Consider the following 57,148-nt stretch of genomic DNA (forward strand, 5'->3'; position numbering starts at 1 on the left):
TGACGTCCAGCGGGACCAGCTTGCCGGCTTCGTCGCGAGCGCCGGAGCCGACGGCGATGATCTCGCCTTCCTGCGGCTTTTCCTTTGCCGTATCCGGGATGATGATCCCGCCGGCGGTCTTGGATTCGGATTCGACCCGGCGTACGACCACGCGGTCATGAAGCGGGCGGAACTTCGACTTTGCCATTTTTTCTTCCTCGAATGAGAACGGTGAGAGCTGTTCCTCGATCCGGCGGTGCCGGATGTGCGTTAGCACTCACCTGGGGAGAGTGCTAACGTGCGCTGAAATAAGCGCGTGGCTTTCGAGAGTCAAGGCGAACGGTGAGCACAATTGTGCCAATTGGAGCCGTGCCGCGATCCGACGGCAGACCCTACCGGCGCCGCGGCGATTTAAGCACCAGAAGCGGACAGCGTTCAGCCAGCCCATAGGTCCCTGTCGGCGCGAGGCGGACACTGTCAAAAAACCGGCTCGCCTCTTCGACCAGCGTCGCCGCCGGGGCGAAACTGTAGACAGTCTGCGAATTCGCATAGACATCGATGGTGCCGATGACCGGCATCTCCCATCCGGTCGTCGCGGCAAGGGCCTCCCGGTCGGCAAACAGCGCATCGAAGGCGTCGAGGATCGCCCGCACCGGAATGGCGCGGTCGGGATCGCCGCCGGCACAAGCCATGGCAATGCGCCATTTGAGTTCGTGGAAGGTCGCGACACCACCGGACAGCGTCAGCGCCCGGACCTCCTGCAGATCGTCCGGCACCTGAGGGCTTGCATAGGCGCGCAATGCAGCCCGCCCATCGGACTTCAGCACACGCGAGATCTCGGCAAGCAGCGCCTGCCGTGCAACCGAGGAGTCCAGCGCCGACAGACAGCCGTCGCCGATCACCGCCCCGGCGCTTTCGTCGCCCAGCGGCAACTCCAGCCAGTTGCCGATCACCGCCTTGCGTGAGGCGGTATCGCCCGGCCAGATGCCCGATATCATGGCAGTGGACTCGTCGATCGCGAGCATGGTCCTTCCGAGGCCGGCAAGCTCCGGCGTGACCCCGAGCAGCACCACATCGACTGATTGCAGGCTAAGTTCGCGCTCATAGGCGGCGACAGCTTCCGGGGGCGGACACAGCGGCGACCCGAGAAGCCGCCAATGACGGCGAATTGCGTCCCAATGCTCAGTCATGCGGAACGGTTTGGGGAAAGGCTGGACATATTTCCTTCCAGGCTGTTGGTTGCCTTGCGAGTTACCTCATGCAGGAAAGGCCATGGCCCGCATTGCCGTCATAACGCATGAATTTGACCGCTTCCAGAGCCGGCGGGGCCTCCTGCTGCGCCAGGACAGCCCCTACATGCTGTTCGACGTCCTGGCGGAGCTGAAACGGCGCGGTCACTCCGTGCAGATCATGCGTGGACCCTCGGCAAGTCATAACGCCGATATTGCCGTCCTGCATGTCGACGCGACGGTGACGCCATCGGACTATGTCGACTACGCGCGCGGATTTCCGATTTGTCTCAATCTTGGTGCAACCGACATTTCCAAGCGCCGCATCAGTGGTGCGATCCTCGAGGAGGGTGCCAACTGGAGCGGCCAGGTCATCGTCAAGAGCAACCTCAATCATTGGGGGACGCCCGAGGAGCAGCTCAACCGAAAATCCGTTCGCGCCGGCAAGGCAGTGCCTTTCCCGGGCGCGCAGACCTTCGACCGTTATCAGGTGCATGCCTCGCTGGCCGATGTGGCGCCGGAGATTTTCAGGCGTGCCGACCTGATCGTGGAAAAATTCATTCCCGAAATCGAGCCCGACGGGTTTGCGGCGCGGTTCTGGATATTCTGCGGCGATCGGGAGCGCTGCACCCGCTATGTCTCGCCGCAGCGCCTGGTCAAGGGCGACGACACCGTCCGCCGGGAGCCGGTTGCGGTTCCCGACGAACTGCGCGCCTTGCGTCGGAAGCTGGGCTTCGACTATGGCAAATTCGACTTTGTCGTGCATGAGGGCAGGGCCGTGCTGCTCGATGCCAACAAGACCCCAGGTCGCGCCAGGAACCTGTCGAAGATTGTTGCCGCCGGCACAGCCAACCTGGCCGACGGCTTCGAAAACCTCATCCACCAGACCGGACGGGGTCGAATCGGGCGCTAGAGAAACAGTCCCAACTGCGTATGGATGATTGACCGGTAGTCCTCGATGGTGTGGCGGCTTTCCTCCTGGTTCTGGGTCAGCGCCATGCGCACGACGCCGCCGGCCAGCTGGAAGATCAGGAAAACCATACGGCCGAACTCATTGCGTCGCTCTGGCGCGAGAAAGGGGCCGACATGGTCGCAGAACATCGTCGCCTGGCGCCGGGTTTCGGCGATGTCGAGATTCTTCAGCGCCTTGTCAGCCTGGATGGCGTTTTGCAGGTCCTGAATGGCGGGGTCGCCGGCGACGCGCTCATAGTAGTCGTCGAGCAGCCGGTCGGCCGCAGCGATAACGTCGCTCAGCCCGCCGACGTCGGCAACGATCGCGGCAAGCCGGGCGCGGCTCACTTCGGAGAATCGCTCGTAGAGCATCGCCAGGATCGCCGACTTGTTGGGGAAGTAATGATAGACGGTGGCGATCGGCCCGCCGGCCTGTGCGCCGACTTCCTTCATGGTGACGGCGTCGATGCCTTTCTCGCCGATCAGCCGCATGGTCGTCGACAGGATGGCGTCGATGCGCTCGCGGCTGCGCTCCTGTTTGGGCCTGCGCCTCGGTTCGGTCGTCATCTGCACTGCTTCGTTCATGCCGCCATCCTCTCGATCGCCCAGACCATTCGATCGCCAAGACCATCCCCAGCCTTGTTGGTGCCAAGTCCCGCTACTGATTGACAAACGAATATGATCGAGTATCAGTTTCTAAATGCTGACAGACTGTCAGTTTTTTTGCCGTCAGGCAAGGACGTTGGGAGGCGACCGTGACTTCTGCTGGTAACGCGGATGCCGGGAACGGCGACTGGCTGGTCGGCAACCCCACTGGGGCGCAACTCGCCTCGGCATTGTGGATCGGCTCGGTCGGGCTGCTCATTCTCGGGCTGCAGCCGGTGCTTCTCGGCGCGCTCTACACCGAAGGGCATGTCAGCGGTGACGAACTCGCGCTGGTCGCCACGGCGGAGATGATCGCCATCGGCATCGGATCGGCGGCCATCGCCATGATGCTGTCCGCCCACAATATGCGCTTGAAAAGTGCCGTCCTTCTGCTCTTGCTGGCGCTGGCTAACTGCGCGACCGCCTATGCGCTGACCTCGACCTCGCTGATTGCCGCCCGCGCGGTGGCAGGCCTCGCCGAGGGTGGGCTGGTGGCGGTCGCCACGGAACTGATCGCCCGTTCACGCCGGGCCGAGCGCATCGGCGGCTTCTTCGTCACCCTTCAGACCCTGGCGCAATGCGCCCTTGCCCTGCTGCTGGCGCTTTACGTCATCCCGGCCGCCGGATCGGCGGGCGGCTTCATCGTTCTTGCCGTCGTCTGCATCGCCTCGGTGGCCGTCGCCTTCATCGTCCCCGATAGCTATGCCGACCTGCCCAAGGAGGAACAGTTCAGCAATGTGCTGACCGTTCCTTCGCTTGCCGCTTTGCTGAGCGTCTTCTGCTACTTCATGTTCTTCGGCTCGGTCTGGGCGTTTCTCGAGCCACTTGGCGCACAATACGGCATCGATGGCCGCACCGTCGGCCTGATCGTCTCGGCCAACCTCGCATTGCAGGTGCTGGGCGCAATGACGGCTACCGTCTTCGAGGCGCGTATCGACTACCGCTTCGCCATCGTGGCGATCGGCGTGGTCGCCGTCGCCAGTTCCGTGGTGCTCGCCGGCAGCCCCGGCCTGACGGTTTTCTGGGTCGCGGCCTTGATCATGGGCTTCATCCTTCTATTCATCGTGCCCTATCAGATCCGGCTGGCGATCACCGCCGACGAGACGCGCACGGCCGTGCTTCTGGTGCCGGCGGCCCAGCTTTTCGGTCTGGCGATCGGCCCGGTCGCGGCATCGCTGCTGATCGACGGCAAGGATTTTCGCCCGGTGCCGGAATTTGCCGCCGCCAGTGCGGCGGCCAGCGTCGTGCTGCTCGGCCTGTTCGTCCTGATCGCGCGGCGCCGCCGCGCGATCGCCTGAGACACGACCGGGGGAGCATCTCCTCGATACTTGACTAAGTCAAATAAATGACCGATCGTTGATGGGCAGGAGGCTTCCCATGACGATCCATCATCAACCCGGCAAGGAACGCATCGACGCGGTGCGGGCTTTCAACCGCTTCTACACCCGCCAGATAGGTCTGCTCGACGAAGGCCTGCTGAAAAGCGCCTTCTCGCTGACCGAGGCGCGGGTGCTCTACGAACTGGCGCATCGCGATGGCCTGACCGCCAGCGATCTCATCCGCGATCTCGGCCTCGACGCCGGTTATGTCAGCCGGCTCCTGAAGAAGTTCGAGCACCTGCAGCTGATTGCGCGCGCGCCGCTGGCGTCGGATGCGCGGCAGTCGTCGATCACGCTGACGCCGGTGGGGCGGCAGGCCTTCGCGCCGCTGAACCGGGCTTCGCACGACCAGGTCGCGGCCTTGCTGGAGCGGCTTCCTGCTGCCGAACAGGACCGGCTGGTCAAGGCCATGCAGACGGTGCAGCAACTCCTGGGCGACAGCCCGGAGTCCAAAGTGCCGTATATGCTGCGCCCTTTGCAGGTCGGCGACATCGGCTGGGTGGTGCGCCGCCAAGGACAGATCTACGCACAGGACTATGGCTGGGACGAAACCTACGAGGCGCTGGTCGCCGAAATCCTCGGCGCCTTCGTAAAATCCTTCGATCCAGAATGGGAACGCAGCTGGATTGCCGAACGGCAAGGGGAGGTGGTCGGCTCGGTCTTCGTCGTGCGCAAATCCGACGCGGTGGCGAAGCTGCGCCTGCTCTATGTCGAACCATCGGCGCGCGGCCTCGGCATCGGCAAGCGGCTGGTTCAGGAGTGCATCGGCTTTGCTCGTGCCAAGGGCTACAAGACGCTGACCTTATGGACCAACGACATCCTGACCGCCGCCCGCCACATCTACGAGAGTGCCGGCTTCAGGCTGGTAGACGAAGAGCGCCATCACGCCTTCGGCAAGGATCTGGTCGGCCAGAACTGGAACCTGGAGCTGTAGCGGCGTTCAGGCCACCGGGACCCATATCTCCAGCCCGCCATTGCCGCTGCGCGGATCGAACTCCGGGCCGTAGCGCTCGAATTCGGGGCCGTCGGCTATATCGTGCCCCGAGGCCGGCAGCCATTTGTTCCAGATCGTGTTGACGGTGCGGCGGATCGTGGAGATGTGCTCGGCATGGGTGAACACGGCGTATTTCTGCGCCGGCACCCGCACCCGCGAAAGCTCCTTCGGCAGGTCCGAGAAATCCGAAACTTCGACGCCGGCGATATAGTCGAAATTGCCGGCATCGTCGCCGTTGACGCAGACGCCATAGGCGACGTCGCCGGTCTCGCCCGGAATGTTGCCGATATAGGGACCGAAGCGCTGCCACTGCATCGGAATGGCCGCGCTGGTTTCGCAGCTGTAGCGCTCGCCGAGGCCGGCAATGAGGAAGGGACGGCCGGTCTCGAAGCGCGGCGGCGGCAGTGAGGCGAGGAAGGACTGGTCCATCAGGATCGGCTCCACGAGATCGAGATTGCTGAGGCTGCCCTGCGCGCGCACCAGTTCCGGCGTCGTGCCGAACTGATCGCGGAAGGCGCGGGTGAAGGCTTCGTGCGAGGCGTAGCCGGCATCGAGCGCGACAGCGAGGATGTCGGGCGCGCCGGAAGCCAGCTTGCGCGCCGCTTCGGTCAGCCGGCGCGCGCGCATATAGCCCATCACCGAACGGCCGGTGGCGGCGCCAAAGGCGCGCGTCACATGAAAGCGCGAGACGCCGCTGCTTTGCGCGACATCCTCAAGCGAGATCGCTTCCGGCAAATGGCTCTCGACAAACCACAGCGCTTTCTCGGTCGGGTTCATGAGTCTCCTCTCATTTGGCCACTCCATGCTGCCGGCTTTTTGCGAGGCCAGTTTGATCGAAATTGCGCCTGTCGTAAAATCGAAGGGCGCTGGTCGACTGTGGCAGGTCACCATCGTGGAAAGCCGCTGCTGGGCGGCCTCGGCCTGGCTCGCTGGGACAATATCCGGGCGCGCTGGGTGCGGGCACCATCCTTGCCTATGCCCTGTGGAACCACCGCCGGCTCGATGCCTTCGCCGCCGGCGAAATGCCGCCGAAAGCCTAGGTGTGCCGGTGGCGAGGACGCGCAAGACGACCTTTCTTCTCACGGCGTTCTCGACGGCAATTCACGTCTCGGTCGGGAGGTCATCCGCAACCGTCATTGCCTGTGCCGTGACCGCATCTGCATGGCTGCCATCCCTCTTTTTCGGCTCTGGCGCAATGCGGCGCCTTGAATGGTAAGCACGCTTATAATATATACCGCTCATGGTTTCCGACGGCATAGATAGATTGGGCTTTTTGATCCACGACGTGCAGCGCCTCATGCGCAAGCGCTTCGAGGCGCGCGCCAGCGGTCTTGGCCTTTCCTCGGCACAATGGCGGCTTCTGGTTCGCGTCGCCAAGGAGGCCGGCGTCGCCCAGGCTCGCCTCGCCGAACTTCTCGAAATCGAGCCGATCAGCGTTTCGCGCCTCGTCGACCGGATGGAGGAGGGCGGCTGGATCGAGCGGCGCTCCGACGCAACTGACCGGCGCGTGCGCATGATCTTCCCGACAGCCAAGGCGAACGCGGCCTATGCCGAGGTCAAAAGCCTTGCTGGCGAAGTTTATGAGGAATCGCTGGTCGGCGTTTCGCCGGACGACCGCCGCGTCCTTATCCGGGCGCTGGACACCATCGTGCAAAACCTGGCGGACGGCGAGACGTCGTCCTTGAAGAGTACGGAAGGGGCAGCAGCATGAACGCGGCAGCCAAGCTGGACGAGAATGTAACCAAGATCGAGACGCCGGCAAAGCCGGCCGCCGAAGCGCCTGCACAGCCGGCCGCAGCACCTGTCGCGGTGGCTCCCCCGGTTCAACCCGCTCCGGCTCCGGTCAAGAAGCGCCGCCTCGGCCGCTTGCTGCTGATGGTCGCCCTGCCGGCCGCGCTGGCCATTGGTGGCGGTTATGTCTGGGTGACCGGCGGCCGCTATCAGGAAACCGAGAACGCCAATTTGCAGCAGGCCAAGGTGTCGATCGCCTCGGACACCGCCGGACGCATCGTTCAGGTCGGCATCTCGGACAATCAGCAGGTCAAGCAGGGCGATGTGCTGTTTGCCGTCGACCCCGAGCCCTACCGGATTGCATTGGCGCAGGCCGACGCGGCGGTCGCAGTCGCACGCGTCGGTATCGAACAGCTGCGCGCCGCCTACAGCCAGGCGCTGGCCCAGGAAAAGTCCGATGCCAGCCAGGTCGACTACGCGCAGTCGCAGTATGACCGCGCCGCCGACCTTGCCCAGAAGGGCATCAACGCCAAATCGTCGCTGGACGAGGCCAAGAACGATCTCGACAAAGCCAGGCAGCAACTGGCCGTTGCCGAGCAAGGCATCATCAGCGCCAAGGCGGCTCTCGCCGGCAATCCCGATATCGAGACCGACAAGCATCCGACGGTGATGGCCGCACTCGCCGCGCGCGACAAGGCCGCCTACGATCTGGCGCAGACCACGGTCAAGGCGCCGGCCGACGGCGTCATCAGCCAGGCCTCCTCGTTCAAGATCGGCCAGTATGTCGGTTCCGGCACGCCGCTGTTTGCGTTGGTCGAGACCGGCGACACCTGGATCGATGCCAATTTCAAGGAAACCCAGCTTACCCACATGAAGCCTGGCCAGAAGGCCGAGATCGTCGTCGACACCTATCCGGGCAGAACTTTCGAGGCCACCGTCAAGGCGATCGGCGCCGGCACCGGCGCGGAGTTTTCGCTGTTGCCTGCTCAAAACGCCACCGGCAACTGGGTCAAGGTCACGCAGCGCATTCCGGTGCGCCTGGAGCTGACCGATGCCGACGCCAAAATGGCGCTGCGCACCGGTATGAGCGCCTCGGTTACGGTGGATACCGGCGTTGCTCGCGGGTTCCCCGCTATCTTCGGCCACGCCACCGCAGGCGAAGCGCAATAGACTGTGAATGGACCGTGATCTCGAAAAGCAGGATCACGGCCCGGCAGAACGCCCGCCGCAGGCGAGGTGAAGTTGAGATGACAGGATCGGTCCGACGGCAGGTTGAACGAGGGGTGGATTGGACCGGGCCGCATCGCGGCCTGCCCAGAACCTGGACCATCTCGGCGCGCCCATCCTTCGGACCTTGGATTTCCGGGCGGCAAGCGCCTGATGTGTCGAGACCTTCGATCGATGTAACCCCCACATCGATAGATCGCGTCCCACCGCGATGAGGGTCTCTTCACCAGAGAAGGCCTCGCCGCCCGGAAACCTAATGTACACGTTTTTGTAACCTGTCGGAAGTTCCGCATCATGACCACACCAGAACCTTTCAAGGAAGTGCCGCATCGCGGCCTGATCACCGTGGCGCTGATGCTGGCGACGGTCATGCAGGCGCTCGACACCACGATTGCCAATGTCGCGCTGCCGACCATGACCGGCGACCTCGGCGCGTCGCCCGACAACATAAACTGGGTGTTGACCTCCTACATCGTTGCCGCCGCGATCATGACGCCGGTGACCGGCTGGCTGGCCGACCGCTTCGGCCGCAAGGAACTGTTCCTGGCGGCGGTTGTCGGCTTCACCGTGTTCTCGATGCTGTGCGGCATTGCCTGGAGCCTGGAGAGCATAGTGTTCTTCCGGCTGATGCAGGGCGTGTTCGGCGCAGCCATCGTGCCGCTGTCGCAGACCTTCCTGCTCGACATCAACCCCAGGGAACGCCACGGCCAGGCGATGGCCATCTGGGGCGCCGGCATCATGCTGGGGCCGATCCTGGGTCCGACGCTGGGCGGTTGGCTGACCGAGAATTTCAACTGGCGCTGGGTGTTCTTCATCAATTTGCCGGTCGGCATCATCGCCTTCCTCGGCATGGCAGCCTATTTGCCGGTCGTTGCCCGGCGGATCCGCAGCTTCGATTTCTTCGGTTTCGCCATGATTTCGCTCGGCGTCGGCGCGCTGCAGCTGCTGCTCGACCGCGGCGGCGAGGTCGACTGGTTTTCCTCGGTCGAAATCTGGATCGAGCTTGCTCTTTCGATCACCGGCTTCTGGGTTTTCATCATCCATACACTGACGGCGGAACGTCCTTTCATCGACCCCAAGATCTTCCTCGACCGCAATTTCGTCACCGGTCTGGCTTTCATCTTCGTCATGGGCGTGCTGATCCTGGCCTCGATGTCGCTGCTGCCGCCGATGCTGTCGACCATCTTCGGCTATCCGACCGTCACCATCGGCGTCGTCCTGGGGCCGCGCGGTGTCGGCACGATGATTTCGATGCTTGTCGTTGGACGGCTCATGAGCAGGATCGACGCCCGCATCCTCGTCGTCATCGGCTTTCTGCTCACCGCGCAGTCGCTCTACACCATGTCCTCCTTCACGCCGCAGATGGACAATTGGCTGATCCTCAGCTCCGGCGTCATCCAGGGCCTGGGCATGGGCATGGTGTTCGTGCCGCTGTCCACGGTGGCCTTCGCTACGCTCGACGTGCGCTTCCGCACCGACGCCACGGCCCTGTTCAGCCTGGTTCGAAATCTCGGTTCGTCGATCGGTGTGTCGGTGGTGACGGTTCTCATGGTGCGCAACACGCAGGTCAATCACACCGAACTGTCGGCTTTCATCAACCCGTTCAACCCCAATTTGTGGGCGGCCTCGCCGGCGGCAGCAGGCGGCGATCCGACGGCACTTTCGCAGGTGGACCGCATGGTCAACATCCAGGCGATGATGATCTCCTACGTCAACGACTTCAAACTGCTGATGGTGATGACGCTGGTTGCCATTCCGTTTGTCTTCCTGCTGCGCAAGCCGAAGACCGCTCCGGCCGGCGCGGCAGCTCCTGCCGCGCATATGGATTGAGGCGGGCGCCGGTAGCGCTGGCAGCAAGCTGGTTGCCCCTGATGATTTGTTGCTCGGATGATCGTCAAAACCCGCGTGTGAAAAAGAATATCGATAATGAGCCGTTGGAAGTTGATTTGAAATGACATTTGCACCTTTGGTATCTGGTTGCTGACGCCTCCAATTCCGTTACAGTTCATCTTGAATTAGCACATCTGTAACATTGTCAGTCGACTTTCGTCTGGCACGACAGAGGCCCTTTCTTGTTTCAGGTGCCAAACCGGAGGAGGTCTGTTTGGTCACGAAGTCATCCAGAAGATCCGTCGGGGCGCGCGGGCCGGTGGGCGTAGCCGCATTGGCAAGACTGGCTGACGTTTCCTACGAAACGCTCGAGGGAGAACTTCGCACGACCATTGCGGGTCTCGAAGGGCAGACCCTGCGCTTCGAGACTGCGATCGAGAATATTTCGCAAGGCATCTGCTTTTTCGATGCCGATGAACGGCTGATCCTGAGCAACCGGCGCTATGCGGAAATCTACCGCATTGCGCCCGAGGAATTGCGGCCTGGCGTGACACTGAGCGAAATCGTCGAACGCCGCGTCGCCGCGGGCACGGCGGCGCCGGCCGCCGACACCTATCTCGCAACGGCTCGCTCGATCAATTCGGGCAAGGCTTCGCGGCTCTGGACCGCCAAACTTGTCGATGGTCGCACAATCCAGATCCGTAACCAGCCCATGCCCGATGGCAGTTGGATCGCCACGCATGAGGACATCACTGAACTCCTCGCCAATCGGCAGATCGTCGACGAGCGCATTTCGCTGCAGGCGCTGATCGACTGGGTGCCCGATTACCTCTGGGTCAAGGATACGCAAAGCCGTTTCGTCGTGGTCAACAGCGCCCTTGCGACCGATAGCGGCCGCAACAAGACCAGCGACATGATCGGTTTGACCGATTTTGATCTCCACCCCCCGGAAGTTGCGCGGAAATTTCGCCTGGTCGAGCAGCGCCTGCTCAAGAGCGGACAACCAATGATCGACGCGGAAGAGTTTGTCGTCGATGCGTCGGGGAACGGCAAATGGCTTTCGTCGACGAAGGTGCCGTTGCGCAATCGCCAAAATGAAATCTTCGGCCTGGTTGGCATTGCCCACGACATCACCGCCCGCAAGCAGGCGGATGTCCTTCGCAGCGGGCAGGCGCAGATCCTCGAAATGATTGCCACGAGCGCGCCGCTGGAGGACGTGCTCGACCGCCTCATGCGCTTCGTCGAGGCTCAGTTGAAGGGGATATTCGGTTCCGTCCTGCTGCTCGACAAGGACGGCATTCATTTGCGTCACGGTGCGGCGCCGGGCCTGGCGAAAGCCTATACGAGCGCCATCGATGGGGCGGCCATCGGTCCCAAGGTGGGATCCTGCGGAACCGCCATCTACCGGCGGGAACCGGTCATTGTTACCGATATTCTGCAGGATCCGCTTTGGGACGATTACCGCGAACTGGCGGCACCCCATGGCTATCGTTCGTGCTGGTCAACCCCGATCCTGTCGCATCGGGGCGTCGTGTTGGGCGCCTTTGCCATGTATTCGATGACCGTGCGCGAACCCACCCATGCCGAGACCCGCCTGATCGAGTTCACCACACACATTGCCGGCATCGCGATCGAGCGCAAATTGGCGGAAGACCAGATCCACTTCATGGCCAACCATGATGCGCTGACCGGCCTGCCCAATCGCGCTTTGCTGGAGGATCGGCTTTCCCAGGCGGTCCTCTACGCGCAGCGATACAATCGCTGGATGACGGTGGTGTTCATCGATCTCGACAATTTCAAACTGGTGAACGATACGTTTGGCCACAATGCCGGCGACGAACTCCTCAAGACCGTCGCCAGCCGTTTGGTTGGATGCGTGAAGGCCACCGACACCGTCGTGCGGCTTGGCGGCGACGAATTTGTCATCGTCCTGTTCGACCAAACCACCAATGTCGATGTGGTCTCGGAAACCCTGCAGACGATCAGGGATGCGATCGCGGAACCGGTTCTTGTCGGAGAGCATCGGCTGAGAACGACGGCCAGCATCGGCATCGCAAATTACCCGAAGGACGGGACCAGCCCGGATACGCTGTTGGCCAATGCCGACGCCGCCATGTATCGCGCCAAGGAATTCGGCCGCGACAATTTCCAGTTCTATGCCCCGGAGTTCAACTCAACTGCACATGAAAAATTCCTGCTTCAGGAGGAATTGCGAAACGCGCTCGCCCGGTCGGAATTCGCTCTGCACTATCAGCCACAGGTGGATCTGCGATCGGGGCAGGTTTTCGCCGTCGAAGCGCTGGTGCGCTGGAACCACCCGACGCGAGGCCTGGTTTCGCCGGCGATGTTCATCCCGACCGCCGAGGAGACCGGGCTGATCGTGCCGCTCGGCGACTGGATCCTGCACGAAGCCTGCCGGCAGAACAAAGCCTGGCAGCGCGCCGGTCTGTCGCCCGTAACCGTCTGCGTCAACGTGTCGGCGCGGCAGTTCCGGGAGAAGAACCTGATCGACCGCGTCGTCAACGCGTTGAAGGAAAGCGGCCTGGAGGCGAGGTATCTCGAGCTCGAAGTGACGGAAAGCCTGATCATGCAGGATTTCGAGCTGGCGGTCGCAACGATGAACGGACTGCAAAAGCTCGGCGTGCAGATATCGATCGACGATTTCGGAACAGGCTATTCCAGTCTCAGCGCCCTCAAGACGTTTCCGGTGGCGCGGCTGAAGATCGACAAGTCCTTCATCAACGATCTCGCGACCGACGAGAACGATCAGGCGGTCACTGGCGCCGTGATTTCCCTGGGGCAGAAGTTGAACCTTCGGGTGCTGGCCGAAGGTGTCGAAACGGAAGACCAGGTCGCCTTCCTGCGCAAGAACAATTGTGACGAGGTGCAGGGCAATTATTTCAGCAAACCCCTGTCGCCTGGGGATATCGGCGAGCTGATCGCGAAAGGCTGACGGCTGGGTCGCGCCGTGACCGCTGGCTGCTATTTTCCGAGCACCAGGCTCCAGTAGCGGATGGCGCTGTCGCGCCCGTCGCGTACATAGGCGAGGCCGAAGCGGCTGAAATCCGGATCGAGCATGTTGCGGCGGTGGCCGGCCGAATGCATCCAGATGTCGAACAGCTTCTGCTGGTCGAAGCGGCCCTCGGCGATGTTCTCGGCAGCAGCGCCCCGCACGCCATTGTCTTTCATCCGCGACGCGAAATCCTTGCCCCAGCCGGTCGTGTGGCTCATGCGTTCGCGCGAGGCCATATAGCCGGCCTGCTGCAGAGCGGCCTGCTCGAGCTGGGCGTCCGGCACCAGCGCCGGCAGTCCGGCCGAAGCTCGGATGCCGGCCAGCGCCGCGGTGGCCGAGGACGACACACCGGCGCCTTCGCCGGTCGGCACCGAGACCGTGCTGCAAGCAGCGAGGCCAGCCATGGCTGCAAGGCCGATCAGCAGTAGGCGCCTGTTTGATTTTGGACTTGCTTCGCCAGAGCGGGTTTGCGCGAGCGGATGATTGGTGGTGCAGATCATTGTCATGCCTGCCTGACTTAGCGGCGATCATGGCTTTTGCCGGGCAGGGCTGCGAAAATCTCAATCGCTGGCCTCCGTGCAGGTTCGGCCGGCCGATTCGAATGGGAAGGTCGGCGGCCGATGTAGTCTCGGCGCGCTGCGTCCGATCAGCGTTGCGCGTCGGTCGCCATTTTAAGCGCCAGCGCGGCAAGCACCGTGCCCATCATCCAGCGCTGGATGACCATCCATAGCGGCCGTCCGGCAAGAAAGGTGGCGATCGAACCGGCCGTTACCGCGATGATGGCATTGACGGTCAGGCTGATCGAGATCTGCGTGGCGCCGAGCACCAGAAGCTGCGACAGCACATGGCCGTTGCCCAGCGAGATGAACTGCGGCAGCAGCGACAGATAAAGCACCGCCACCTTGGGATTGAGGAGATTGGTCATTAGACCCATGGCGAACAGCTTGCGGGGCCTGTCCTTCGGCAGTTCGCGCACCTGGAATGGTGAGCGCCCGCCGGGCCGCACCGCTTGCCAGGCGAGCCATAGCAGATAGAGCGCGCCGGCAATGCGCAGTGCGTCATAGGCAAACGGCACGGCAAGCAGCAGCGCGGTGATGCCCAGCGCAGCCGACACGACATAGAACAGAAAGCCGACCGCCACGCCGCCGAGGGAGATCAGCCCGGCCTTGGGGCCTTGCGACAGCGAGCGCGAGATCAGGTAGATCATGTTTGGCCCGGGCGTCAGCACCATGCCCAGGCAGACCAGCGCGAAGGCGAGATGGTTGGCGGTTTCGGGCACGGGGCAATCTCCGGGAAGCGGTGACGATACCCACCACGCGTTTTGACTCACCGCAAGAGCATGATGGCCGGAGACTTTGCGCCAGCGGTCGAAAAATGACGAAAGCGAAGCCGCCAATTTCCCCCCACAAGGTGGGGAAAATCAGCAGCTTGACCCCTCAGCTCACCACGCGCAAGTTCGAGAGCTCGTTGGCGATTTCCTTGAAATTGTCGGACAGCGTGGCGCCGGTCGCGTTCCAGAACAGTTTTGCAGGCTTGCTCGGGTCGGTCGGATCCTTGCGGAAGCGAGAGTCCGACGAGCACGTCTTCAGTGCCTCCATCGCGCTCTTGTCGCCGGCGTCGGTCGTCGACATGTCGAGCGCCACCGTCATCACCATGATGTTGGCCGCCTTGGCGTTGTTGCACAGCGTCGCCATCTGCTCGTTGAGCGCGGCGGTGTAGTTGCTCGACGAATAGTTGAGCTGGCCGATTGCGCTCGACGTGCCGCCGAACAGGCGGGTGACCGCAGTGCCGTTGTAGCCGACGCCGGTATAGCCATAGCCGGCATAGGTCGACTTGTTGCCGGCGGGGTCGGAACTCACCGTCGAATAGGTGTTCTCGCCGTCGGTGAGCACGATGACCACCTTGTCATTGCCTCGTTCCGTCTCAGGACGTCCTCCTGTGAAAGGCTCCGTGCTGGAGACGGTGCGCCAGCCCCAGGCCATGCCTTCCGGCACATTGGTGTTGCCGTTGGGCGCCATCAGGTCGATCGCAGCCTTGATCTTGGTCAGCCCGGCGGCGTTGGCGACGTCGGTCAGCGGTGTGATCGGCGTGGTGGTGCAGCTGTAATTCGGACCGGCACCCGTCCCCAGCACCGGCGCGTTCATCGGCCGTGGCTGGAAATACTTGGCCATGTTGGACTGCCTAGTCTTGCCGGTGGTGCTCGCCGGATCGTCGTTCCACCAGCTGTTGGCCGCGCCATAGGTCTTGGGGGCCACCTCGTCGGGGTCCTGCGTTATGTACCAATGATTGCCCGGCTCGTCTGGCGCGAACATCGGCACGAACATGGTCGCGGGATCGCCGACGCCGGTGCCGGTGTTGTTCGGTCCGCCGGAGGCCGGCGCGTCGGTGACATTATAGGGGTAGGGACGGACCTCGACGCAGCCCTGCCAGCTGGCGAACGGTCCGTATGTGTCGTTGTAGTCGTATTCGTTGTGGCTGTCCGAGCATGTATGATTGGCACGATATTTGTCGCAGACCACGCGTTTGCTGCCGACGATGCGCTCGTGGCTGGTGACCACCTTCATGTCGCGGTAGAGCGAGAAGCGGGTCAGCATCTGCCCCTCCTGCTCACCCCAGCCAGTGCCTTTCTTGTACCAGATGCCGCCGATCTTCTGGGCATATTTGTCGGCTGCGTTAAGCGTCGACCAGGCGAAATTCTCGTTGTGGATGGGCGACAGCCCGTAGGCGTCGATCCATGACGCGTTGTCGTTGCTGGCGCCGACATTGACCGAGGCGGCGAACGGCACAAGGCTGAACTGGACCGGCTTGTCGATCTGCTTGATCATCGCGGCCTGCAAGGCAAGCGTGTCGACGAGCTGCTTGGCGGCTTGCTTGAGAAGGTCGATGCGCTTTTGTCCGGCACCCGTGCCCGTGTTCGACATCGACCCCGAATTGTCGAGCACCATGGCCACTTCCAGCGTGTTCTTCAGCCGGACTTGCGAACACACGGAGTACGTGACGTTTTCCGACGTCCTGCCGATCAGCATCGCCGCTGCCGGTAGAAAATAGGGCTTATAGACCAGGCTGGCGCACAGCTTGACGATGCCGCCGCCGGTCGTGCTGCTGGGCAGCGTAACGCTGAGCCTCGTGTCGGCGGGATTGACGTCGTTGAGGTTTGCCTTGAAGAAGTCGAGCGCATAGGCCCGCAACTGGTCGTCGGTGGCGCCTTCCACCAGCCGGCGCGCTGTGGCGAAGTTGGCGGCGTCGAGCGCGTTGACCACCCTCTGCTTCTCGCTGATCACGCCGGTGTAGTCGACAGCCATTGCCACTCCGCCCATCAGTGGCACCATCGCCACAACGGTCATCAGAGCGTAATTGCCGCGGCGGTCACGCCAGAAGTCACGCCGGAATGTGCGCCAGAGTTCACGCATGTGATGTAAGCGGCCCCGCCTGCGGATTCTTCAATGCCGCCACAGTTTCACAAAACGTTGAAGGATGGGTTTGGGAAACTGCTCGATTGCGCGGATAGCGCTTCACCAGGCGCTAACCAAATGCACGGACACGTGAGCAACGCCGCAACAAAACGCCCCGCCGAGGCGGAGCGCCGTGTTCGAAAGATCGCGCCGATCAGCTGACGATGCGCAGGTTCGACAGTTCGTCGGCGATTTCCTTGAAACTTTGCGACAAGGTGGCGCCGGTCGCGTTCCAGTACAGCTTCGCCGGTTTGCTCGGGTCGGTCGGATCCTTGCGGAAGCGCGAATCCGAGGAGCATTTCTTGAGCGCGTCTATGGCAGTCTTTTCCGCCGGCTTGGTGGTAACCAGGTCAAGCGAGACCGTCATCAAGAGAATGTTCGAATTCTTCGCATTGGTGCAAAGCGTTTGCATCTGCTGGTCAAGCGCGGTTGTGTAGTTGGCCGCCGTATAAGTTGTCTTGGGGACGGTCGTGTTGACGAAAAGGCGGGTCGCGGTTTCCCCCGTTTTCGGGCCGGTATAACCATAGGCGGCGTAGGTCGATCCGTCCTTAGCATAGCTGCTGGTCATGTCGTTTGTGGGGCCGATGCTGTAGGTGTTGGCGCCGTCGGTCAGCACGATGACGACTTTGTCGTTGCCCCTTTCGGTGTTCGGCCGGCCTTCTGTGAATGGCTCGTTGCTCGACACCGTCCGCCAGCCCCAGGCCAGCCCTTCCGGCACGTTGGTGTTGCCGGTCGGCGCCATGGCATTGATGGCGTCCGTCAGGATTTTCTTGCCGGCCGTGGTGGTTATGTCCTGCAACGGCGTGATCGCAGCGGTCGTGCATGCCGCATTGGGTCCATCATCAGAGCCTGCGGCCGCTGCGTCCCAGGGCTTTGTCAGAAAATACTTTCGCATATCCGCTTGGCGTTTGGGGACAGTCAGCGTGTCGGAATAATCGATCCACCAATTGTTGGCGTAACCCCATGTCGATGTGCTGGTGCGAGTTGTGTCGAGCCAGAAATTGCCGGCTTCGTCCGGGGCGAACATCGGCACGAACATGGTGGCGGGTGTGCTCGTGGTCGGCGATGTGTCGTCGTCATTATAGGGATACGGCCTCGCCTCTACGCAGCCCTTCCAGGCTTCGTATTGGGCGGTCACAGAGGTCTTGCAACTGCCGTTCGAGTTCTTTTTCGTACAGGTCGCGGCCTTCATGTCGTTTGCAAATAGACTGAACCGCGTCGCTGTGGTATTTTGGCCGTATTGCCCAGTGCCCCAGCCACTGCCGCGCTTCCAGTAAGCACTGCCAACCTTTTCAATGTATTTATTCGAGTCATAACCAGACGACGCGTTCTTGTACATGAACTGCCAATCAAAGTTCTCGTGATGGATTGGCGAAATGCCGGTCGTATCCATCCAGGTTGCGTCCTTGTTGGCTGGGCCAACATTGACCGACGCAGAAAACGGGACCAGCGAGAACTGCACCGGCCTGGTGACCTGCCTCATTTGTGCGGCCTGGAGCGCCATCGTATTGACAAGCTCGGTAGCGGCCTTCTTGAGCAAATCTATTCGCGGCTGGCCGGTGCCGGAGCCGTTGATGCTCATGGAGCCGGAATTATCGAGCACGAGAGACACTTCCAGTGTGTTCTTGAGGCGGATCTCGGAGCACGCGGAGGTTTTGGCATCGGTGGACGTTCTTCCGATCAGCATGGCCGCCACCGGCAGGAAATAGGGGTGGAACGTCAAACTGGCGCACAGCTTCAGCGTGCCGCCACCTGCGTTGTTGTTGGGCAGCGTCACCGTCAGGGCCGTATTGGCCGAGCTGACCTTTCCGAGATTGGCTTCGAAGAAATCCTTCGCATAGGCCTTGACTGCCGTGTCGGTCGCCCCGGTGACGATCTGCTGTGCCGTGGCAATCCCGGCGGCATCCAGCGCGTTCAGCATGTTCTGCTTCTGGCGCAGGAGATCGGTGTAGTCGATTGCAAGCGCCAGCGCGCCCATCAAGGGCACCATGGTGATCACTGTCATCAAGGCATAGTTGCCGCGTCTGTCGTTCAGAAATCTGCGGATCATGCCTTCAGCACCCCTGCCAGGACCCAATATCGGTCCGAAGATGCCCACAAAATCGTTAAATTTCAGGTTGCTGAAATACATTCAACATCGGCCCATCTTTTCAAGGCTCGTTAACCACTCGGCCCTGGTGATCAGCGGTGCGACATTGTTTCGATCGACCGAAGCTCGGAGAAGGGTGGTTCCTGCCTGTTGCAACCTTCGATCAGCCCGTTGCGCAACAGCCTGGCAAGTGCCGAAAAGCTGGTGACAGGATGAAACGCTTCGGTTAATGCGGGGCCGGTTGCGGCGGACCGTCGGCTGCAGCTCTCGCAATGATCGTCACAGCAGGAAAACGGCATGGCGGATTCGCCTGACATCATCGGCTCGCTCGCGGATTTGTCGGGCGCCTACTCGGCCATCCTGTGCGATGTCTGGGGGGTGATCCACAATGGCGAATGGCATTTTCCGGCGGCTGCCGAAGCGCTTGCCGCCGCGCGTGCGGCGAAGGTCCCGGTCGTCCTGATCACCAACTCGCCGCGCCGCAATGCCGATGTGGTGGCGCAGATGAATGCGATCGGCGTTCCCGCCGCCGCCTACGACCGCGTCGTGACCTCAGGCGATGTGACCCGCGACCTTATCGCCGAAGGCCCACGAAAAATCTTCCATATCGGCGCCGACCGCGATTTCACCCTCTATGACGGTCTGGACGTCGAGCTCGTCGAGGAGTTCGAGGCCTCCGGCGCGGTCTGCACCGGGCTGTTCGACGACGAGGTGGAAACGCCTGAGGATTACGCCGATCTGCTGCGCCGGCTGCGCGCCAGGAACCTGCCTTTCATCTGCGCCAATCCCGACATCGTGGTCGAACGCGGCGAGCGCATGATCTGGTGCGCCGGCGCCTTGGCGCGCGACTATGCCCAGCTTGGCGGCCGCACGCTGATCGCCGGAAAACCCTATGCGCCGGTCTATGACGTAGCCCTGCGGGAGGTTGCCGTGCTTCTCGGCCGCGACGTCGCGCGCCCCGAGGTGCTGGCCATCGGCGACGGCATGATGACCGACGTCAAGGGCGCCGCCGACAACGGCATCGATGTTCTTTACGTCTCGGGCGGCATTCACGCGCGCGACTATGGCGATCCCATGCAGCCGGACCCCGCCAGGCTTGCAGCCTTTCTGCAAAAGCACGGCTACCGGCCGGTCGCCGTCATTCCGAGACTGCGGTAGGGTCGCTTCCATGAGCGGAGCCTTCGAACATATTTCCGCGACCGCGCCGCTGTCGCCGCATTTGCGCCGCGGCGTGGTGGCGATCGGCAATTTCGACGGCGTCCATCGCGGCCACCAGGCGGTGCTCGATCGCGCGCTTGCCGAAGCCGGGCGGCGCGGCGTGCCGGCGCTGGTGCTGACCTTCGAGCCGCATCCGCGCAAGGTGTTCAGGCCGGATATGCCGCTGTTCGTGTTGACGCCGCCGCCGATGAAGGCGCGGCTGTTGTCGCATCTGGGCTTTGCCGCACTCGTCGAACAGCCGTTCACGCGCGCCTTTGCCGGCCTGTCGGCCGAGGCTTTCGTGACCGATGTACTGGAGACGAACCTCGGCATCACCCATGCCGTGACCGGCTTCGATTTCCACTTCGGCAAGGACCGGCAGGGCGGTCCTGCGTTTCTGATGGCGGCAGGCGAGCGCCATGGTTTCGGCGTCACCCTGGTCGACGCCTTTCGCGACGAGGGCGCCGAGGTGGTGTCGTCGAGCCGTATCCGCGAGCTGCTCTGCGAGGGAGAGGTCGCCGAGGCCGCAGGCCTGCTCGGCTACCGCTTCACCGTCGAAAGCGAAGTGATCGGCGGCCAGCAGCTCGGCCGCACGCTCGGCTTCCCGACAGCCAACATGAGGCTTTCGCCGGAAACGACTCTGAAGGAAGGGATTTATGCCGTCCGCTTTCGCCGCGCCGACGGCACGCTCTATGATGGTGTCGCCAGCTTCGGGCGTCGCCCGACTGTCGACGACAATGGCGCGCCGCTGCTCGAAACCTTCGTCTTCGACTTTGCCGGCGATCTCTATGGCGAGATCTGCGACGTATCGCTCTTCGGCTTTTTGCGTCCCGAGGTGAAGTTCGATGGGCTCGATGGGCTGGTGGCACAAATGAAGCGCGACGAGGCGGAGGCGCGCGCGCTGCTGGCCGGCGTCAGGCCGCTTTCGGATCTGGACGGCGCCATCGCTTTTTGAGCCTTCCGGCCGCTTACCTCTTCAAGCCCCTACTTCTTCAACGCCAGTCCAAGAGCGATGAAGCTCCAGCCCTGGAAGATCAGGTCGATGGCCAGGAACAGGCCGAGCACCCACAGGCTGTTGACCGGCCAGCCCATGGCGATGGTCAGCCCCGCCAGCACGCTGATCAGGCCCGCCGCGACGACCCAGCCCCAGCCCTTTTCCGGTCGGTGGCTATAGCCGACCCAGGCCCTGAGCGCGCCTGAAGCGACCAGCGCCACCGCCAGCAGCAAGGTCAGCACCGTCGAGGCCAGCAGCGGATTGTCGAAGGCAAAGAAACCGGCAACGGCATAAAGTAGGCCGCTGAGCAGCCAATAGAAGAAGCGACTCCAGGTCTTCACGCCGAAGGCATGCACGATCTCGATGATGCCGGCCATCAGCATCAGCCAGCCCACGACATAGACCGAGGCGACGGTGGCGATGAACAGATTGCCGAAGGCAATGCCGCCGAAGATGAGCAGCAGCACGCCGAGCGCGACGAACCACCCCCATTTGTCCCGTGTCCGGCCGGTCGCATCTTTCAGGGTATCACCGTGCAGGGTCATGGCTGCATCTGCTCGAAATCGCCTGGCACCTTGCCGGGAGGTTAGCCCCGGCTGTAGCGGACGTCCAGCCGATGGTGACGGCTAGCAAACAAACAAAGCGTCGGTGGCTTGAGGTTCGCGCGTACGTGTCAATTTATGGCAGCCCACCCAGTCACAAGGACGAGGACAAGCGTGACGATCGCTCCAGAGACGTAGACGATCGTTCTGACACTGCCACCCTTGGCGGCATTGCCCCCGCGTAGGTAAACCCCCAGGTGAAGCAGGCGTATCGCCACATGAACCCAGACAATGGTCGCCAACGTGGCCGACCCAACGCCAACCATCATGGCCAGCACCGCCGGGACGACAAAAGGCGCCAGCGCCTCGACCGAGTTCATATGCACGCGGTCGATCCTGTAGAGGAGATTGGCGTCGTCGGCCGGGATCACCGGACCGGAAAGCGCTCCGGCAAATCCCTTGGACGAACCCGAGTAAACCGCCAGCGCGACTGACAAAAGACAGAGGATCAGTACACCGAGGATGCTTAGCCAATAGGGTTCCATAATTGTGCTCCTTCAGGTCACCTTGCTGGCAAAAAGATCTTGGAATCGCCTGAGATACAGCGGCCAGCCTCGATCACCGTCAATCCCAAAGCGCACGCCTTCCCAGCCTTCGCCATGACGTTCGAGATTGCGATGCTCGATCTCGACGCGGGTCCGGCTATTCGTCTCCGCCGTAAACCGGACTTCCCACTCGCTGGTCCTGTCCGGATTGGTCTCGATCTGCCATTGAGGGCTGATATCCCAACTCAGAAGCAGTCGGTTCGGCGGCTCGTAGGCCAGCACTCGTGCCCAGCGGCACTCGCTGCCATCCACACCGCGGTCGTAGACGTGACCGCCAACGCGGGGTTCGAAGATCGTCTCCGCGATCGGCACCGCAAGCAGGTTATGCTCTTTGGGTTTGAAACTGCCGAAGTCCTCGGTGAAGACCTTGAAGGCATGTGCGATCGGAGCCTCGACAAGGATGGAGTGCCTCACGGGCGGTTGATGTGTGCTCATTCCTGCTCCTTCAAGGGCTGTTCGACGACCACTTTGTAGGCCGCCAAGGTCTTGCTCCAGAACCGGTCGAGTTCGGCGCGCAGGCTGGCCAAGCCTTCCGGTTCGACCCGGTAGATGCGTTGCTTGCCTAGCCGTGTGTTGGCCACGAGGCCGGCGTCCTTGAGCACCTTCAGGTGCTGCGAGACCGCCGGCCGGGTGACAGGAAGCGCACGAGCCAATTCCCCGACCGAACAGGGTTGTTCGACCAGCAGTTCGAAGATCGTCCGCCTGGTCGGGTCGCCAAGCGCTGTCCATCTGTTCATGTTAGTCTGCACTAACGCGCCCTGTTCAAATGGGCCACAGCGCAAAAAACAGGGTCGCAGTTGCCGCCACTGCTGTAGATTTTAAGTCAAATTTTACCGAACCGGCGCCATGGCTTTGGCTGCCGGGTGTTCTCTCCGTTTTGTTTCGCGTATGGGGTGATGATGCGTATTGTCTGGACGATTCCGCTGTTTCTCGCCTCGGCGCTGCTCACTGTGTCCACCGCCAATGCGGGCGAGGGTGCCTTCGGCTGGATGTCCGGCGACTGGTACCTGACGCTTGGCGCCACCGGCATGGTCGCGCCGAAATTCGAGGGCTCCAACAGCTATCTGCTCAGCGCATCGCCGATCATCTCGCTGGGCAAGGCCGGCCCGGCCGCGCGCTTTACCTCGCGCAACGACAACATCTCGCTGGCGCTGGTTGACGATGGCGGCGTCCGCGCCGGCCTGACCGGAAAGTTCCTGTTTTCACGCGACAGCAAGGATGAACTCAAGGGCCTCGGCCCGGTGCGCTGGGGCGGTGAGGTCGGCGGCTTCTTCGAATTCTACCCGACGGATTGGTTGCGCGCCCGCGCCGAATTGCGCCACGGCATTCGTGCCCATAATGGCTTTGTCGCCGACATCGCCGCCGATGCCTTCTACGATATCACGCCGACGGTCAGGATTTCGGGAGGCCCGCGCGTGTCCTTTGCCTCATCGAGCTATTTCGACTCCTATTATGGCGTCAACGCCAAGGAGGCTGTGGCCTCGGCCTGAGCGAATACCATCCTGGCGGCGGCCTGAAATCGACCGGACTCGGCGGCGCCATCACCTGGAAGGTCACCGACCCGATGACCGCCAGCCTGTTCGGCGAATATGCGCGCCTGATAGGCCCGGCCGCCGATTCCAGCCTGGTCAAGGAGCGCGGCGACCGTAACCAGTTCACGGTCGGCGTCTCGACCACCTATCGCTTCGACTTCGCGATGTAAGTGAATCGAACAAGAGACGCTTTATTCCTACGGCTTTCTCCGCTAAAAGCCCGGGAATGACGAGCTTTTCACGCGTTCGCGCGCTGACGATACGAATTACAGGCCCGGTGTTCCGGGCGGCCTGAGCGCCGCCGGAGCCGCCGGGAGTTTTGCGCGCCCCCTCGCGCTTTTCCAATCATGATAGTTCACGCCCGAGCTTTTACGCCCGCCGGGCAATGCATATGGCAGACCAATGACCGACACTGTTGAAACGATCGACTATTCCAAGACGCTTTATCTGCCGCAGACGGATTTCCCGATGCGCGCCGGCTTGCCTGAAAAAGAGCCGCTGCTGGTCAAGCGCTGGCAGGATATGGACCTTTACGCCAAGCTGCGCGAGGCGGCCGCCGGCCGCGAAAAATACGTGCTGCATGACGGCCCGCCCTACGCCAATGGCAACATCCATATCGGCCACGCGCTGAACAAGATCCTCAAGGACGTCATCACCCGTTCGTTCCAGATGCGCGGCTATGACTCCAATTACGTGCCCGGCTGGGACTGCCACGGCCTGCCGATCGAATGGAAGATCGAGGAACAGTACCGCGCCAAGGGCAAGAACAAGGACGAGGTGCCGGTCAACGAGTTCCGCAAGGAATGCCGCGACTTCGCCGCGAACTGGATCACGGTGCAGGGCGGCGAGTTCCAGCGGCTCGGCGTCGTAGGCGATTTCAAGAACCCCTATACGACGATGGCTTTCCACTCGGAGTCGCGCATCGCCGGGGAGTTGTTGAAGTTCGCCATGTCCGGCCAGCTCTATCGCGGCTCCAAGCCGGTGATGTGGAGCGTGGTCGAGCGCACCGCACTGGCCGAGGCCGAGATCGAATACCAGGACTATGAGTCCGACACGATCTGGGTGAAGTTTCCAGTTGTGTCAGGATTTTGGAGCGTTGAGCACTTTGTATCAGACGCTGCATCGTCCATGCGCGTTCCGGAAAGCGTTGCACTTTTGGACAACGCCCACGTCGTCATCTGGACGACAACCCCGTGGACGATCCCCGGCAACCGTGCCGTCAACTATTCGTCACGGATCGGCTACGGCCTTTATGAAGTTACCGCAGCCGAAAATTCGTTCGGTCCACAGCCCGGTGAGAAGCTGATCTTTGCAGATGCGCTTGCCGAAGACTCCTCGGCCAAGGCCAAGGTCACCTTGAATCGGCTTCGCAGCGTTTCGGTCGAAGAGCTTGGAAGCCTTACACTTTCACATCCCTTCAAAGGTCTCGGCGGTGGTTACGAATTCGCCGTACCCATGCTTGCCGGGGACCATGTCACCGACGATGCCGGTACGGGTTTCGTCCACACCGCGCCCGGCCATGGCCGCGAGGACTTTGATGCCTGGATGGATGCGGCATCGGATTTGCGCGCACGTGGCATCGACCCTGCCATCCCCTTCACTGTAGATGATGCCGGCTTCTTCACCAGGGACGCGCCGGGTTTTGGCCCGGATCGCGAAGGTGGCGCCGCGCGTGTCATCGACGATAACGGCAAGAAGGGCAATGCCAATCAGGCGGTCATCGACGAACTGATCAAGCGCAACGCGCTGTTCGCGCGCGGCCGGCTGAAGCATTCCTACCCGCATTCCTGGCGGTCGAAGAAGCCGATCATCTTCCGCAACACGCCGCAATGGTTCGTCTATATGGACAAGGACCTCGGCGACGGCACGACGTTGCGCAGCCGTGCGCTGAAGGCGATCGACGACACACGCTTCGTGCCGGCGGCCGGCCAGAACCGTATCCGCGCCATGATCGAGGAACGCCCGGATTGGGTCTTGTCACGCCAGCGCGCCTGGGGCGTGCCGATCGCCGTCTTTGCCGATGAGGATGGCAACGTGCTGAAGGACGAAGCCGTCAACCAGCGCATCATGGATGCTTTCGAACAGGAAGGCGCCGACGCCTGGTTCGCTGCCGGCGCCAAGGAGCGTTTCCTCGGCAATCACGATGCCTCCAAATGGAAGCAGGTGATGGACATCCTTGACGTCTGGTTCGATTCGGGCTCGACGCATGTCTTCACGCTGGAAGACCGTCCGGACCTGAAATGGCCGGCCGACGTCTATCTCGAAGGCTCCGACCAGCATCGCGGCTGGTTCCACTCCTCGCTGCTCGAAAGCTGCGGCACGAGGGGCAGGGCACCTTACGACACCGTCGTCACCCATGGCTTCACCATGGATGAGGAGGGGCGAAAGATGTCGAAATCGCTCGGCAACACCGTGGTGCCGCAAGACGTCATCAAGCAGTCCGGCGCCGACATTCTGCGGTTATGGGTGGTGACGACGGATTATTGGGAAGACCAGCGTCTCGGCAAGAACGTGCTGCAGACCAACATCGACGCCTACCGCAAGCTCCGCAACACCATCCGCTGGATGCTGGGCACGCTCGCCCATGACGATGGCGAGGAGGTGCCGCTGGACAAGATGCCGGAACTGGAGCGGCTGATGCTGCATCGGCTGGCCGAGCTCGATGAGGTCGTGCGCTCGGGCTACGACGCGTTCGAGTTCAAACGCATCACCCGCACTTTGCTCGACTTCATGGTGGTCGAGCTGTCGGCCTTCTATTTCGACATCAGGAAGGACGCGCTCTATTGCGAGGGACCCGCCAGCGTGAAGCGCAAGGCCTCGGTGCAAGTGGTGCGCCACCTCTTCGACTGCCTGGTGAAATGGCTGGCGCCGATGCTGCCCTTCACCACGGAAGAAGCCTGGCTCGACCGTCATCCGGATGCTGTCTCGCTGCATCTCGACCAGTTCCCCGAGATTCCGGCCGACTGGAAGAACGAGGCACTGGCGGAAAAATGGCGCAAGGTGCGGCAGGTCCGCCGAGTCGTCACCGGCGCGCTCGAGATCGCACGCGCTCAGAAGGTCATCGGTGCCTCGCTGGAAGCCGTGCCGGTCGTGACCCTCGACGATGCCGCGCTTGAAGCCGCGATCGCCGATGTCGACATGGCCGAAATGGCGATCACCAGCGATCTCGTCATCGCCCACGGCAAGGCGCCGGAAGGCGCCTTTGCGCTCGACGACGTCAAGGGTGTCGCGGTGGTGGTTGAAAAGGCCGAGGACCGTGGGTTGGTCAAATGCGCGCGCTCGTGGCGCTATACCGCCGATGTCGGGCAGGACGTGGAATTCCCCGACGTGTCTGCCCGCGATGCCGCCGTGCTGCATGAACTCAAGGCTCTGGGGCGTTTGTAAGCGCTCATAAGCCGGTGCACAAATGCCACGGCGGGCGGGTGAAAAGCGCCCGCGCGTTGCCCTTAACGAGTGGTTGAGATAAACACGCGAAACTCCGGAAGACAAATTGTCGCCGGAATTCCGTCGCAAGAGCGTGGACGATGGGGACCGGGGCCTTTGGCCGGTGACGATCGAGAGGCTGTCTAGAGTGGGACTTTTTGGCATGATCGACAGAACTTCCGTGCGCGTTGCGCTGCTGGCGCCGCTTGTCGCGTCCGGCCTCGCTCTGTCCGGTTGCATGGGTTCGCCGACCTACGGCACCGACAAGACGGCTGGCGAGCAGCTTGCCGGCGACCTTTCCGGCGCCTTCGCCATCACGCCCAAGCACAAGGAACAGATCGACTACAGGCCGCGTCCGGAGCTGGTAAAGCCGGCGCCGGGGCAGAAGGAAGTGCTGCCGCCGCCTCAGGAAAGCATCGAGACGGCGAGCACCGATTGGCCCGAATCGCCCGAGCAGCGCCGCGCCCGCCTGCGTGCCGACGCCACTGCCCACCAGGACGACCCGTCCTATCAGTCGGGGATCGTCGACGACGTGCAGACCGATCCGGCTTCCGTGAAGAAGGCGCTGGCGGATTCGGGCTCAAGCCACCCGCCGGCCTGGTCGCCGAAGGATTCAGACAAGGGCCGCGCCGCCGAGATCCAGCGCCGCACCGCAGAGCAAAAGCAGGGCGATCCCAACACTCGCAGATATCTGAGCGAGCCGCCTCTGGCCTATCGGGCTGCCTCCGACACGGCGCCGCAGGGCGAACTCGGCGAGGATGAATACAAGAAGGAACGCCGCCTCAAGAAGGAAGCGGCCGCCAAGGGCAAGAGCGGCGGGCTCTTCGACTGGCTGCCCTCCTGGTAGGAACCGTCGCCTTCGGTAGCTGAAGGCTCTACGTTTCGCGTCTTTCCCGAAAGAATTCCCTGAGCAGTAGCGCCGCGTCGGCCTCGGCCATGCCCGGATAGATGTCGGGCGTATGGTGGCAGGTCGGCGAAGCGAAGAAGCGCACGCCGTTGACCACCGCGCCGCCCTTCTCGTCGGCCGCGCCGAAATAGAGCCGGCGCAGCCTGGCGAAGGAAATGGCGCCGGCGCACATGGCGCAGGGTTCCAGCGTCACATAGAGGTCGTGGCCGGTCAGCCGCTCGCTGGAGAGCGTTTGGCAGGCCGCGCGGATGGCCAGCATTTCGGCATGCGCCGTCGGATCGGCAAGTTCGCGGGTGCGGTTGCCGGCGGATGCCACCACCGTGTCGCCGCTGGCGATGACGGCGCCAACCGGAACTTCTCCGCGCAAGGCGGCGGCTTGCGCCTCTTTCAGCGCCAGCGCCATGAAATCCGGCCGCTTCAAGCGGTTTCCATTCCGATTATCTCCTCGCCACTTGGCGGTGATCCTGTTATGGAGCGCGTCAACCCGAATATCGGAACAGATTTTCGGAAATGATCATGCGCCAAATCAAAGTGCTATAGCGTCCTTTGCGCGTCCGAAAGGATGCGCCACGCTGTAGCAGCGCAACAAGGCAAAGGCCACATGGACGACAACGACAAGAAATCTCCGCGCCACAAAGGCCCGGGCAAAAGCGGCCCTGGAGCCGCGGGGCCGCGCCGCGATGGCGCCGCCGGCAAAAGCGGCAAACCCTCCTTCGGGGCCAAGAAACCCTATTCACCGCGCGGCGCCCGGCCGGCAGCGGCTGAGGGCGAGCGGCCCAAGCGCGATTTCAAAAGTGGCGACCGGCCATTCAACAAAGGTCCTCGCCCGGAAGGCAAGCCCTACGAAAAGCGCGACGGACCGCGCAAGCCATATGCACCACGTGGCGATCGCCCTATGGCGGCCGAGGGTGAACGCAAGCCCTGTGAGAAGCGCGAGGGGCCGCGCAAGCCTTATGCACCGCGCGGCGATCGGCCGATTGCGGCCGATGGCGAGCGGCCAAAACGCGATTTCAAGGGCGGCGATCGGCCGTTCAGCAAGGGGCCGCGTCCCGAAGGCAAGCCTTTCGAAAAGCGCGAAGGGCCACGCAAGCCTTACGCACCACGCGGCGACCGGCCGGTGGCTGCCGAAGGCGAAAAGCGTTTCGACCGACCAAAGCGCGATTTGGGCGATCGCGCGCAGCGAGACGCCGGAGATCGTCCCAAGCGCGACTTCAGCGATCGTCCCAAGCGTGACTTCAGCGATCGCCCCAAGCGCGATTTCGGTGGTGACCGGCCGCAAGCATCTGGCGGCGCCTTCAAGCCGCGCCCGCGTCCGGCCGAGGCTGAAGAAGCCGGCGAGCGTATCGCCAAGCGGTTGGCCCGCGCCGGCCTGGCGTCGCGCCGCGACGCCGAAGACCTGATCGCGGCGGGCCGTGTCAAGGTCAACAACCGGGCTTTGACCTCGCCGGCCTTCAACGTCATGCCGGGCGACATCATCCATCTCGACGGCATGGAGATCCCGCCGATCGAGCGCACCCGCCTGTTCCTGTTTCACAAGCCGGCCGGCGTCGTTACCACCAACCGCGACCCCGAGGGCCGCAAGACCGTGTTCGACGTGCTGCCGGCCGAATTGCCGCGGCTGATGACCATCGGCCGCCTCGACATCAACACCGAAGGCCTGCTGCTGCTCACCAATGATGGCGGTCTGTCGCGCGTGCTCGAACTGCCTGCCACTGGCTGGCTGCGCCGTTACCGCGTGCGCGTTCATGGCAAGGTCGAGGAAAGCATGCTCGCAGGCCTGCGTGAAGGCATTGCCGTCGACGGCGTCTTCTACGGCGCCATCGAAGCGACGCTCGACCGTGAGCAAGGCACCAACGCCTGGCTGACGATCGGCCTGCGCGAAGGCAAGAACCGCGAAGTGAAGAACATCCTTGGATCGCTCGGCCTCGACGTGACGCGGCTGATCCGCATCTCCTACGGACCGTTCCAGCTCGACGATCTCGCCGAAGGCCATGTGCTGGAGATCAAGGGCCGCGTCTTGCGCGACCAGCTCGGCGAGCGACTGGTCGAGGAATCCGGCGCCAATTTCGACGCCGAGATCATCAAGCCGTTTTCCAACCAGCCGGTGCGGCGAGAGCGTGACGCGGAGCCGGAACGGCCGAAAGTCACCCGCGAGGGTGACCATCGGCCGATCGGCGAGGGCGGTCTGATCAAGAACCGCAAGCGCCGCGAAGGCAGCCGCGACGAAGCGCTCGGCAAGCTGTCGACCAGTCCCGAAAGGGGCGCGAGGCCGGAAAAGAGCTTTGGCGAACGCGGCCCGAGACCCGAGCGCAGCGAGTTTTCGGACAAGCCGCGCAGCGAGTTTCGCGAAAAGCCGCGCGGCGATTTTGGCGACAAGCCCCGTGGAGGCTTCGGCGACAAGCCGCGCGGCGCCTTTGGTGACAAACCGCGCGGCGGCAAGAAGCCCGAGCGCGAGCAGCGGCCGATCGATCCGCCGGGCCAGCGCAAGGCTAATGTCTGGATGGCGCCGGGCGCGCGTCCGATCGGCAAGGGCAGGGCGGAAGCCGATGCCGCCAAGGCGGCCGAGGCCAAGGCGCGCAAGGCGTCGTTCAAGCCGTCCTATGGCAAGCCGGCCTATGGCAAGCCGGGCGGAGCCAAGCCGTTCGGCAAGCCGGGTGGCGAGCGTCCGGATGGCGGTCGGGGCGGCGAGCGGCCACGCAACGGTCCCAAGGGCCCGAGGACCAGATGATGCCGGGACTTAAATGAGATCCGGCCTTAAATGAGACCCGGGCATAAATGAGAATCGTCGGCGGCCAATTTCGCGGGCGTCCGCTGGCGACGCCGCGCGACCATGCCATCCGCCCGACGACCGACCGCGCCCGCGAGGCCGTCTTCAACGTGCTGGCGCACCGCTTTGCCGACAAGCTCGACGGCGCGCGTGTGCTCGACCTTTTCGCCGGCACCGGCGCTCTCGGCCTCGAAGCGCTGTCGCGCGGCGCTTCCTATGGCGTCTTTATCGAAGAATCGGCCGAAGGGCGCGGCCTGATCCGCACCAATGTCGAGGCTTTTGGCCTTACCGGCCGCACCAAGATCTTCCGCCGCGACGCGACCGCCCTGGGTGAGGCCGGTACGCTTGCGGCATTCGGCCTGGTCTTCGCCGATCCGCCCTATGGCAAGGGCCTTGGCGAGCGCGCCCTGCGCTCGGCCAGGGATGGCGGCTGGTTGCTGCCCGGCGCGCTCTGCGTGATCGAGGAAGCCGCCTCGGCGCCCTTCGAGATTGGGCCGGAATTCTCGGTGGTTGATGAACGAAACTACGGCGAGACGGTGGTCCGGTTCATCGAGCTTGCGTAAGGGTGTGGCGATCGGCGCCTTCAAAATGACGCACAATTCACTTTGCCTCCGCGGCTGACCTTGCCTATCGTCGCGCGATAACAACCGGAGCCATCAATGACATCTCATACTGAATGGCTGCGGAGGGCCTTGCTCGCCACCGCGCTGACCATGGCCGGCCCGGCCCTGGCCGCGGATGATGGCAAGGTGGCCAACTTCCTGCTCGACAATGGCATGGAGGTGGTGGTCATTCCCGATCATCGCGCCCCCATCGTCACCCATATGGTGTGGTACAAGATCGGCAGCGCCGACGAGCCGCCAGGCAAGTCCGGCATAGCGCACTTCTTCGAACACCTGATGTTCAAGGCCACGACCAACCACGCCGCGGGCGAGTTCGACCGCGCCATATCGGCCATCGGCGGCTCCAACAACGCCTTCACCTCATATGACTACACTGCCTTCCACGAGACGGTGGCGCCCTCGGCACTTGGTGAGATGATGAGCTTCGAGGCCGATCGCATGCGCAACCTCATCTTGACCGACAAGGTCATCAAGACCGAGCGCGACGTGATCCTGGAAGAGCGCCGCGCGCGCATCGACAGCAATCCGCAGGCGGTGCTCGACGAAGAGGTCGACGCGACGCTCTGGCAGAACCAGCCCTACCGCATTCCGGTGATCGGCTGGATGCAGGAGATGGAGCAGTTGAACCGCACCGATGCGGTTGCCTTCTATGACAAATACTACCGCCCCAATAATGCGGTGCTGATCGTGGCCGGCGATGTCGAGCCGGAGGTCGTGAAGGCGCTGGCCGAAAAAACCTATGGCAAGGTCGCGCGCGGTCCCGACCTGCCCCCGCGCATCCGCCCGGTCGAGCCGGAGCAGAACACCAAGCGCACGGTGACGCTCACCGATGGGCGCGTTTCGGTGCCGAGCTTTTCGACGCAATGGGTGGTTCCGTCCTACCACACGGCAAAACCCGGCGAGGCCGAGGCGCTCGACCTGCTGGGAGAGATCCTTGGCGGCGGCAGCCGCAGCAGGCTCTACCAGCAACTCGTGGTCAAGCAAGGCATCGCATCGGCGACCGGCGCCTTCTTCCAGGGTACGATGCTCGACGCCACCAATTTCACCGTCTATGGCGCGCCGCGCGGCGACGCCAAGCTGAGCGACGTCGAGGCGGCCGTCGACGCCGAGATCGCCCGCATCGTCAAGGACGGCGTCACCGCCGATGAGCTGGTGAAGGCCAAGGCCCGCTATATCAGGGCCATGATCTTCGCCCGCGACAAGCAGGACGAGATGGCCAATCTCTACGGCGCCGAGCTCGCCACCGGCGGCAACGTCAGGGATATCGAGGAATGGCCGGACCGCATTCGCAAGGTCACCGCCGATGAGATCAAGGCGGTCGCCGCACGCTATCTGCTGCTCGATCGTACGACGACCGGCTATCTCTTGCCGCAGCAACAGGCGGGGAATTGATGATGACGAGATTGAGCGTTAGCGCTGCCCCTCACCTGCCTGCCGGCATCCTCTCCCCCTATAGTGACGGGGAGAGGGGCGCTGTCATCGTCGATTTCGCCAACCATCAGCGTCGTAAGAAGAGCGCCAGCGTCGCGGCGAGACCCCTTCTCCCCGTCACTATACGGGGAGAAGTGCCCGGCAGCGCGATGAGGGGCGGAGCTGACCTTGGCGATCAATGGCCTGATGCGATTACTCATAGGCGCATCGCGGTTCTCCACGTCTTCGCCACACTGTTCCTCGGCATCTTCTTCCTCATCCTGCCGGCGCTTGCCGCGCACGCGATGGACATTCAGCCGGTGACCTCATCGAAAGGCGTCAACGCCTGGCTGGTCGAGGACCACTCCATTCCGATCGTCGCCATCCGCTTCGTCTTCGATGGCGGCTCGACGCAGGATCCGGCGGGGCGGGAAGGGCTGGTCAATCTGATGACCGGCCTATTCGACGAGGGCGCCGGCGACCTCGACAGCGAGGCCTTCCAGATCAAGCTTGACGATGCCGGCGCCGAAATGGGCTTCGAAGCGGCGCGCGACGGCACCTATGGCGCGATGCGGATGCTGGCCGAGCAGAAGGATGCGGCCTTCGACCTGCTCAGGCTGGCGGTCACCAGCCCGCGCTTCGACCAGGCGCCGATCGACCGTATCCGCGCCCAGATCCTGTCCGGCATCATCGCCAATGAGCGTGACCCCAACACCGTCGCGCAAACCAAATGGCTGCGCGCCATCTATGGCGACCATCCGTATTCCAGGCCCGACCAGGGCACCAAGGACAGCATCGCCACCATCACGGCAGCGGATCTGGCTGCCTTCCACAAGGCCAATTTCGCCCGCAGCGGCCTGCATGTTGCGGTGGTCGGCGACATAGATGCCGCGACGCTGAAACGGAAGCTCGATGAGGTCTTCGGCGATCTGCCGGAAAAGCAGGTGCTGCAACCGGTTGCCGATACCGAGCTGAAGCTCGGCCAGCAGCTCGAGGTCGACTACGACCTGCCGCAGACCTCGCTGCAGTTTGCCTACCCCGGTGTGAAGCGCGATGCGCCGGATTTCTTCCCCGCGGTGCTGATGAACCAGATTCTCGGCGGCGGCACCTTCACCTCGCGCCTCTATGACGAGGTGCGGGAAAAGCGCGGCTTGGCCTACTCCGTCGATTCCAACCTGGTCGACCACCAGCATTCCAATGCGCTGATCATCACCACGGCGACGCGTTCCGACCGCGCCGCCGAGACGCTCGCCATCGTCAAGGAGGTGGTCAAGAAGATGGCGCAGGAGGGGCCGACCGAGGCCGAGCTGGACGCGACCAAGAAATACATGGTCGGCTCCTATGCTATCAGCAATCTGGATTCTTCCAGCGCCATTGCCGCGACCCTGGTGGAATTGCAGCTCGACAATCTCGGCATCGACTACGTGCAGCGCCGCGCGGCGCTCATCAACGGCGTGACGCTCGATCAGGTCAAGGCAGCGGCGAAGAAGCTGCTGACGCCGGCGCCCGCGATCATGAGCATCGGGCCGAAGCTGGAGGCCAAATGACAGGTCCGACTTTCGGTATCGCCTTTGGCGGCGGCGGCGCGCGCGGCCTCGCCCATATCCACATCGTCGAGGCGCTGGACGAGCTCGGCATCAAGCCCGTGGCCATCGCCGGCTCCTCGATCGGCGCCATCATGGGCGCCGGCATGGCCTCGGGCATGAGCGGAAAGGACATCGAGGACTACGCCCGCTCGATCCTCGGCCGCCGCGCCGAGGTGGCGGCGCGCATGTGGCGCTCGCGTCCCGGCACCATCGCCGAGGCGATGCAGGGCGGCATCCGCGTCAGCCAGTTCAACATAGAGCGCATCTTGAAGGCGTTCCTGCCGGAAGCCATCCCGGAAACCTTCGCCGAGCTGATGATCCCGCTCAAGGTGACGGCGACGGACTATTTCGGTCACAAGCTGGCCGTCTTCGACGAGGGCGACCTGCATTCGGCGCTCGCCGCCTCGGCTGCCATTCCCGCCGTGTTCCGCCCGGTGACGCGCGACGACCGCGTGCTGATCGACGGCGGCATCTACAATCCGGTGCCGTTCGACCTCATCGAAGACGCCGCCGACATCATCATCGCGATCGACGTCGTCGGTGCGCCGAGCGAGGCCGAGCGCAAGCACCCGACCACCGTCGATCTGATGTACGGCGCCACGCAATTGATGATGCAGTCGATCATCGCCCACAAGCTGAACCAGCGCCCCCCCGACATACTGATCCGCCCGCCAGTGTCAAAATACCGCGTGCTCGATTTCATGAAGATCGACACGCTGCTGGCCGAGACGCAGGAGGTCAAGGACGAACTGAAGCGCGAGGTGGAAAGAGTGGTCGAGGCGCATGCCAAGGGCAAGCGGGGGAAGAAAGCAGGGTGAGCTGCCGATCTCCCCCCTCGAGGGGGAGATGGCCGGCGGACCAGAGGGGGTCGTCTCGCGTGAAGCTCGACCTCCTACGGTCGATAGGAGGTTGCGTCAGGACGGACCGACCGCCTCTGTCGCCTTCGGCGACATCTCCCCTCAAGGGGAGATTACCCACCAGCGTCTCACACCCTCCCAGCCGCATATTCCAGCGCCACCACGCCATTGCTGAACTGTACGGTCGAGATCGGCTCCAACGCCACCGGCATATCGGGCGGGAACAGCTTCTTGCCCTCCCCGACGGAGCCAGGGTAGCTCAGCAGCCTGACGCGATCGACCAGACCATGGCGCAGCAATTCCCGCGCGACGCTCAGGCTGCCATGCACATAGATGTTGCCGCCGCTGCCTTGCTTCAGCGCCCGAACCGCTTCCGGCAACACACCCTTCAGCAACTCGGCCGGTTTCCAGTCGAGTGCCTTCGGGCTTGTCGACGCGACATATTTCGGCAGCGCATTGAACCGGTCGGCGAAGTCTCCGGTTTCCTTGGGCCAAGAGCCGGCAAAAATCTCGTAGGTCGTGCGCCCCAGAAGCATGGCCCCGCTGTCGGCAAGCTCGTCCTCCTTGAACCTTTGCATCTCATCGTTCCAGGTCACGCTGGGCAGCTTCTCGACCTCGGCGATGCCATCGATGCTGATGAACTCGGTGATAATAAGGTTTCTCATGGCGCTCTCCTTCTTCTGTCAAAGGACGAACCGTGTGAGCCTTTTGCGACCGCTCTGCGAAAAAAAAGCGCTTTGTTGAGCAGGCGTTGCTGTCGGGCGCTGGCCCATCGCGCTTAAAGGGGGGCGCTTCGGACACCATCGACAAACGCCAGAACGACCACACACGGAGCAACGCAGTAAACCAGTCTCGCTCTGCGGCCCGTCTTCGTCACAGCGTCGCTTGCGTCGAGATCGACGGTGATGTCCTCATAGCCCAGCACTTCGCCATCAAGCGGGTAGGCGGCCTTGTAGACAGCTTCCTTGGCGGCAAAAAGGATGCGACCGGCAAGACACAAGTCGGTTGCGTCGATCCGGTCAGCGGGGACTGCAACCAGCGCGAAGATGTCGTCGGGCAGGGGCAAAGCGGGCTCGATATCGATGCCGAGCGAGGCGACGTGGGAGAGCGGCGCGACGGCCGCCACGGCTATCTCGTCGTCGTGAGCCAGCGACCCCGTTACTCCATGAGGCCATACCGGTGCGCCGGAGGAGCCGCGGAGGATAGCGACGTCGTTCAAGCCCATATCCGCCAGCAGCTCGTGCGCGATCCACCGCGCCGCGCCACTCGCCCGCCGCATCAGCGGCAGGCGTGACGGGATGGAGCGTGCTTCCTGCGGCAGCAAATGGTTCTCATCGCCTTCGCGGATCGTGCGGCATCCGATCCGAACGCCGGCCGGTGCCATGGCGGCCATCGCCGCCAGCAACTGCGCCGACAGGCTGGCACCGGCATCGAGCCGGCGCGTCATGGCTGTTCGCCCCGCAGAGCGAGGTCGGCGATCATTTCCCCGTCCTCGTCGGGCCCTTCTTCGACGAAACCGGCAGCGCGATAGAGGCGGCGTGCCGCTTCATTCCCAGGTTCGTAGCAGATCGAAACGTGGCTGATGTGGCCGAGCCGCATGATTTCATCCAGCACTTCGCGCAAAGCGGCCTTGCCGTAGCCTTGGCCCTGATGGACGCGATCGATCATGAAGCGGTAGATCCGCGCCTCGTCGTCGTCCTGCGGCGCCTCGTACATCAGGAAACCGACGACGCGATCCCCTGCCATGACGACGCGCGGCCGAGCGTCCCCGTCGCTTTCGGCTTCGTCCAGCGACTCCGCATTGCTGGCGACGAAATCCATCTGATCCGCAGCCAGTTCCAGAGCCGCGACCAGGGCCCGGTTGGCCCCGGTCACCGAAACGAGGCGGATGTCTGCGCTCATCAAGTCGTTGCCTTGACGCTATCCTCCGGCACCGGCGTGACGAAGCGATGCAGCTTGGCCGGGTTGCCCCGCCAGATCGAGTTGGGCTCCAGCTCTTCGCCCTTCATCACGAAGGAGTCCGCATCGACCATCGAGCCTTTGCCCATCACCACGCCGTAGTGGACAAAGGCGGAAGGCCCGAGCGTGCAGCCATCGCAGATGCGGATGAAATCGGACTTGAACGCGCCTTCTTCCAGCGAATGGGCCTGGATCACGCAGCCCTCGTTGAGCGTGACGTCGTCGCCGATCTCGACCAGCGAACGCTCGGTCAAATTGCTGCCGCCGTCATAGACCCGGCTGCCGACCTTGACGCCGAGCAGGCGCAGGATCATCGGCCGGAACGGCGTGCCGGCAAACAGGCGCACGATCGGCGAATCCGCCAGCTTCCAGTGGCGTTCGTGGCGCCAGAAGGCGACGTCGTAGATCGTCGTCATCTGCGGCTTCAGCCGGCCAAAGCCAAGGCTTGCCCGCTCGACCAGAATGTAGAACGGAATGGTGATCGCCGAGGTCAAAAGCACGGCGGCGAACAGGGCGACCTCCGCCCATTCCGTATAGTAGTTCAGCGCCCGGTCCCAGATCGCCAGCGTGACGAACAGCATGACCCATTGCGTTGCCAGGAACAGAAGAATGGTCACCAGGTTGTGGCGGTTCTTGTGCGGGATGCGCCGGCGCCGGTCGGCCTCGTCGACGCCGGCGATAAGCTCCTTGTCGCGGTTCACCATGCGCGGGATTTCAAACGCAGGCGAACCGAGAAGGCCGACATTCTCGCGCACCGGCCCATCGATGGGGATCATCACCTTGGTGCCGAGCAGCACGTTGTCGCCGGTGCGGCCGTCCGGGGGATAATAGATGTTGTTGCCGAGATAGTTGCGTTCGCCGATGCGCGTCGGCTCGAGCCTGAAGGCCGAGGCGGACTTGTGCATGTTGATCATGAACAGCCCGTCCGAGACCATGGTCTCGGTGCCGATCTCGCACAGAAGCGGATTTTCGTGCTGCTGGTTGGAGCCGAAATTGGAGCCGGTCTGCACCACTCTGTTGAGGTTCCAGCCGATGGCGCGCATGTAGTGCACGATGGCCGAGCTGTCGCCGGCCAGGAGCCCGAGCACGCGGGAATTGCTGGCGAATTCGGCGACGGTCTGCAGCCAGTAGCGGAAACCGTAAAGCGTGTAGGTGCGGCCCGGCTTCAAGATGAGGCTGGTCAGGCGCGGCACCAGCGTCGCTGCCAGGAAAGCCGCCGCGATATAGCCGAAAAGCGTGACCGTGGTGCCGATTGCGACAAGGCCGATCGTCTCCTGATAGTCGTCGCCGACATATTCCCAGTAGCTGTGGAACAGGAGCGGCAGCGGGGTGACGAGGCCAAACAGGCCGATCAGCTGCAGCGCTTCATAGAGGAAGCGCCGGACCTGGTAAGGATTGACATTGCGCACCTTGCAATAGTCCGCCGTGGTCGGCACTGCCGGCGATCCATGCCAGTGCTCGCCGTCCGGAATGCTTTGCCCGCGATGCAGCGAGGACGAATGGCCGAGCTGGGCACGGTCGCCGATGCTGGTGTCGATGTCGAGCGTGGAGCCGACGCCGACGAAGGCATCGCGGCCGATGGTAAGCGGTCCGGTATGGATGTAGCCGGCCTCGGCCCTGAAGCCTAGGATCATCGATTCCTTGCGCAAGATGGTATTGGCGCCGACCGAGATGAGATCCGTGCAGACGGGCACGGACTTCGATTCGATGACGGCGTTTTTCCCGAGTTTGGTGCCGAGCAGCTGCAGATAGAGGCTGTAGAGCGGGCTGCCGCGGAACAGCACGACGGGTGCGGTGCGGATCAACGTCTTGACCACCCAGAAGCGGAAGTAGCGCACGCCCCAGATCGGAAACGCCTCGGCCTTCCAGCGGCCGATGAGCACCCATTTCGCCAGGACGGCAAAGCCCGACATGCCGAAGAACACGGCGGCCGAGAGCGCCACGCACCGGATATAGAGCTGCAGCGGATCGTCGAGCGCGTCATACATCCAGTTGAGGCCGTCATTGATCGCCCAGAGCGCCACGTAGCTGTAGAGGCCGTAGAACGAAAGCTGCGCCGCGCCGCAGGTCCAGTAGGCGAAATTCGAGGCCCGGCGGGTGAGGACCGGCTCGTTGGTTGCCGTCGTCATCTCCTCCGCTACCCCCAGATGCAGCGCCAGGCGCGCCACTGTGGGATAGAGATAGATGTCGCGCATCGACGTCGTCGCCCATTCCTTCCTGGTGCGCACGCGCGCGCAGAAATGCGCCATCAGCAAGGAGTTGGCGCCGAGATCGTCGAAGAAGTGATCCTCGACCGACACCGCGTCGAATTTCAGCACCGTGGCCAGCGCTTCCGCCAGGAATCGCTCGTCCTCATTGCCGGGCGGCACCATCGTGCGATCGGCCGAAAGCCGGACGCTCGTCGGCTTCGGCAGTTGGCGCAGGTCTACCTTGTTGGAGACGGTCATCGGGATGGCAGGCAGTTCCTCCAGATAGGCGGGCACCATGTAGTCGGGCAGCCGCCGCTTCATCGTCTGGGCGAGATCCGCACGGGAAACCGCCGCTACGCCGGTTTTAAGCGCGTAATAGGCAACGAGTTCGACGCGGCCTGGCTCGATCTCCCAGGTGGTGACGGCGGCCTGCGCGATCTCGGGCTGGTCGAGCAGCACCGCTTCGATCTCGCCGAGCTCGATGCGATATCCGCGAATCTTTACCTGCGTGTCGATGCGCCCGGCATACTCGATCTCGCCGCTATCGTTGATCCGGCCAAGATCGCCGGTGCGGTAGATGCGCTGCGACGGGTTGTTCGGCAGGCCGACGAAATCGGCGATGAATTTCTGGTCGGTCAGGTCCGGCCGGTTCAGATAACCGACGGCGAGCCCGATGCCGGCAATGCCGATCTCGCCCAGTTCACCGGGCTCGGCAAGTTGCGGCAGCGAAGCGTCGAGAATGACGATGGAGTAAGTCGGCAACGGCGCGCCGATCGTGACGGGACTGTCCGGCGTCAGCGCCCCCATCGTCGCGGTGACGGTCGCCTCGGTCGGCCCGTAGGTATTGAGGATCTGCCGGCCCGGCTTCGACCAGCGCACCACCAGATTGTGCGGGCAGGCCTCGCCGCCCACCAGAAGCGTGCGCAGGCTGGGCACATCCGATGTCATCGATGACAACAATGTCGGGCTGCAGGCCATGCAGGTGATGTCATGGAGGCGCAGGAAATCCGCCAGTTCCTCGCCCACCAGCGGCATCTGGCCAGGTGCCGGCACCACCGTCGCGCCGGCGACGAACGGCACCCAGATCTCTTCGGAGGAAAAGTCGAAGGCAATGGTCATGCCCTGATACGCCCGGTCGCCCGGCCGGTAGCCGTAGGAGGCGGCCGCGACGTGTATGAAATTGACGAAGCTCTGGTGCGTGATGACCACGCCCTTGGGCTTGCCAGTGGTGCCCGAGGTATAGAGGATGTAGCAGATGTCGTCGGTCGCCTGCGGCTTCAGCGGCGCGGGCGACTGTGCGGAAATTTCGGCGGCGGCGCTGTCGATCAGCACATGGGGAACGGGCAGTTGACCGGCGCGCGACGCATAGGCGGCGATGGTGACGATCATGCTGACGGCGGCGTCTTCGATGATCAGCGCCATCCGCTCCTGCGGAAACGCGGTGGCCAGCGGCACGAAGGCAGCCCCCGCCTTCATCACCGCCAGCAACGCGACATAGGTTTCCGCCGATCGGTCGAGAATGAGCCCGACCCGGTGGCCCGGCCGCACGCCGTGCTTGATCAGCATGCGGGCGAACTGGTTGGCGCGGCTGTTCAGCTCCTGATAGGTCCACACGCGCCCTTCGGAGATCACCGCCGGCAGTGCGGCAAACGTTACGGCGAGCTGCTCGAACACCGTATCGAGCCGCTCACCCGGCTGCCGGGCAAAGTCGGCGCCCGTCAGGACCTGGCCGTTCCTTGTCGGGCCGCGAGCGATCCGTGCCAGCGCATCGATGCCTGGCAGGCCGCCGATCGGTGTTGCCGCGTCGCTGTCCAGTTCGGCGATATCGTAGTCCATGTCCATACTTTCTCGTCCTCGCCGGGCATTGCCCGGCTGTTCATGCCGCCGCTGGAGCAGGCACTGCGCCGCCGCTGCGATTTTGTTGGTGGAGGGCTTCCAAAAAGGAAGTGCCCGGAATCCCGACGGGGAAGCTTATGCCACCCGATCTTTTCGCCGGTTTTTCCGAACTGTTGAATTTTGTTTCTGGAGTGTGTCTGGGCGGGGATTTGCCGGGCCTCGTTGACCCTTGCGGGGCAGGGGTTCGCCCTCAGTGGCGACCCGGAAAGAGACTATGAGCGAACCTCATGCGGACGGCGCCGGCGAGCTGTCTATAATGGAGCGCTACGGCGACCCAGCAGCAGAGCGATGCCCAACGCCGGAAGCGTCGCCGCCGCGACGGCGAAGAAGACGAATTGCAGCCCGGTCGACGCAGCGACCAGGCCGAGCGCCGGACTGCCGAAGCCGAGCGCCACGTCGAGGAAGACGGTGTAGAGTCCCATGGCCAGGCCGCGGCTGCGCGACGGAAGATGGCCTACGGCCTCGGCGCCGAGGCCGGGATAGACCAGCGAGTAGCCGAGGCCAGTCAGACCCGCTCCGATTGCGGCGACAACAGGCCCGGTCGCAAGCCAGATCAGCATCAGCCCTGCCGCCTCGACCGCGACGAAGATCACGGCGACGCGTGCGCCTCCAAGCCTGTCGGGCAGGTGGCCAAAGCACAGCCTTGCCACAATCAGAGACGCAGCATAGGCCGTGAAAGGAAGCCATACCGGCTGCCAGCCCCGCTCGGCGAAGAGCAGGGCGCCGAAGCCCAGAATAGCACCATAGCCGAGGCTGCTGAAAGCAGCTCCGACGCCAGGAAGCCAGACCGCTTTCGCCACGCTCCTCCATGACTGCGGCACGCTGCCCGCGGCGGCGCCGGTGCCGCTCATCGGCAGGATGGCAAGCAGCGTCGCCAGCGGCAGGACGATCGTCGCGAGTGCGATCGTGGTGAAATCGCTCGCTGCATAAAGCGCAGATCCGGCCGGCGCCCCTAGCGCGAGCGCCGCAAACATCGCCGTGCCCACCCAGGCTATGACTTTTCCGGAGTTCTGTCCGCCCGCAACGGAGAGGCCCCAGGCGACGCCGCCGGTGATGATGAAGCTCTCGGACGCGCCCAGCACCGCCCGGCCGGCGAACAGCGCCGATGCGGACGCTACCGGCCGGTCGAGCAATGCCAGCGAGCCGAGGTAAAATAACCCGGCAAGGGCAGCGGCAATGAGGCCGATGACGACGGCGCGCTTGCCGCCGCGCCCATCGGCATAGTTTCCAGCCCCGATGCGCGACAGCATCGAGGCGACGAACTGGCTGCCCGTCACCAGTCCCACTGCGAAGGGGCCGAAGCCGAGCTGCTGGTGAAGATGCAGCGGCAGGACGGGTAGCGCCAGGCCGATCAGCAGGAAGCCGGCGAAGACGGCCGCCACGATCGGTACCAGCTCCGCCATGACGCCATTTCGGTCTGACATCCGCGCCATTTTGGCCATCGGTAACCCAACTGTTCGGATCAGTAGCGTTCGTAGGTTACGCGCCAGCCTTCGGCCGGGTTGTCAGGCGTGAGGACCAGTTTGTTGTCCGAGACCTCGAATTTGCGTTTCATGCTCTTGCCGACAAGGTTACGGACCAGGGAGGACTCGATGGTGATGACGAAGGTCTTGTCCTGGTCGTTGATGGCGACCGGCCCGTAATAGGCTTCGTAGCCATTCGCCGTGTAAGGCGTGTCCGGCGCCTTGGGGTCGGGGTTCTGCGCCTGCACAGAGAGGGTGCCGGCCCCGGTGAAGATGACCTGGCCGGAGTAGGACACGGGCTTGAGGTTTCCCTCGGCGCCGGCCTCGAGCGAAATCATGCGCCATGCGCCGATGATCGCGGACTCTTGCGAGAAAGCCGGCGTGGCGACCGAAAGCGCAAGCGCAAGGGCGGCAATCTTCAATCTCATCGTCATATGTTGTCCCTTTTCTGAGTTGTGGGTGCGCACAGGCCGTCCGCCCGATCTTTGCTCACACCGAAAGCATGACCTTGATGGCGCGACGCTCGTCCATGGCGCGGTAGCCTTCAGCGACCTCGGCCAGCGGCAGCTTGAGGTCGAAGACCTTGCCGGGCTTGATCCGACCTTGCAGCACACGGTCCATCAGGTCGGGCAGGAAACGGCGCACCGGCGCCGGGCCGCCCAGCATTCGTTTCTGGCCGAAGAATAGTTTTTGGCCGTCGAAGTTCACGCCATGCGGCACGCCGACATAGCCGATGGTGCCGCCGGGGCGGGAGCAGGCCAGCGCCTGGTCGAAGGATTCTCCCGTGCCGACGCATTCCAGCACGGAGTCCGCGCCGACGCCCTTGGTGAGTTCCTTGATGAGGGCCACGCCTTCCTCGCCGCGCTCAGCGACGATGTCGGTGGCGCCGAACTCGCGGGCGAGCTTTTGGCGGCTGGCGTGCCGGCTCATGGCGATGATGCGCTCGGCGCCCATCTCCTTGGCCGCAAGCACGCCCATCAGGCCGACCGCACCGTCGCCGACCACCACCACCGTCGATCCTTCGCGGACCTCGGCTGCGTCGGCCGCATACCAGCCGGTGCCGAGCACATCGGACACCGCCAGCAGGTCAGGGATGAGGTCGGCCGGCGGCACCTCGGCGGTGGCGACCAGTGTGCCATCGGCCAAGGGTACGCGAGCGTAAGGCGCCTGCGCGCCCGACATGAACTCGCGCTGCACGCAAGACGACTGGAAGCCGAAGCGGCAATGCGGGCAGGTATTGTCCGAGAGGCAGAATGACCCGACGACGAACTGGCCGGGGCGGACCGTGCGCACCTCTGCGCCGACCTCGACGACGATGCCGCAATATTCGTGGCCCATATGCATCGGCCCCGCGACCGGCTGCAGCCCGCGATAGAGCCACAGGTCCGAGCCGCAGATGCAGCTTGCCGACAGCTTGATGATGGCGTCCGTCGGCCGCATGATCTTCGGATCGGCGATTTCCTCGCAGCGTATGTCGCCCGGTTTGTGAAGAACGGTTGCAAGCATGTTGGTTCCTTTCGAGGGGAGAGATCAGGCGCCGTAATCGGCGTCGCCGACATGTTCCAGCCAGTCCACGACCTTGCCGTCCTTGACCTCCTGGAGGGCAATGTGGGTCATGGCGGTCTGAGACGACGCGCCGTGCCAGTGCTTTTCGCCGGGCGCGAACCAGACGACGTCGCCCGGATGGATTGCCTCGACCGGGCCACCTTCGCGCTGAACTCGGCCCAGGCCAGAGACGACGATCAGCGTCTGGCCGAGCGGATGCGTGTGCCAGGCGGTGCGGGCGCCAGGCTCGAAGGTCACCTGTGCGCCTTGAACCCGCTCGGCGTCGAAGGGATTGAAGAGCGGATCGATCCGCACCGTTCCGGTGAACCAGTCAGGTGGTCCCTTGCCGGAAGGCCTGGTGCCGGCGCGAAGAATGTCCATGGTGATCTCCTTTGCGATCTCAAATGCGTTCGATGCGAAGCGGGAATTTGCCGCGAACGTGCAGGGCCGGCTCGCCCTCGTCGAAGCGGCCAAGCCTGATCAGCCCGGGATGGCGGTAGTCGGCGTAGAACATGGCCAGGTTGCCCCAGGGCATGAAATAGCACAGGTCGTAGGGCTGCTCGTCGGCGAAAGGACCGCTTCCCTCCTCGGTCAGCTTGCGCGGCAGATAGGCGATCTTCTCGTTGTGGGCGTAGTCCTCGATCTCGAGGTCGAGCGGCAGCATGGAGAAGAAGTCGCGCGCCGACGGATTGTCGTAGAGCGTGGCGGTCATGGTGCGGCCGTTGAAAACCATCCTGATCTTCATGTCGGTGGGCTCCTGGCTGACGGGAGATTGGCCTTCCTGGCTGGCGGCTGTGCGAGGCAGGGCCGCCACCGCGAGCGCGGCGCCGAGCAATGTCCGGCGGCTGAGCGGCGCACGTTCGATCGTCATGGCAAAGACCTCCGGGCCATATACGCTGCGGCAAGGGCGGCGAGCGCCGATCCGCAGAGCAGCACCGCGCCCAGAGTGAACGGCCCCCACCAGCCGACCGTATCGAACAGCGTGCCGCCGATCGCGGCGCCGCCGGTGATGGCGAGCTGGATGACGGCTACCTGCAACCCGCCGCCGGCCTCCGCGTCGTTCGGCAACGTTCGGCTGAGCCACGTGCCCCAACCAACCGGCGCGGCCATGCCGAAGAAGCCCCAGGCAACGAGCAGCAGCGCTGTGAGACCCGGGAGTGCACCGAGGGCGATGAGCGCGGCGGCCAGTGCAGCCATGACCAGCGGGATGACGGTGAGAATGCTGAACAGACGCGTGCGCAAAAGCCGGCCGACGCACCATGTGCCGAGCACCCCGGCCAGCCCCATCGCCAGCAGGACCGCCGAGAGGGCGGCGATATCGAGCCGGGTGACGTTCTCGAGGAAGGGCCGCAGATAGGTGAAGAGCGCGAACTGACCCATGAACAGCATCATGATCGACGCCATGCCGGTGGCGACAGGAAGACGGCCGAGCAGCGCCAGCGGGTTGCCGGCACGATTCCTGCGGCGCGGCGGCAGCGCCGGCAGGCTTGTCCACTGCCAGGCCAGCGCCAGGAGACCAAATGGCACGACGAGGAAGAAAGCGCCGCGCCAGCCGACATAGGCGCCGAGAAAACTGCCCAGCGGCGCGGCGATGGTGGCCGCAATGGCATTGCCGGCGTTCAGCATGGCGAGACCCTTCGGAACCATGTCTTGCGGCACGAGGCGCATGACGATCGCGGTCGACATCGACCAGAACCCGCCGATCGCGATGCCGAGCAGCGCCCGGCCGACCATGAGCAACGCGTAGTTCGGCGCGAAGGTGACAGCCAGACCGGACACGATGAGGAGGAGGGTGAAGCCGGTCACGACCAGTCGGCGGTCGATGTGGCGCGTGAGGCCGGCGACCAGCAGGCTGGTCACGACCGCGAAAGCGCCCGAAATCGAGATCGCCTGTCCCGCGCGGCCCTCGGTGATGCCGAGATCGGCCGCTAGCGGCGACAGCAGGCTGACCGGCATGAATTCCGACGCGATGAGCACGAAAACACACAGCGCCATCGACAACACCGCGCCCCATGCGGCGCGGTTTTCAACAAGCCTTGTGTCGTATGTGGTTTCCATGATTGGCATCCTGGCAAAGCGACCGGACGGATCAGCCGCCGTCGCTGCCAGAAGATATTGCAGGGGAACCCATTTAAGTAGACTAAGTAATCCGCATGGACTTATCTGCTCATGATATGAATGTCCGATGGGAGGTGCCCTATGCAGCGCGATGGCATGAAGGATCTGCTATGGTTCGTGGCGGTCGCCCGCGAGCGCAGTTTCACCAGGGCAGCGGCCAAGCTGGGAACCTCGCAGTCGACCCTGAGTTCGACAATCAAGGAGCTTGAAGCTCGCCTTGGCGTCCGCCTGCTGACGCGTACCACGCGGAGCGTCTCTCCGACCGAGGCCGGCGAGCGACTTTTCCAATCTCTCGTTCCCCGCTTCGAGGAAATCGAATCCGACCTCGCAAGCCTGGTGGCGTTTCGCGACAAGCCCTCCGGAACGGTCCGCATCACCCTGTCCGACCATGCGCTCCAGACGACCGTCTGGCCGAAGCTCCAGCCCTTGCTCAACGACAATCCCGACGTGCGCGTCGAGCTCTACAGCGACAACGGCATGAAGAACATTGTGGAGGAGCGCTTCGACGCAGGCGTGCGGCTTGGCGAGAGCATCGACCGGGATATGATCGCAGTGCGCATCGGGCCGGATTGGAGGCTCGTGGCCGTGGCTTCGCCGGACTACTTTTCCCGCCATCCGGTCCCGACCGCGCCCCAGGACCTGGTCGACCATGACTGCATCAACATGCGGCAGGCGACGTTCGGCGGATTGTATGCCTGGGAATTCGCCAGGGATGGCCGCGACCTTCGTGTGCGGGTGGAAGGCCAACTCACCTTCAATTCGTCCATTCCCATGATCGAGGCTGCGACAAGCGGTTTCGGGATCGCCTATATCCCGGAAAACCTCGTCAGCCACCACATCGCCGACGGACGCCTCAGGCTCGTGCTCGACGACTGGAGCCCGCCTTTTGCCGGCTATCACCTCTACTATCCGAGCAGGCGACAGCTCTCCCCTGCGATGGCGGTGATCATCGACGCGCTCCGCCATCGCATCTGACCAAAGGGACTGTTTGGATTGAAGCTGACATTGGCAAATGGCAGGTTCTACCTGGGCATCGCCCGGCTGTTCATGCCGCCGCTGGAGCAGGCGAGGGGCGCCGCTGCGATTTGTTGGTGGAGGGCTTCCAAAAAGGAAGAACCCGGATTCCTGACTTGGAAGCCTGTGCCACCCGATCTTTTCGCCGGTTTTTCCGAACTGTTGAATTTTGTTTCAGGAGTGTACCTGGGTGAGTGCGTCTTGGCCGGCCGCTCGTTGGCCCTTGCGGGGATGGCGCTTCTCTGGCCTAGACTAAACTCGCAATAGGGTTTCGATATCAGGCCCGAGGTAGCCACCTCAGAACGCACTGTAGAAAGATCATGGGATTCGGGGTTTTCATTCACCGTTCAGATTCGATCTACGATGACAGCCCCGCTGAGCAATACCAGTTTCCCAGCCAGTATTTGCGTCGGGTCGAAGCATGCGTCGGTGATTGGATCATCTACTACGAGCCCAGCAAGGTAAAAGACACCCGTGGCTACTTCGCCATGGCCAAAGTCCAACAGGTTATTCCTGATCCTGTGAAGCCTGCCATGTACCTCGCTCTGATCGAGGCTGGATCCTACCTTGATTTCGCCAATCCTGTTCCGTTCAACGGGGCGGGCGGTGTCGTTGAGCGAGGCGTACTCAATGACGAAGGACAAAATTCTGGTCGCGCCCAATCTGCCGTCCGCCCAATTAGCCCAAGCGACTTCAACCGTATTGTCGATCTGGGTTTGGACATCAGCGAGCCGTTGTTGCCGCGCGTCGATGAGATCGGCGCGTCGTCCGGGTTTCAGGATGAGCAGGCTCCATTCCAGTTCGAGCAGAATCGCAATCGTATGAGTTACATTGGATCGCGAATCGTGCGGGATCGCATTTTCCGTCGCGTCGTCTTGCGCGCCTATGATGAACGCTGCGCAATCACGGGACTCAAGTTGATAAATGGCGGCGGCAGAGCAGAGGTTTCCGCCGCACATATTCGACCGGTCGAAGCGAACGGGCCTGACATCATCAACAATGGGATCTCACTGTCCGGTACAGCGCATTGGATGTTCGATCGCGGATTGATCAGTCTATCCGATGACTTGGAAATACTGATCTCACGGCAGGTCAATGACCTCGGCAGCGTGAAGGCATTCATAAACAGAACCCGTCGAGCGCTTCCGCCCCGCCGACAGCTCGAACGCCCACATCCCCATTTCTTACGATGGCACCGCGAGCACTGCTTCAAGCAGTGAGTCAAGGGTCACTCGTCGAGCAGGGCGCCTGCACCACTCTCTGTTGGCCTGTAGCCATGTTGTTGTCTTATGTATATTTCTGTGGTTAGTTGTTGACAAAAGTAATCGGTTGTCTAGGGGGGCGGCATGGCCGAAAAATCAAGGCCGTTTTCTATTTATCTTCTGCGTGAAAATTACGAATCAAATAATTCTCTCGTAGATGATCATGAGCTGGAGCCTGCTCAGGCCAACCACGTGCCCAAAGGTGCGGTCATATATTTACTTGATGCCGATCGAAAGCGCCCTTGGTGGCGCTCGTATTTCGGCATCGAGGATGACATCTGGCAGGAGTTCAAAGGGGCGCTCCTGTTCTTGACGGTAGGCGAACGCCATTTTGCAGTCTGTTTCGGGCAAGTCCATCACAATCTCAAGGATGTCGCTTACGAGTATGACTTCGGCTTGCGCGTTACCCTAAACATGCTTGATCCCAAAGAACTGCGAAGCGCTGACATGGTTGAACCGGGACCTGCGCGCCGAAAACGCACGCAAGTCCCGATTTCAACTGAATTGACGTACCTCGATTTCGACGCCAATAGCGAGATAATTAAGAGTCTCACCGGCAAGGTGAAGCCGGAGTTTGAGGAGCTTTTTAAAAGCGCTACTGGCTCAGCTAGCCTAAAGATCAGCCTCAAAATTCAACCAGATCAACTGGCTGATCGATGCGGTCGCTTTCTAAAACTTTATGAGAGTGACGAATACAAAGTTTCGTTCCCGAATATCGAAAACATAACACCCGTGCGCAATCCCGCCGATATTGCGCCATTGGATGCTCAACTCCTTGCCTCGATCAGGGGGAAAGACGGGGCGACGACACTCACCATTCCCGACATCGTCGACTACAAAGATAACACCTGCTGCATGTTCGGGGGCGGTGAGGGCCCAAGCCAGATTTACCCCGACATCTCCATTGAGCAGTTCTACGAATACGTCGGCGATGAGGGTCTCGCTGATCTCACTATGGATGCCCTTAAAGGTGAATACCGTCTCATCCTCACCGACACAGAAGGTTTGCCCGATAAGTCATATGGACTTTATCGCAGCGTTCTATTCGACATAGAACCTCCGGGCGAGGACGTGATCTATCATCTATGTGAGGGCGCTTGGTATAAGGTTGAAAAGGCCTTTGCCGCGCGGCTGAGAACCTACCTGGATGCCAAGTGCGAGATGACCGACCTAAGCCCCTACAACCACGACGCTATGAACAAGGGAAAGCGTGTTTACAGCGAAGCAAACTACAATGAGGCAATGGCGGCCGCGCACGCAGGGTTTCTTTGCCTTGACCAGACCGATATTAGTCCCTCTGGAAGCACAACGATTGAACCTTGCGACATCTACACGGCGCGCGCCGATGCAATCGCGAGGTCCGGTCAACGGGGCGTATTTTATCACATCAAGATCTCCACGCGCTCATCGCACCTCAGTCACCTGTTCAACCAGGGCGTGAATTCTGTTGAACTGATCACGCACGAGGCCGCGTCTCGAGAGAAGTTGGAAGCGATCATTACCCAAAAACTAGAGGGTGCTGATCCAGCAAATTTTCTAGCGCCGTTTGTGGATTCGGACTACAAGATCGTATTTGGCATCATTACTCATAAAGACGTGACAGGCGCGTCCGGAAATCTTCCGCTTTTCTCAAAACTTAGCTTGATGAGAAACATGCAGCGGCTTGACTTCGCGCGAATTCCTTGCGCGCTAACATTCATTCCAGACCACAGCGAAGCCAAGGGTGGGCATGCGCCCTACCAGAGTTACTTAGTAGAGGTGATGCAGGACGGAAAGAAGAAGGTTGTTCGGGCGGTGGACGGTCAAGGGCTCGATACCACCATCGATATCAGACGCTGCCCTAAGACTGTTTCAGACAGCGCACCTGGCGCGCGCTTCAATGTGTCCGTTAAGGTGAAAGAAGATGAATACTCATCTTCACATCATTGGCCGTACTCAGTAGCTGCTTAGCAGCCAGCGCGGACGCATTTTAGGCACGTGATTGCGCGCTGCTCGGGCAGCGTGTCAGAACAGTTCCGCAAACGAGGAAGGAATGGGTCTTGGTCAAGCGCGAAACGCACCGACAGTTTTTTGATTGGCCGGCGATCGCCTATCCTCCACGCTAAGAACGGCGACTTGCGCCGTATCGCTCGGCTTCTTCTGAAATTATCTTAAGTGACTGTTCGTGCTTGAGGGCTGCACTGATTGCATCCCGAATTTCAGCGGCGGGCATCCGTTGAAGTTTTGAACGCGGGATTGAAAAGCGCGCAAACGCAAGTTCGACCAAATCCAGCTTCGTACGGGCCTCGTCATTGATGTATGTCGAGATTGCGTCGTCGTCGTAGGCCCTTAACTCTTCAGTGGACGGGGTTACCCAAAGGGACGATTGCGCCGGGGAGGAATCGACACGTTGAGCCGCAGCCTCCTTTTCTAGCCGATCGGCGAGCTTCCTTAACGCTTCGGCTAGGGCAGGGTTTCCACTGCGGCGATCTTTGTACAAGGTGACCATCTGTCTCAAAAATCGCACCACATCCTGATCGGATAGGCCCTTGGCGATCCGGTCAGCCATACCACTAATTTTCCTTCTGCTCTTCAAAGTGCGTCAATCCGTGCTTTTAGTGTGTCGGTGAGGTTTCGGTACATTGTATGTAGGCCCCTCGCGCCAATGTTCTGCGTGTTCGCTCGGTCGTAGACAGGCACCGCGTCGGCAAGGGCCTGCGACACACCTGTCCCTTCTTCAATGTAGGGCCGTAGCAGATTCTGGCCCCAACGCCTTTGCAGCGATGCAAGATGAACCGTATGGTCGTCAACATATCCAGAATGTGCCGCCCCGTGAGTGCGGATCCGGGTTATGGCAACGCCCACCAATTGCGTGTCTGGTACATGCATGGGGCGGCTAGCCCCCATGGTCGCTAGCGCCTTCAGCCTTACGTCGATACCGTTTTGAATCATGCTTACTAGATGTGGCGCGCCACGTTCCATGACAGCCTCGGGGATAACTGGAAGAATGTATCCGTGGCTGGCGGCGATGGCATTCTGTGAAACGATTTTCGTGGCAGGCGGGCAATCAAAAATGATGTAGTCGTATAATTCGTCTATTCCAGCAGTCTCTAGCCACTTGCAAATTAGCGTACGCTTATCCCATTCGGAATGTATCGCGTTGCCATGATGAGATGCCGTAAGCTCAATTTCAACGTCGTCCAGCTCTAGGCTCGCTGGAACAATATCCAGTGAGGCGTAGTGGTTGCCAGGAACCGTTTTTATGGCGTTCTTTTCTATGATACCAGCGCCGGGTAACGAGCCAGATTGACCTATGAACGGTTTGAAAATCTCATTGATAGTTCGATTTGCTTGTATGGAACGGCCCCAAACTGGGGCAGTTAAACAAACAATCGAAAGGCTGCTTTGATGGTCGACGTCCACTAGCAACACGCGGCTGCGATGGAAACGAGCCAGCCCCGCGGCGAACTGAAATGACAGCGTGGTTTTCCCGACGCCGCCCTTGAAATTTATTACGCTCACCCGCTTGGCCATAAATCCCCGCTGCTATGTGCAATCTAATCTCTCTTGCCTGAGTCTGTCACCATATCCTCCTTGAAGACCGACTACCAACGAACTATCCCTCGCCGCCTTTCGCGTTCGTGGCCAGCCATTGTAGTCAACAGCATCAAACACCGGCATGCGACTGATATGATCGTTTGGCTGGGCGGCGTCTACGATGCCTTGTATCCATTTCCGGCTGGCGGCAGCAGATGGCTACCGTTAGGGGAATATCCGCTTCGAGCCGGTGTCGCATCGTGTGAACCATGCTCAACTGCCTGCCAGTCACCCCTCTATCCCTCTTGCCATCCCCAAATTCTCATCCTAATCTCCCTCTGAGAAAACGTTTTCCCAAACCCCGCAGCACCCGCCGATTACCCATCTCGACATGCTCCGCCCCACTAAGAGAAAACCTTTTCCCAAACCGAGGACCGACACCCAAAACATGGCCTCCGACACGCCACCACCCGCCAAACAACCCGTCACCCTGCGTGAAGTCGCGGCGATGGCTGGCGTCAGTGTGGCCACGGCCTCGAAGGCGCTGAACGGGCAGGGGCGGATGACCGCCGAGACGCGGCAGCGCATTCGCGAGACGGCGCAGCGGCTTGGCTTTCGCCCCAACAGCCTGGCGCAGAGCCTGCTGCGGCGGCGCTCCTTTACCGTCGGGCTGTTGACCAACGATACCTATGGCCGCTTTTCGCTGCCGGTCATGTCGGGCATTTCGGATGCGCTGGTCGATGCCGGCGTGTCGGTGTTCATGTGCAATGTCGAGGACGATCCGCGGCTGGCGCAACTGCATGTCGAGGCGATGCTGGACAAGCGCATCGACGGCATCATCGCCAGCGGCAAGCGCATCGACCGCCATTTGCCGGTCGACCTCGCCAATCTCGGCGTGCCCGTCATCTACGCCTTCAGCCAGCCCGATCCCGATGCCATCGCCTTCGTCTCCGACGATGCCGGCGGGGCCCGGCTGGCGGTCGAGCATTTTTGCCGGCTCGGGCGGCGGCGCATCGCCCATGTCAGCGGTCCCGCCAGTTTTGCCGTGGTGAATGAGCGGGCACAGGCTTTTCGGGATGTGCTGGCCGCACACGGCCTGCCGGTGACCGAGCCCTTGCTCGGCTCGTGGTCGGAAGCCTGGGGGCATGAAGCCGTCGGAAAGCTGTTCGACGGCCCAACGCTCTTCAACAAGAAGGGAGAGAAACCCGACGCCGTGTTCTGCGGCAACGACCAGATCGCGCGCGGCGTCATCGATGCGCTGCGCGAGCGCGGCTTAGGCGTGCCCGGCGATGTCGGCGTCATCGGCTTCGACAATTGGGAGATCGTGGCGGAGGCGACCCGCCCGCCGCTGACCTCGGTCGACATGAACCTGGCAGCGCTCGGCCGCGAGGCCGGCCTCACACTGCTTTCGCTCGTCGGCGGCCAACCCGCCGCGCCGGGCATTCGAAAACTGCCGTGCCGGCTGGTGGTGCGTCAGTCATGCGGCCGCCCATTGGACGGCTAGGAGAACGCGCGGCGCAATCTGAGAGAGCGCCGCAACAGGGAGGAGAACAGAACCATGAGGAGGAAAACCATGAAGACCGTGATTACCGGGTTCGCGCTCGCCGCGAGCATCATTGCCTTGCCTGCAATGGCCGCCGACACCGCCAATATCTGGGTTCGCGCCGACGGCTCGAACTTCATGCCGCGCATCGTCGACGCCTTCAACAAGGGCCATGAGAACCAGGTCAAGCTGGACATCATTCCCAATGCCGAGATCATCCCGAAATATGGCGCCGCCGCCGCCGGCGGCACGGCGCCCGACGCGCTGTCGCTCGACCTGATCTACACGCCGTCCTTTGCCGCCGCCGGCCAGCTCGAAGACATTACCGACTGGGCGAAATCGCTGCCCTATTTCGCCAGCCTGTCGCCGGCGCACGTCAAGACCGGCACCTACAAGGATCACATTTACGGGCTGCCGTTCTCGGCCGACGCCTCGGTGCTGATCTGGAACAAGAAACTGTTCAAGCAGGCGGGGCTCGATCCCGACAAGGGGCCGGCCAACTGGGCCGAGATCGAGGCCGATGCCGAAAAGGTCAACGCGCTCGGTGGCGACATCAAGGGCTTCTACTTCTCCGGCAATTGCGGCGGCTGCAACATCTTCACCTTCACGCCGCTGATCTGGGCCTCGGGCGGCGACATCCTCTCCGAGGACGGCTCGAAGGCGACGCTGGACAGCCCGCAGCTGCGCGGCGCCATCGACCTCTACCGCTCGATGGTCAAGAAGGATCTGGTGCCGGCCGGCGCGCAGACCGACACCGGCGCCAACTTCTTTGCCGCCTTCGCCACCGGCAATATCGGCATTTCGCCGTCCGGCGCCTTCGCCATCGGCGCGCTCAACACCCAGTATCCGGATATCGACTATGGCGTCACCTTCCTGCCGGGCAAGGACAGCGGCTGGTCTTCGTTTGCCGGCGGCGACAATTTCGTCGTCACCAAGGGCACCAAGAAGCTCGCCGTGGTGAAGGAGTTTCTCGACTTCGCCTATTCGCTAGAAGGCCAGACCATCCTGGCCAAATACGGCAGCCTGCCGGTGCGCGGCGACATCGCCAAGGAGGCGCTGAAAGATCTCGATCCGCGCTACCAGATCGCCGCCGAAGCCATGGCCAAGGGCCGCACGCCCTATTCCGTGGTGTTCAACGACCTGATCAACTCGGCCAACGGTCCGTGGACGCAGATGATCAACGAGGTCGTCTTCGGCGACGACGTCGACGGCGCCGTCGCCAATGCACAAGAGACCATGCAGTCGATCATCGACCAGGCGCCGCAAAAGTAAGCGCCGCCCCTACCTCCCCCTCGAGGGGAGGTCGGACCGCAGGTCCGGGTGGGGTCGTTCCGGCAGTGCTCGACATTCTTTTTCGTCGGCGCACTGCGCGGAGGACCCCACCCCCGGCCTGCGGCCGGACCCTCCCCTCGAGGGGGAGGGGGATCACCGCACCCGGAGCCCACGTATGACCGCAATCACCACCACCCCGCCACGCGCCAGAAAACTGGTCGGCGCCGGTCGCCGGCAGTGGATCGGCCTGCTCTATGTCGCGCCGGCCGTGGCGCTGGTGGTCGTGTTCTTCATCATTCCGCTCGGCATGACGGCCTGGATGTCGCTGCACAACTGGCCGCTGATGGGCGAGCATTTTTACATCGGCTTCGACAATTACCGGGCGATCCTGCGCGACAACCGTTTCTGGAACGCGCTGAGCTTCACCGCCTACTACACCGTGATCGTCACCATCGTGATCTTCGCCGTCGCCTTTCCGCTGGCGCTGTTCATCGAAAAGCCCAGGCGGCTGACCGGCTTTTACCGGACATCCTTCTTCATGCCGGCGGTCGTCGGCTTCGCCTCGGCCAGCCTGCTCTGGTCGTGGCTGCTCAATGTCGATTCCGGCCTGTTCAGCCCGGCCGCCTACGATTTCGGCCTGACCGGGAAAAAGTTCAACCTTCTGGCGACCTTCCAGCCGGCCTTCTGGTCGATCATCGCCATGGTCGTCTGGAAGGTGGCGGGCTTCACCATGATCATCCTGATGACCGGCCTGCAGTCGATCCCGACCGATCTGCAGGAAGCCGCGATGATCGACGGGGCAGGGCCGTTCGCGCGCTTTCGCGCCATCACCCTGCCGCTGATGCGCCGCACGCTGGCGCTGGCGCTGATCCTGTCGATCGCCGGTTCGATCCTCGCCTTCGACCAGTTCTACATCATCCTGCGCGGCGGCCCGCGCAACCAGACGCTGACCGCCGTATACTGGATTTTCAACCAGTCCTTCGTCTCGTTCAAGCTCGGCTATGGCGCGGCGCTGTCGATGATCCTGCTGGCCATACTGGTGGCGCTCAGCCTGGTTCAGCTGTGGCTGCTGCGCAAGCCGGAGGGCATCGACTGATGGCGCAGGCAAGAAGCCGCAGCAGCCGCCTCTGGCTCAGGATCGCCGAGCATTCGACCGGCATGATCGCCTCAGTGCTGTTCATCGCGCCGATCGTCTGGGCCGTGCTGTCGACCTTCAAGCCGGCGCAGGAGGCGCGCCAGCCGCCGCTGCCGCCATGGCCGACGACCGGGTTTTCGGTCGAGAACTACCGCACGCTCGACACCTTTGGCGACGGCCTCTGGCTGCCGGCGCAAAACAGCCTCTATGTCGCCTCCATGACGGTGATCCTGTCGGTGATCGTCAGCGTGCTCGCCGGCTACGGCTTTTCGCGCTTCCGCTTTCCCATGAAGGATGTGCTCTTCATCGTCATCCTGTCGACGATCATGATCCCCTTCCAGTCGATCCTGACGCCGATCTTCCTGGTGCTGACCAAGATCGGGCTGCACAACACGCTGACTGGGCTGGTCCTGGTCTACACCACGCTGCAACTGCCGTTCTCGATCTTCATGATGCGCAACGCCTTCGACGCGGTGCCGCGCGAGATCGAGGAGGCCGCCCGCATGGACGGCGCCAACAACGTCACCATGCTGCTCAAGGTGATGCTGCCGCTGGTCTGGCCGGGCATCGTCACCATCGCGCTGTTCGCCTTCCTCGGCGCCTGGAACGAATTCCTGGCCGCACTGGTGCTGATGACCGACCAGTCCAAATTCACGCTGCCGATCATGATGACCGCGCTGCAGTCGGGCCGCTTCGGCGCCATCGACTGGGGCGCCGTGCAGGCGGGCGTCACCGTGATGATGGTGCCGTGCCTGGTGCTCTTCCTCTTGCTGCAGCGCTTCTACATCCGCGGCCTGATGGCCGGCGCGGTGAAATGACCCGCCGTGAAATGACCAATATCCAACGGAGTGACACGATGACCGCCAAACCATCCGCCAAGCCCGGCAAACTCGCCTTCCGCCCACTGCCGGTGCCGCAGGTCGATGTCCGCGGCTTCTGGGGCGACCGCGTCGATGCCGTGGCGTCGCGCACCGCCGACATCCTGTACGAGCGCTGCGTCGAAGCGCGCATGCTGGAGCAGATCGACCCGGACCGGCCCTCGCCGGGCGTCGTCATTCCGTTCCATTCGCCGTCGCCCGACGAGGCGGCCAGCCCCGGCTTCACCGGCTCGACGGTGACGACGCAGATGTTCTGGGACTCCGATTGGGGCAAGACCATCGAGACCGCGGCCTATTCGCTCTACCGGCGCAAGAACGCGGCACTCGAGACGAAGATCGACGCCGTCATCGACCTCTACGGCAGACTGCAGCAGGAAGACGGTTATCTCTCCAGCT

The 57,148-nt window shown here is 62.6% G+C and carries 50 protein-coding genes and 1 pseudogene (1 of these 51 cut by a window edge); 26 read left to right on the forward strand and 25 right to left on the reverse strand.

Annotation, left to right across the window (positions count from 1 at the left end; translation table 11 throughout):
- Both NKI88_RS09505 and NKI88_RS09510 read right to left on the reverse strand, forming a co-directional pair.
- On the reverse strand, positions 1-187 hold a 187-nt coding region (locus NKI88_RS09505; protein ID WP_352654818.1), incomplete at its 3' end, for a co-chaperone GroES.
- Positions 188-371: 184 nt separating this feature from the next.
- Positions 372-1,169: a class I SAM-dependent methyltransferase gene (locus NKI88_RS09510; RefSeq protein WP_352654820.1), complete on the reverse strand. Its 798-nt coding sequence runs from the start codon at positions 1,167-1,169 to the stop codon at positions 372-374.
- Positions 1,170-1,251: 82 nt separating this feature from the next.
- On the opposite strand from NKI88_RS09510, the gene NKI88_RS09515 reads away from it, so the two are divergent.
- A complete protein-coding gene (locus tag NKI88_RS09515; protein ID WP_023824503.1) occupies positions 1,252-2,121 on the forward strand; it encodes a hypothetical protein in 870 nt (289 codons plus the stop codon).
- Here the strand turns inward: NKI88_RS09515 and NKI88_RS09520 are convergent.
- Positions 2,118-2,744 (reverse strand): TetR/AcrR family transcriptional regulator, encoded by a 627-nt coding sequence (locus tag NKI88_RS09520; protein ID WP_023682986.1) that lies wholly within the window; start codon positions 2,742-2,744, stop codon positions 2,118-2,120. The two genes, NKI88_RS09515 and NKI88_RS09520, sit on opposite strands and share 4 nt — an antisense overlap.
- Before the next feature lie 170 nt (positions 2,745-2,914).
- Here NKI88_RS09520 and NKI88_RS09525 point away from each other — a divergent pair, with 170 nt between their 5' ends.
- Both NKI88_RS09525 and NKI88_RS09530 read left to right on the forward strand, forming a co-directional pair.
- Positions 2,915-4,102, forward strand: a complete 1,188-nt coding sequence (locus NKI88_RS09525) for an MFS transporter (protein WP_352654822.1) — start codon at positions 2,915-2,917, stop codon at positions 4,100-4,102.
- A 79-nt stretch (positions 4,103-4,181) separates the two neighbouring features.
- Positions 4,182-5,117 (forward strand): bifunctional helix-turn-helix transcriptional regulator/GNAT family N-acetyltransferase, encoded by a 936-nt coding sequence (locus tag NKI88_RS09530; RefSeq protein WP_023739208.1) that lies wholly within the window; start codon positions 4,182-4,184, stop codon positions 5,115-5,117.
- Between the two features lie 6 nt (positions 5,118-5,123).
- Here the strand turns inward: NKI88_RS09530 and NKI88_RS09535 are convergent, their stop codons facing one another.
- Positions 5,124-5,954 (reverse strand): AraC family transcriptional regulator, encoded by an 831-nt coding sequence (locus tag NKI88_RS09535; protein ID WP_023705726.1) that lies wholly within the window; start codon positions 5,952-5,954, stop codon positions 5,124-5,126.
- Positions 5,955-6,417: 463 nt separating this feature from the next.
- Between NKI88_RS09535 and NKI88_RS09540 the strand changes: the two genes are divergently transcribed.
- The 4 genes from NKI88_RS09540 (at position 6,418) to NKI88_RS09555 (ending at position 12,918) form a co-directional block, all read left to right on the forward strand.
- Positions 6,418-6,888 carry a MarR family winged helix-turn-helix transcriptional regulator gene (locus NKI88_RS09540; RefSeq protein ID WP_023705728.1) on the forward strand — a complete coding sequence of 157 codons (471 nt, stop codon included), beginning with the start codon at positions 6,418-6,420 and terminating at the stop codon, positions 6,886-6,888.
- Complete coding sequence (locus NKI88_RS09545) at positions 6,885-8,078, forward strand: HlyD family secretion protein (protein ID WP_023671526.1); 1,194 nt, start codon at positions 6,885-6,887, stop codon at positions 8,076-8,078. Before NKI88_RS09540 ends, NKI88_RS09545 begins: the two co-directional genes overlap by 4 nt.
- A gap of 351 nt (positions 8,079-8,429) precedes the next feature.
- Positions 8,430-9,965 (forward strand): DHA2 family efflux MFS transporter permease subunit, encoded by a 1,536-nt coding sequence (locus tag NKI88_RS09550; protein WP_023671527.1) that lies wholly within the window; start codon positions 8,430-8,432, stop codon positions 9,963-9,965.
- A gap of 334 nt (positions 9,966-10,299) precedes the next feature.
- On the forward strand, positions 10,300-12,918 hold the full coding sequence (locus NKI88_RS09555; RefSeq protein ID WP_352654825.1) for an EAL domain-containing protein: 2,619 nt from the start codon (positions 10,300-10,302) through the stop codon (positions 12,916-12,918).
- Between the two features lie 29 nt (positions 12,919-12,947).
- On the opposite strand, the gene NKI88_RS09560 is transcribed toward NKI88_RS09555, so the two are convergent.
- The 4 genes from NKI88_RS09560 to NKI88_RS09575 form a co-directional block, all read right to left on the reverse strand.
- Positions 12,948-13,382 carry a CAP domain-containing protein gene (locus NKI88_RS09560; protein WP_245265806.1) on the reverse strand — a complete coding sequence of 145 codons (435 nt, stop codon included), beginning with the start codon at positions 13,380-13,382 and terminating at the stop codon, positions 12,948-12,950.
- 242 nt (positions 13,383-13,624) lie between these two features.
- Positions 13,625-14,257, reverse strand: a complete 633-nt coding sequence (locus NKI88_RS09565; protein ID WP_023715207.1) for a LysE family translocator — start codon at positions 14,255-14,257, stop codon at positions 13,625-13,627.
- A gap of 157 nt (positions 14,258-14,414) precedes the next feature.
- The gene (locus NKI88_RS09570; RefSeq protein WP_352654827.1) at positions 14,415-16,388 is read right to left on the reverse strand and encodes a pilus assembly protein TadG-related protein; all 1,974 of its coding nucleotides are present in this window, start codon (positions 16,386-16,388) and stop codon (positions 14,415-14,417) included.
- 196 nt (positions 16,389-16,584) lie between these two features.
- A complete protein-coding gene (locus NKI88_RS09575; RefSeq protein WP_352654921.1) occupies positions 16,585-18,480 on the reverse strand; it encodes a TadE/TadG family type IV pilus assembly protein in 1,896 nt (631 codons plus the stop codon).
- 336 nt (positions 18,481-18,816) lie between these two features.
- Between NKI88_RS09575 and NKI88_RS09580 the strand changes: the two genes are divergently transcribed.
- Together NKI88_RS09580 and NKI88_RS09585 are read left to right on the forward strand one after the other, a co-directional pair.
- Entirely contained in the window at positions 18,817-19,677 is an 861-nt protein-coding gene (locus NKI88_RS09580) for a TIGR01459 family HAD-type hydrolase (RefSeq protein ID WP_352654829.1), read from the forward strand.
- Positions 19,678-19,687: 10 nt separating this feature from the next.
- Entirely contained in the window at positions 19,688-20,671 is a 984-nt protein-coding gene (locus NKI88_RS09585) for a bifunctional riboflavin kinase/FAD synthetase (protein WP_352654831.1), read from the forward strand.
- A gap of 29 nt (positions 20,672-20,700) precedes the next feature.
- On the opposite strand, the gene NKI88_RS09590 is transcribed toward NKI88_RS09585, so the two are convergent.
- The 4 genes from NKI88_RS09590 to NKI88_RS09605 form a co-directional block, all read right to left on the reverse strand.
- Positions 20,701-21,255, reverse strand: a complete 555-nt coding sequence (locus NKI88_RS09590; RefSeq protein WP_352654833.1) for an HdeD family acid-resistance protein — start codon at positions 21,253-21,255, stop codon at positions 20,701-20,703.
- Positions 21,256-21,383: 128 nt separating this feature from the next.
- Entirely contained in the window at positions 21,384-21,797 is a 414-nt protein-coding gene (locus NKI88_RS09595) for an MAPEG family protein (protein ID WP_023671536.1), read from the reverse strand.
- Positions 21,798-21,809: 12 nt separating this feature from the next.
- Complete coding sequence (locus tag NKI88_RS09600) at positions 21,810-22,292, reverse strand: SRPBCC family protein (RefSeq protein WP_023730459.1); 483 nt, start codon at positions 22,290-22,292, stop codon at positions 21,810-21,812.
- Positions 22,289-22,594 (reverse strand): ArsR/SmtB family transcription factor, encoded by a 306-nt coding sequence (locus tag NKI88_RS09605; RefSeq protein WP_023689559.1) that lies wholly within the window; start codon positions 22,592-22,594, stop codon positions 22,289-22,291. Before NKI88_RS09605 ends, NKI88_RS09600 begins: the two co-directional genes overlap by 4 nt.
- Before the next feature lie 162 nt (positions 22,595-22,756).
- Here NKI88_RS09605 and NKI88_RS09610 point away from each other — a divergent pair.
- The 3 genes and pseudogenes from NKI88_RS09610 to NKI88_RS09620 all read left to right on the forward strand — a co-directional run bounded on the left by NKI88_RS09610 (position 22,757) and on the right by NKI88_RS09620 (position 27,659).
- A pseudogene (locus tag NKI88_RS09610) lies at positions 22,757-23,559 on the forward strand (MipA/OmpV family protein).
- Between the two features lie 232 nt (positions 23,560-23,791).
- The gene (gene ileS / locus NKI88_RS09615) at positions 23,792-26,773 is read left to right on the forward strand and encodes an isoleucine--tRNA ligase (protein WP_352654835.1); all 2,982 of its coding nucleotides are present in this window, start codon (positions 23,792-23,794) and stop codon (positions 26,771-26,773) included.
- Between the two features lie 202 nt (positions 26,774-26,975).
- On the forward strand, positions 26,976-27,659 hold the full coding sequence (locus NKI88_RS09620; protein WP_023682973.1) for a hypothetical protein: 684 nt from the start codon (positions 26,976-26,978) through the stop codon (positions 27,657-27,659).
- Positions 27,660-27,687: 28 nt separating this feature from the next.
- On the opposite strand, the gene NKI88_RS09625 is transcribed toward NKI88_RS09620, so the two are convergent.
- Positions 27,688-28,140: a nucleoside deaminase gene (locus NKI88_RS09625; protein WP_023694762.1), complete on the reverse strand. Its 453-nt coding sequence runs from the start codon at positions 28,138-28,140 to the stop codon at positions 27,688-27,690.
- 180 nt (positions 28,141-28,320) lie between these two features.
- Between NKI88_RS09625 and NKI88_RS09630 the strand changes: the two genes are divergently transcribed.
- The 5 genes from NKI88_RS09630 to NKI88_RS09650 all read left to right on the forward strand — a co-directional run bounded on the left by NKI88_RS09630 (position 28,321) and on the right by NKI88_RS09650 (position 34,923).
- On the forward strand, positions 28,321-30,447 hold the full coding sequence (locus tag NKI88_RS09630) for a pseudouridine synthase (protein WP_352654837.1): 2,127 nt from the start codon (positions 28,321-28,323) through the stop codon (positions 30,445-30,447).
- Positions 30,448-30,494: 47 nt separating this feature from the next.
- A complete protein-coding gene (gene rsmD / locus NKI88_RS09635; RefSeq protein ID WP_023697689.1) occupies positions 30,495-31,049 on the forward strand; it encodes a 16S rRNA (guanine(966)-N(2))-methyltransferase RsmD in 555 nt (184 codons plus the stop codon).
- Positions 31,050-31,145: 96 nt separating this feature from the next.
- On the forward strand, positions 31,146-32,501 hold the full coding sequence (locus NKI88_RS09640; RefSeq protein WP_352654839.1) for a M16 family metallopeptidase: 1,356 nt from the start codon (positions 31,146-31,148) through the stop codon (positions 32,499-32,501).
- A 188-nt stretch (positions 32,502-32,689) separates the two neighbouring features.
- The gene (locus NKI88_RS09645) at positions 32,690-34,066 is read left to right on the forward strand and encodes a M16 family metallopeptidase (protein ID WP_023697687.1); all 1,377 of its coding nucleotides are present in this window, start codon (positions 32,690-32,692) and stop codon (positions 34,064-34,066) included.
- Complete coding sequence (locus NKI88_RS09650) at positions 34,063-34,923, forward strand: patatin-like phospholipase family protein (RefSeq protein WP_023694766.1); 861 nt, start codon at positions 34,063-34,065, stop codon at positions 34,921-34,923. Before NKI88_RS09645 ends, NKI88_RS09650 begins: the two co-directional genes overlap by 4 nt.
- Before the next feature lie 167 nt (positions 34,924-35,090).
- Here the strand turns inward: NKI88_RS09650 and NKI88_RS09655 are convergent, their stop codons facing one another.
- From NKI88_RS09655 to NKI88_RS09700, 10 genes are all read right to left on the reverse strand, one after another.
- Complete coding sequence (locus tag NKI88_RS09655) at positions 35,091-35,627, reverse strand: dihydrofolate reductase family protein (protein WP_023697685.1); 537 nt, start codon at positions 35,625-35,627, stop codon at positions 35,091-35,093.
- A gap of 113 nt (positions 35,628-35,740) precedes the next feature.
- Positions 35,741-36,409, reverse strand: a complete 669-nt coding sequence (locus NKI88_RS09660) for a 4'-phosphopantetheinyl transferase family protein (RefSeq protein ID WP_023697684.1) — start codon at positions 36,407-36,409, stop codon at positions 35,741-35,743.
- Positions 36,406-36,864 (reverse strand): GNAT family N-acetyltransferase, encoded by a 459-nt coding sequence (locus NKI88_RS09665; protein ID WP_023697683.1) that lies wholly within the window; start codon positions 36,862-36,864, stop codon positions 36,406-36,408. Before NKI88_RS09665 ends, NKI88_RS09660 begins: the two co-directional genes overlap by 4 nt.
- The gene (locus tag NKI88_RS09670) at positions 36,864-40,952 is read right to left on the reverse strand and encodes a Pls/PosA family non-ribosomal peptide synthetase (protein WP_352654842.1); all 4,089 of its coding nucleotides are present in this window, start codon (positions 40,950-40,952) and stop codon (positions 36,864-36,866) included. The genes NKI88_RS09665 and NKI88_RS09670 overlap by 1 nt, the downstream gene beginning before the upstream one ends.
- Before the next feature lie 305 nt (positions 40,953-41,257).
- Positions 41,258-42,448 (reverse strand): arabinose transporter, encoded by a 1,191-nt coding sequence (locus NKI88_RS09675; protein ID WP_352654844.1) that lies wholly within the window; start codon positions 42,446-42,448, stop codon positions 41,258-41,260.
- Positions 42,449-42,468: 20 nt separating this feature from the next.
- A complete protein-coding gene (locus NKI88_RS09680) occupies positions 42,469-42,897 on the reverse strand; it encodes a lipocalin-like domain-containing protein (RefSeq protein WP_352462992.1) in 429 nt (142 codons plus the stop codon).
- Positions 42,898-42,958: 61 nt separating this feature from the next.
- Positions 42,959-43,975: a zinc-dependent alcohol dehydrogenase family protein gene (locus tag NKI88_RS09685; RefSeq protein WP_352654846.1), complete on the reverse strand. Its 1,017-nt coding sequence runs from the start codon at positions 43,973-43,975 to the stop codon at positions 42,959-42,961.
- 24 nt (positions 43,976-43,999) lie between these two features.
- Positions 44,000-44,395 (reverse strand): (R)-mandelonitrile lyase, encoded by a 396-nt coding sequence (locus NKI88_RS09690; RefSeq protein ID WP_352654848.1) that lies wholly within the window; start codon positions 44,393-44,395, stop codon positions 44,000-44,002.
- A gap of 19 nt (positions 44,396-44,414) precedes the next feature.
- Entirely contained in the window at positions 44,415-44,885 is a 471-nt protein-coding gene (locus NKI88_RS09695) for a cyclophilin-like fold protein (protein WP_352654850.1), read from the reverse strand.
- Positions 44,882-46,072, reverse strand: coding sequence for an MFS transporter (locus tag NKI88_RS09700; RefSeq protein ID WP_352654852.1), 1,191 nt, complete (start codon positions 46,070-46,072; stop codon positions 44,882-44,884). The genes NKI88_RS09695 and NKI88_RS09700 overlap by 4 nt, the downstream gene beginning before the upstream one ends.
- 141 nt (positions 46,073-46,213) lie before the next feature.
- On the opposite strand from NKI88_RS09700, the gene NKI88_RS09705 reads away from it, so the two are divergent.
- The 4 genes from NKI88_RS09705 (at position 46,214) to NKI88_RS09720 (ending at position 50,358) form a co-directional block, all read left to right on the forward strand.
- Positions 46,214-47,107: a LysR family transcriptional regulator gene (locus NKI88_RS09705; RefSeq protein ID WP_352654854.1), complete on the forward strand. Its 894-nt coding sequence runs from the start codon at positions 46,214-46,216 to the stop codon at positions 47,105-47,107.
- An 18-nt stretch (positions 47,108-47,125) separates the two neighbouring features.
- The gene (locus tag NKI88_RS09710; RefSeq protein ID WP_352654856.1) at positions 47,126-47,413 is read left to right on the forward strand and encodes a hypothetical protein; all 288 of its coding nucleotides are present in this window, start codon (positions 47,126-47,128) and stop codon (positions 47,411-47,413) included.
- 53 nt (positions 47,414-47,466) lie between these two features.
- Positions 47,467-48,366: an HNH endonuclease gene (locus NKI88_RS09715; RefSeq protein ID WP_352654858.1), complete on the forward strand. Its 900-nt coding sequence runs from the start codon at positions 47,467-47,469 to the stop codon at positions 48,364-48,366.
- Positions 48,367-48,492: 126 nt separating this feature from the next.
- Positions 48,493-50,358, forward strand: coding sequence for a DUF6119 family protein (locus tag NKI88_RS09720; protein ID WP_352654860.1), 1,866 nt, complete (start codon positions 48,493-48,495; stop codon positions 50,356-50,358).
- A gap of 151 nt (positions 50,359-50,509) precedes the next feature.
- On the opposite strand, the gene NKI88_RS09725 is transcribed toward NKI88_RS09720, so the two are convergent.
- Together NKI88_RS09725 and NKI88_RS09730 are read right to left on the reverse strand one after the other, a co-directional pair.
- On the reverse strand, positions 50,510-50,956 hold the full coding sequence (locus NKI88_RS09725) for a hypothetical protein (protein ID WP_352654862.1): 447 nt from the start codon (positions 50,954-50,956) through the stop codon (positions 50,510-50,512).
- Positions 50,957-50,979: 23 nt separating this feature from the next.
- On the reverse strand, positions 50,980-51,921 hold the full coding sequence (locus tag NKI88_RS09730) for a ParA family protein (RefSeq protein ID WP_023671562.1): 942 nt from the start codon (positions 51,919-51,921) through the stop codon (positions 50,980-50,982).
- Between the two features lie 451 nt (positions 51,922-52,372).
- Here NKI88_RS09730 and NKI88_RS09735 point away from each other — a divergent pair, with 451 nt between their 5' ends.
- The 5 genes from NKI88_RS09735 to NKI88_RS09755 form a co-directional block, all read left to right on the forward strand.
- Positions 52,373-53,428, forward strand: a complete 1,056-nt coding sequence (locus tag NKI88_RS09735; protein ID WP_352654864.1) for a LacI family DNA-binding transcriptional regulator — start codon at positions 52,373-52,375, stop codon at positions 53,426-53,428.
- A 69-nt stretch (positions 53,429-53,497) separates the two neighbouring features.
- On the forward strand, positions 53,498-54,739 hold the full coding sequence (locus tag NKI88_RS09740; protein ID WP_023739238.1) for an ABC transporter substrate-binding protein: 1,242 nt from the start codon (positions 53,498-53,500) through the stop codon (positions 54,737-54,739).
- Between the two features lie 175 nt (positions 54,740-54,914).
- Positions 54,915-55,835 (forward strand): carbohydrate ABC transporter permease, encoded by a 921-nt coding sequence (locus tag NKI88_RS09745; protein ID WP_352654866.1) that lies wholly within the window; start codon positions 54,915-54,917, stop codon positions 55,833-55,835.
- Positions 55,835-56,692 (forward strand): carbohydrate ABC transporter permease, encoded by an 858-nt coding sequence (locus NKI88_RS09750; protein ID WP_023816277.1) that lies wholly within the window; start codon positions 55,835-55,837, stop codon positions 56,690-56,692. Before NKI88_RS09745 ends, NKI88_RS09750 begins: the two co-directional genes overlap by 1 nt.
- A gap of 38 nt (positions 56,693-56,730) precedes the next feature.
- On the forward strand, positions 56,731-57,148 hold the 5' portion of the coding sequence (locus NKI88_RS09755) for a glycoside hydrolase family 127 protein (RefSeq protein WP_352654868.1). The gene runs 1,550 nt beyond the window's last position; only the first 418 of its 1,968 coding nucleotides appear in the window; the start codon lies at positions 56,731-56,733; the stop codon falls past the right edge of the window.

It is taken from the genome of Mesorhizobium sp. M0317, assembly GCF_040321555.1.
In the GTDB taxonomy this organism is placed as follows: domain Bacteria; phylum Pseudomonadota; class Alphaproteobacteria; order Rhizobiales; family Rhizobiaceae; genus Mesorhizobium.

What these genes read in the sequence shown, in the direction of transcription:
- NKI88_RS09720 (WP_352654860.1), top strand. Translation starts at nt 48,493, where the DNA reads ATGGCCGAAAAATCAAGGCCGTTTTCTATTTATCTTCTGCGTGAAAAT.
- NKI88_RS09655 (WP_023697685.1), bottom strand. Translation starts at nt 35,627, where the DNA reads ATGAGAAACCTTATTATCACCGAGTTCATCAGCATCGATGGCATCGCC.
- NKI88_RS09750 (WP_023816277.1), top strand. Translation starts at nt 55,835, where the DNA reads ATGGCGCAGGCAAGAAGCCGCAGCAGCCGCCTCTGGCTCAGGATCGCC.
- rsmD (WP_023697689.1), top strand. Translation starts at nt 30,495, where the DNA reads ATGAGAATCGTCGGCGGCCAATTTCGCGGGCGTCCGCTGGCGACGCCG.
- NKI88_RS09605 (WP_023689559.1), bottom strand. Translation starts at nt 22,594, where the DNA reads ATGAACAGATGGACAGCGCTTGGCGACCCGACCAGGCGGACGATCTTC.
- NKI88_RS09570 (WP_352654827.1), bottom strand. Translation starts at nt 16,388, where the DNA reads ATGCGTGAACTCTGGCGCACATTCCGGCGTGACTTCTGGCGTGACCGC.
- NKI88_RS09560 (WP_245265806.1), bottom strand. Translation starts at nt 13,382, where the DNA reads ATGGCTGGCCTCGCTGCTTGCAGCACGGTCTCGGTGCCGACCGGCGAA.
- NKI88_RS09665 (WP_023697683.1), bottom strand. Translation starts at nt 36,864, where the DNA reads ATGAGCGCAGACATCCGCCTCGTTTCGGTGACCGGGGCCAACCGGGCC.
- ileS (WP_352654835.1), top strand. Translation starts at nt 23,792, where the DNA reads ATGACCGACACTGTTGAAACGATCGACTATTCCAAGACGCTTTATCTG.
- NKI88_RS09660 (WP_023697684.1), bottom strand. Translation starts at nt 36,409, where the DNA reads ATGACGCGCCGGCTCGATGCCGGTGCCAGCCTGTCGGCGCAGTTGCTG.
- NKI88_RS09630 (WP_352654837.1), top strand. Translation starts at nt 28,321, where the DNA reads ATGGACGACAACGACAAGAAATCTCCGCGCCACAAAGGCCCGGGCAAA.
- NKI88_RS09715 (WP_352654858.1), top strand. Translation starts at nt 47,467, where the DNA reads ATGGGATTCGGGGTTTTCATTCACCGTTCAGATTCGATCTACGATGAC.
- NKI88_RS09585 (WP_352654831.1), top strand. Translation starts at nt 19,688, where the DNA reads ATGAGCGGAGCCTTCGAACATATTTCCGCGACCGCGCCGCTGTCGCCG.
- NKI88_RS09575 (WP_352654921.1), bottom strand. Translation starts at nt 18,480, where the DNA reads ATGATCCGCAGATTTCTGAACGACAGACGCGGCAACTATGCCTTGATG.
- NKI88_RS09540 (WP_023705728.1), top strand. Translation starts at nt 6,418, where the DNA reads ATGGTTTCCGACGGCATAGATAGATTGGGCTTTTTGATCCACGACGTG.
- NKI88_RS09725 (WP_352654862.1), bottom strand. Translation starts at nt 50,956, where the DNA reads ATGGCTGACCGGATCGCCAAGGGCCTATCCGATCAGGATGTGGTGCGA.
- NKI88_RS09675 (WP_352654844.1), bottom strand. Translation starts at nt 42,448, where the DNA reads ATGGCCAAAATGGCGCGGATGTCAGACCGAAATGGCGTCATGGCGGAG.
- NKI88_RS09640 (WP_352654839.1), top strand. Translation starts at nt 31,146, where the DNA reads ATGACATCTCATACTGAATGGCTGCGGAGGGCCTTGCTCGCCACCGCG.
- NKI88_RS09510 (WP_352654820.1), bottom strand. Translation starts at nt 1,169, where the DNA reads ATGACTGAGCATTGGGACGCAATTCGCCGTCATTGGCGGCTTCTCGGG.
- NKI88_RS09535 (WP_023705726.1), bottom strand. Translation starts at nt 5,954, where the DNA reads ATGAACCCGACCGAGAAAGCGCTGTGGTTTGTCGAGAGCCATTTGCCG.
- NKI88_RS09550 (WP_023671527.1), top strand. Translation starts at nt 8,430, where the DNA reads ATGACCACACCAGAACCTTTCAAGGAAGTGCCGCATCGCGGCCTGATC.
- NKI88_RS09545 (WP_023671526.1), top strand. Translation starts at nt 6,885, where the DNA reads ATGAACGCGGCAGCCAAGCTGGACGAGAATGTAACCAAGATCGAGACG.
- NKI88_RS09590 (WP_352654833.1), bottom strand. Translation starts at nt 21,255, where the DNA reads ATGACCCTGCACGGTGATACCCTGAAAGATGCGACCGGCCGGACACGG.
- NKI88_RS09695 (WP_352654850.1), bottom strand. Translation starts at nt 44,885, where the DNA reads ATGACGATCGAACGTGCGCCGCTCAGCCGCCGGACATTGCTCGGCGCC.
- NKI88_RS09600 (WP_023730459.1), bottom strand. Translation starts at nt 22,292, where the DNA reads ATGAGCACACATCAACCGCCCGTGAGGCACTCCATCCTTGTCGAGGCT.
- NKI88_RS09515 (WP_023824503.1), top strand. Translation starts at nt 1,252, where the DNA reads ATGGCCCGCATTGCCGTCATAACGCATGAATTTGACCGCTTCCAGAGC.
- NKI88_RS09645 (WP_023697687.1), top strand. Translation starts at nt 32,690, where the DNA reads ATGAGGGGCGGAGCTGACCTTGGCGATCAATGGCCTGATGCGATTACT.
- NKI88_RS09530 (WP_023739208.1), top strand. Translation starts at nt 4,182, where the DNA reads ATGACGATCCATCATCAACCCGGCAAGGAACGCATCGACGCGGTGCGG.
- NKI88_RS09685 (WP_352654846.1), bottom strand. Translation starts at nt 43,975, where the DNA reads ATGCTTGCAACCGTTCTTCACAAACCGGGCGACATACGCTGCGAGGAA.
- NKI88_RS09735 (WP_352654864.1), top strand. Translation starts at nt 52,373, where the DNA reads ATGGCCTCCGACACGCCACCACCCGCCAAACAACCCGTCACCCTGCGT.
- NKI88_RS09690 (WP_352654848.1), bottom strand. Translation starts at nt 44,395, where the DNA reads ATGGACATTCTTCGCGCCGGCACCAGGCCTTCCGGCAAGGGACCACCT.
- NKI88_RS09745 (WP_352654866.1), top strand. Translation starts at nt 54,915, where the DNA reads ATGACCGCAATCACCACCACCCCGCCACGCGCCAGAAAACTGGTCGGC.
- NKI88_RS09730 (WP_023671562.1), bottom strand. Translation starts at nt 51,921, where the DNA reads ATGGCCAAGCGGGTGAGCGTAATAAATTTCAAGGGCGGCGTCGGGAAA.
- NKI88_RS09620 (WP_023682973.1), top strand. Translation starts at nt 26,976, where the DNA reads ATGATCGACAGAACTTCCGTGCGCGTTGCGCTGCTGGCGCCGCTTGTC.
- NKI88_RS09595 (WP_023671536.1), bottom strand. Translation starts at nt 21,797, where the DNA reads ATGGAACCCTATTGGCTAAGCATCCTCGGTGTACTGATCCTCTGTCTT.
- NKI88_RS09650 (WP_023694766.1), top strand. Translation starts at nt 34,063, where the DNA reads ATGACAGGTCCGACTTTCGGTATCGCCTTTGGCGGCGGCGGCGCGCGC.
- NKI88_RS09670 (WP_352654842.1), bottom strand. Translation starts at nt 40,952, where the DNA reads ATGGACATGGACTACGATATCGCCGAACTGGACAGCGACGCGGCAACA.
- NKI88_RS09740 (WP_023739238.1), top strand. Translation starts at nt 53,498, where the DNA reads ATGAAGACCGTGATTACCGGGTTCGCGCTCGCCGCGAGCATCATTGCC.
- NKI88_RS09700 (WP_352654852.1), bottom strand. Translation starts at nt 46,072, where the DNA reads ATGGAAACCACATACGACACAAGGCTTGTTGAAAACCGCGCCGCATGG.
- NKI88_RS09705 (WP_352654854.1), top strand. Translation starts at nt 46,214, where the DNA reads ATGCAGCGCGATGGCATGAAGGATCTGCTATGGTTCGTGGCGGTCGCC.
- NKI88_RS09580 (WP_352654829.1), top strand. Translation starts at nt 18,817, where the DNA reads ATGGCGGATTCGCCTGACATCATCGGCTCGCTCGCGGATTTGTCGGGC.
- NKI88_RS09520 (WP_023682986.1), bottom strand. Translation starts at nt 2,744, where the DNA reads ATGAACGAAGCAGTGCAGATGACGACCGAACCGAGGCGCAGGCCCAAA.
- NKI88_RS09680 (WP_352462992.1), bottom strand. Translation starts at nt 42,897, where the DNA reads ATGAGATTGAAGATTGCCGCCCTTGCGCTTGCGCTTTCGGTCGCCACG.